This is a genomic window from Lyngbya sp. CCAP 1446/10, assembly GCF_026130175.1.
In the GTDB taxonomy this organism is placed as follows: domain Bacteria; phylum Cyanobacteriota; class Cyanobacteriia; order Cyanobacteriales; family Microcoleaceae; genus Microcoleus.
In genome coordinates this window covers 1-49,328 of the sequence record NZ_JAIGNI010000044.1, presented here as the reverse complement: position 1 = coordinate 49,328, position 49,328 = coordinate 1, and the positions used below count along the sequence as shown (strand labels likewise).

Below are 49,328 nucleotides of genomic sequence, written 5' to 3'. Positions count from 1 at the left end.
CAGTAGGGGCGCTTTGATTTCGCCTTTGAAGGTTCGTATTTGGACTCTTCAAGAATCCCCTCGCCTTTAGGCATGGGGAGTATCAAGTTAGAAATAGTATAAAGTGTAGAATGATCGCAGATCGATCGCCCTTGATGACAAAAAGCGATCACCCGCATTCAACTACAAGAATGACTGTATTTTAGCAGAGTCAAGTTCTCTTCCGATCAGCACCAGCTTGGTTTGACGGAGCTCGGAAGGTTGCCAAGGGCGATCGTAAAAATATTCTATACGATCGCCCACACCTTGCAACACCATCCGCATCGGCTTGTTAGGAACCGCCACAAATCCCTTAATCCGATAGATTTCCTCTTGCTGCATCAGCGATTGCAGTTTTTTCACTAAAGCTTCAGGTTCAAAGGCGCGATCGGCAATAAAGAAAGTCGAGTTAATATCATCATCATGCTCATGTTCCTCTTCCGTGTCGTGGTGACTTGGGCGGGACTCCAAATCATCCTCAACCGCCGCATTAAATCCCAATAGCACATCGGGGTTAATTTCGCCACCTTTGCAAGGAACAATTTTCACACTCGGACGCAATTCTTGCTGCAACCAGGTTTGAACTTTCTGTTGAGTTTCTTCATTTACGCGATCGACCTTCGTCAACAGTACCATATCAGCACAGGCCAATTGATCTTCAAACAATTCCTCGATCGGAGTTTCGTGATCCAAACTAGAATCAGCCTGCCGCTGCGCCATCAAAGCATCAATATCACCGACAAAATTACCGCTAGCAATAGCTTCGCAATCAACAACAGCAACCACACCATCGACAGTAGCGCCCGTGCGAATTTCCGGCCAGCGAAAAGCTTGAATCAAAGGCTTAGGAAGTGCCAAACCAGAAGTTTCAATTAAGATACAATCAATTTGGTCTTTGCGCTTCAACAATTCCTGCATAGTCGGCAAGAATTCCTCTTGAACAGTGCAGCAAAGACAACCATTTGTGAGTTCAACAATATTACTGTTGACACTTTCTTCATCGTCACAAACTTGGCAATCGCGCAGCAGTTCTCCGTCAATCCCAATTTCGCCAAATTCGTTAACTAGAACAGCAATACGGCGGCCTTGATTATTTTGCAATAAATGGCGAATTAAGGTAGTTTTGCCACTACCGAGAAAACCAGTAATCACTGTAACAGGAATCTTGTGCATTATTTTTTTTGTTAGGTTTAAATGTAGGTTACAGTACGGATTGTATTGGTGTCAAATTAAGACTAAACTCCTCTGATAAATTTCGCTTTTCCCAGAATCTATATCCCCTCGTATCCCCTTAAGAAGTCTACGGTGTACACACAAGTCGAGTTGGAAATTAAACTGACGGAAAGTCATGGAAATTTATTTTTTAAATCCTTGATTTTCCATTAATTATTATCAACAAGCCAAAACAGTTGATCACAACCTGGACGATCTAAAAACCTGGCATTTAGAGGCTTATGTCTTGCTAAACAAGGCTTTTAGAAATTGTGTGTACAGGGTAGCCTGGTTGTAGGGAGCTAGGGGGATCTTGCTTCGGCTACAAACAAGATTTATCAAGGGTTTTAGGCTTGACTTGACACTAATACTCTAAAACCAGCTACCACTATCATTATAGAGCTTTAAATTCCCTATTTCCGCCACCTGTCAAATTGGTCTTCGGAACAGCCATTAATAAATTGATTGTTCACCCAACCGTCAAGGATTGTAAAAGTTTCATTAGGAACAGTTCCAGAAGTTTTGGCCGCAATTTTCACCCAATTACCTTGTCTGCTGACAGCCCGAACTCCGTCTCCTCTTTTGAGTTTCGCTACAACTGGGTAGTTATTGCCGGGGCCTTTGCGAATGTTAACAGTGCCGCCTTCACCTGTAATAAAAGAGCATTGAGTTTGCTTTTTTAAAGCTTCTACTTTTTGGGGGGAAAGACTTTGCTCTTTACCGAAAACTGGAAAACTGTAAAGTGAAAAACTTAAACTTGCAAATACGGCTGCAATGAAAAAGGCTTTTGATTGAGAAAAACTTAGCATTGATTTAATCTCCTGGGATTGGAAGGACTGAAGTGCTGATTGCTAACTAACTTTTTGGGAAGGACTGAAGTCCGAACGATCGAACTGTTATTTGACGGAGGCAAACCATTCGGTAATGCCTTGGGCAATGGCAGAAGCTAACTTTTTCTGTTCTGTCGGATTCACAATCCATTCAAACTCTTCGGGATTGATCATAAATCCCAATTCCATTAAAACAGATGGAGTGACGGCAGGACGAGTCATGGCTAGATTGTTCCAGAATACACCATAGCTCGGACGGTTCAACTTGGCAACTAAATAATTGTGCAAAAACATTCCCAAACTGTGGGCTTGCGGGTGAAACCAGAATGCGCCGACACCTTTAGTATTAATCGCATCGCCGTTATCGGGCAAGGCATTGTAGTGGATCGAAATTGCGATCGCAGGTTCTTCTTTTTGAATCATTTCCACCCTCGGCGGCAAATCCAAATCGACATCTTCCACCCGTGTCATTACCACATTCGCGCCCCGATTTACCAATTCCTCTCGCACCAATTTAGACACAATTAAAGCCACTGTTTTCTCGCGATAGCCGGTGGGGCCCACACCACCCGAATCCTCCGGGCCGCCGTGTCCCGCATCGATGAGAATCTTGATTCCTGACAACGATTTTTCTGGCGTATTCGGCACCGCGCTGCTTGGATTTCCCGGCGGGTGTTTTAAAGACAACACTAAAGTTGTGCCATCGTATCTCAACTTATAACCCCACTGCTGGGCAGATTTGAGATTGAAAGTATATTGTACTTGCAACGGCGAGATTTGTTGCCACGCTAAACGTGAAATTACTGGGTCATCGTCTAGGCGAATAATGTCAGTTTGAGCGGTGGTATTATACAGTGTTAAAGTGAAAGTCCGTTCTCCTTCTTGTACGGTGACTGGGACTGGTATTTCTAAGGGAAATAAGACCTCTGTCCAACCGGAAACTTGACGCGATCTGGCGCTGCGAATAATCGATCGCACAGGCACGGCATCCTTGACAATTCGCACTTCCGATGCTTTAATCCAAGCGCCGTAATCGAGGCGAATCCATTCTCCCTCGCGCCCGATAACTGTTGCTCGCGTTCCCTTGGGCAGCGGTGTCATCCGAGAAAAATCGGTGCTTGCCCCGGTTCTGGCGACGCCAGGATCGGCTGTTACTTCGGCTATTTCTAAGTCAGTCGGAGAGAGAATAGAAATCTTGCCAGTACCTGGTTGGCTGATAGTTTTATCGTTCATTGTTAGTTCAAATAATGGCACTCCTAAATCGACTTTTTTCTGCGATGAGACGGAGTTTTCAGGAGTTTTAGCACAGCCTTGATACTGTTCGATGCCAGTTTTTGCAATCGGGGAATTTTCACCTAAGAGTACAGATTTGTTGTCGGGGAGTTCGACTTGCGATCGCGCTTTTAGAGGAATAGTAACATCGGCTAATTTTACCGCGACTTGAGTATTCGCCGGAGCGATCGCCCCAAAGCAGATATATTCCCCCGGTAAACTCGCCACATCGACTTTCGGCGTCAGGGAATTTTTAGCAAAAGCCAATCCGGCGGGGACTTCTGGTTGATTTGACTCCCGCGTCACCTTAATTTGAACTTGCTGATTGTCGTAACGCAAGGTAAAGACGTTTTCGCCTAATTGCAGGGGAAAAGTCGGGGCGAAATGACCGGCTGCGGTGCGCGCAATTTGGCTACCATTTACCGATACTTGTCCGGTTGGGGGGGCTGTACCGATGAGAAAAATGCGATCGGCTATTGTTTTGTGGTTGGCGGGAGGATAGGCGACGGACAAAGGTTGAGCGGCCACAGCTACAGAGGCGATCGCCATTATCATCCCAAACACGACTAATCCTAAAAATTTTCTCATGCTAAATCGCAACTAATTGAGAGTCTGTTGGTTATTTATACTAGAACTTGCGTTCAGAAACCGGGTTTCTGAGGATTGGCCGTAAGTCTTATTTACTATACAGGCTCCAGTTTATCACGTTTAGAGTTCCAATTGGGCGATCGGCGACATATAACAACCCCGCCCGACGTTTAGGACGTTCTTAATACCCCAAACCCATGCTGTCGATTGCTTCTTCCTTCTTCCTTCTTCCTTCTTCCTTCTTCCTTCTTCCTTCTTCCTTCTTCCTTCTTCCTTCTTCCTTCCTTCTTCCTTCTTCCTTCTTCCTTCTTCCTTCTGCTATAAATTCTTGCGTCAAACGATTAAGTTTTAATTAATTCCGAAGTCGTTCTCCACAGTTGATCCAAGCGATTCGCCGGCATCGTCAAATACAAAACATCCCCCGAACTCAGACAACAATTGAACAAATCCCAGCCGTGAATAGTTTGACAATTAGTTTCCACATAAAGAGGCACAAAATCTGCTGATTTAGCAGCATCTTGAATGCGGTGGCCACAGAAAGGATGTTTTGGTGTAATCAATGTGGCCAAGGAAACCCACAGACTTTCAGAAGTCATTCCGTTGCCCAAAATTCTGCCTCCAATCGCCGCCGCCGCAAAAGCAGGAGCCGCTAACTCCGTCGGGTTTAAAACTCCTTCAAACTCAAAAACCTGCTGCACCATCAGAGCAAAATGCGAGTCTTGATTGCGGACAATCACCGATAGTTTCGGTGCTAATCCTTTAGCAGTTAAGGCAATTTCTAGATTAGACATATCGCTGCTAGTAACTGCCAAAAGTGCAGCAGCTTGCTTAACGTTAGCAGCTTCCAAAGTTGCAGACAAACTGGCACTTCCTTGAATTACTGGAATTTGCATTGAGCGAGCTGTGTTCAGAAAGCGGCTGTTCGGATCTTGCTCGATTACCACAATATCATAACCGTTATTGTGCAGTTCTTTAGCAATTTGGATGCCGAGTCCTCCGAGTCCGCAAATAATGTAATGATGGCGCTGCGGAACTCGCGCTATATCCCAATATTCGCTAAAGCGAGTTCCCAATACATAATCGTTGAGCAGGGCGTAGCAGATGCCGATGATGCCCGCTCCAACTAACATCATCATCACCGTAAATAATTTAATATTTTGTGGAGCTTGTTCCGCAACTTTTTCATAGCCTCCGGCCCCAGTAATCATCCCTACCGAAAAATATAGAGAATCGACAATCGAGATATTTTCATCAACACAAATATAAGTAGAAGTAGCTATTCCAATCATAGCCAGCAGAGTCAGTACCACAATTACCGCTTGGCTGTGCTGCTGAAATCGGCGCAGGCTAGTTAGGGTTTTAAAGAATTTTTGAATTAAAGTTTTTTGGGGGCTGCGGAGAGTCGGCTCAGTTGCTACAATTAGCCGATCGCCCTTTTGACACTGCTGGCCCGCCAGCACCGCCGATACTAAATCAGTTTTGTTAGCAGCCGGGAGGTAATAAATCAACATTCGCGATCGATCGTTCCACAAATCGCTGAGTTGTCGATCGAGCCAGGGATGATCTTCATCGATATACTCTTCGTGAATCGGCCAAGTGCGATCGAACAAACTCAACTGTCCGATCGCCCGATTTCCGAGAGCAGCAAAAGCAAAAACCGGAGCCGCCAAAGCTGAAACGCTCATGGAAGTGTGATCGGGCAAAGTGTGATCAATTCTGTCGCCCAAGCTAGTATTGAACAATCTGTTAATGATCCGAATTTGAGGATTGAGAATCCTCGCCTGCATCAAAACTGCCAAATTCACAGCATCGTCATTACCTGCAATTACTAAAGTGTGGGCTTTTTGAATGCCAGCCGCCAACAAGGTAGAAGCTGCTTGCAAATTGCCGACAACCACCTCAGAAGTTTCGCTGCGAATTGGGCGATCGCTAATACCAACCACAATCGCCCCTTGCTGTCTTAACAAACAAAAAATCTTGTGTCCCGTGTGGCCCAAGCCGCAAACAATGATTCGAGGTTTCATAAAAAATATTTGCCAGCCGATGGCAAAGCTGTCCGCTGTAGTTTTACCTACCATTGTTGACGGTGACGGCTTTGCAGAATGTAGCTAAAAACACTATCTAGGATGTTTGTGATGCACTCTCGAAGTTTTGCAACAAGAACGCGGCAGTTTTGAAACAAGGACACGGCAATACCCTGTCCCTACAGCTTATGAGGTGCAATTAACCTAATTTAATCAAAAACAGCCAGCAGAATCCTAACAGGTAGGGAAACGGCACTGCCGTGTCCTGATAATTACGACTCCCTACATTAAATCAACTCAAAAAACCACACAGTCATCTTTTCAATATCTGCCGCCGCCGACTGAAGAAAAAAGGGGATATTAAAGCCAGATTTGGTATGATCAAATAATTCCATAAATTCACAGGCAAGATTCCTGTGCCACTGATAGACACAAAATATGATCAAATAATTCCATAAATTCACAGGCAAGATTCCTGTGCCACTGATAGACACAAAATATGATCAAATAATTCCATAAATTCACAGGCAAGATGCCTGTGCCACTGATAGACACAAAATATGATCAAATAATTCCATAAATTCACAGGCAAGATGCCTGTGCCACTCATAGACACAAAATATGATCAACTTCTTTTATTTCTCTTCCTTCGCGCCTTCGCGGTTCGTCAAATATGTCTTATTGAAGTAACAACAGATTAAAATAATTAAACCAATCCAAACACAGCCATATATAAAACCGTGAATCGAGTTACTCCCGCAATAGTTATCTTAGGTCAAAACAGCCTGCCGATCGCCAAAACAATCTCCGCAGTCTTCCCCGGTTCCCAGATTTACGGTTTAGTCGATCGCACATCCGACACAGACATCAACTTTAGCAACTTCGGCGAAACACTGCGGGAATTATTCGCAACAGAAACCCCAATCATCGCCATCTGCGCCGCCGGCATCATCATCCGCACCCTCGCCCCGCTGCTGTCAAACAAACGCGCCGAACCCCCAGTCTTAGCCGTCGCCGAAGATGGAAGCGCCGTTGTACCATTGCTGGGAGGTTTGCACGGAGTCAACGACTTAGCGAGAGAAATTGCAGCAGCCCTCGGCGTACAGCCCGCCATCACCACGACGGGAGATATCCGGTTTCGCACGGCGCTGCTGAGTCCTCCCCAAGGCTATTATTTGGCGAATCCAGAGGACGCGAAGACTTTTATTTCAAATTTGCTCGCCGGGGCGAAAGTAAAGCTAGAAGGGGCTGCCAACTGGCTTTCTGAGAGCAATTTGCCGTTAGCGCAGCCCGCCCCTACGGGGGCTGCGCCAACGGAGAGGATCGCCCCCGAAGCCAAATTAACCATCTGCGTCACCGAAAAAGCAATTGTACCCACAACAGATTGTTTGGTTTACCACCCGCAAATTATCACGTTTGCACTCACAAATCTATCGAATATTGAGCCGGAAATAGCAGTTTCATTGGTGCAGAAAGTCTTAAAAAATGCAGGTTTAGCCGCCGCTTCAATTGCTGGATTTTTTGCCTTAAAAAATGAGATGGGAAATCCGACTCTTGAGGCAATTAGCCAATTTTTCAAAGTCCCAGTCCGCTTTTTCAATCTTTCGGAACTTGTGGAATTCGACTCGGCTAAATTAACAGAACACAATCCCGATTTGGATCTCACAGCCGCCAAAATTGCCCTGAGTGCAGCAGGCGCAAACAGTCAATTAATCGGGTACGATCGCACAAACGCCTTTAGTTGCGCGATCGCCCTGGCTGCAAAACCGATTGATGTAAGCGCGATCGGCATTAGTCGTGGCAAACTGGCGATCGTTGGTACCGGGCCCGGAGGCGCGCCTTGGATGTCCCCGGAAGTTAAGCAAATTTTGCGCGAAGCCACCGATTGGGTGGGTTACAAGTTCTATCTAGACTTAGCCGGAACACGGAGAGAAGGACAAAACAGGCACGATTCCGACAACCGCGAAGAGATCGATCGCGCCCGTTTTGCCCTAGATTTAGCTGCATCCGGCAAATCTGTAGCCGTGGTTTCGTCGGGAGATCCGGGGATTTTTGCGATGGCTGCGGCGGTGTTTGAGGCGATCGACTCTGACGGCAAACCCGAATGGCAAGGCATCGATCTGAGAGTAGCACCGGGGATTTCTGCGATGCAGGCGGCCGCTGCTGCGATCGGAGCACCGCTGGGCCACGATTTTTGTGTGATTTCGCTTTCGGATATTCTCAAGCCTTGGGAGGTCATTGAACAGCGGATTTCGGCGGCTGCAAAGGCGGATTTAGTTATGGCATTTTACAATCCAATCTCGAAACAGCGGATTTGGCAATTGGGAAGGGCGATCGAGATTTTGTTGCAAACTCGTGATGCTAAAACCCCAGTTGTATTGGGGCGAAACCTCGGCCGTCCGGGCCAATCCGTGCGCGTTTGTACGTTGGGCGAATTCCAGCCGGAAGATGCGGATATGAGAACTTTAGTAATTGTTGGTTCGAGTCAAACTCGAATTATTCCGCGTAAATATGGAGATGTTTGGGTGTACACGCCGCGCAGGTACGATTTAAGTTTGTAGTGAGAAATTCAGTCCTCAAAAAGTTTCGCCATTGTTTCATAGCTAATTTATGGATAAACATCCCTTGTAGGATAGTCTCTTTTTTACTTCGCACATTCTGAATTCGATGCTTTTCTCAGGTAGATGAGAAGTTCAAAAAGTTCGCATTGCTTTTGCTCAATCAGTATTAAAAACATCCTGCAAGTTACGATAACCGCTAATAACTCGCAAAATCTCAATACCATCACCAACTATTTGGTAAAAAATGATGTATGTATCCCATCAATGGTATACCACGTAAATTGGGAGCAAATTGTGCATAGGAACGCCCCAAATATGAATAGTCGGCTAGATACTGACATTTTTTACCAAATGTTTCTACAAAGCGATCGCCCGAATCTACACTTTGCGCCAAAAAGTAATCAGAAATTTCAGATAAATCTCGACTAGCCTCGATTGTAATTAGCAAGCGATTCATACTATTACTTGTCTGGCTTTTTTCACCTTATCTCTAAGTTGAGCTAATACATCATCTGCCTTGAGCAACTCACCGCGTTGCGCCTGTTCTCGTGCTATATTTATTTTATTCCGAGTTTCTTCAACCCAAGCTAAATAGTTTGGGTTGTCGCTGCTATCGGATAAAGTAAGGTCATCGATCAATAACAGCAAGGCTGTGTTAATTGCTTCTTCAATGGAGGAATATTGACCGTGCTTTACTAAAGCTTCCAGCACTTGGGTTTGATCTGGATTCAAGGTGATTTGCATTGTTACCTCTGATGGTGCAAGGCTTGGACAATACTTTTACTGTATCTCATTTTATAAAAAAGCGATACGGTTGACGCCATGCTTCGCACCGATTATTATATTCAATTACAGTCTCTCGTCGCCGAATCATTAAATTTTACCAACTTTTGTGTGATGGGCTTCCCGCGCGTCCTCCACCTGCAAACTAGACATAAAACAGCTTAATTCACTGATGACATTCTCACCTTTACCAGAAAATCATTAAGAGCAATCTTTGCATCAGGATTTGACGGTAAGTGACTTGTAAAACTTGCTTCTTCTAATACATTAATTAGCCGATCGCGCTCCTGGTGATAAAATGCAATATCGGCATCTTCCAGTACCGACATTTCCGCACCAGCCAGCTTGCGAGCAATCAAATCGGGAATATACGGCAACTGGAACTTCTGATTGAGTTTAACCAAATTCGCCTCAACTTCCCCAGTTTGCATCAAATGAATCCCCGCCAGCAACACCCGATAAACGTACAGCAGCGGCTTAACTCGACGCGGGCTTTCTTTCTCAAAAAATCTCCATTGAGTTCGTGCAAAACCGAGATAGTGGTGGCTGTGGTGCTTGGTAATGCAGTTCGAGGCGAGATCCTTTAACTCTTCATGTTCCTTGCTAGTATAAACTACGAGCGGCGAATATAGTTGTTCCAACACATAGCCGTTGCGCTTCAACAGCAACTCCAGAAACTTCTTAATATCGTGAGTGACTAAATCGAGTTCCATTTTCTCCCGAACTTCCGAAACTTCAATTGTTTCGTCTCCCGAAATCAGTCCAATTACTTTGGGTAACGGTAAGATATGTACTCCCCGCAAGTCGAAGTCAGAATCTGGGGAAGGAAAGCCGTACAAGTGCGAGCCGCTGACAGTCGCAAACAGCAGCGGGTAAGGTCGATCGGAGATAATCTTGACTAACTCGGAGATGTATTCTACCATAATTTTCTATGTTATATAATGTCAAGTCAATGGCTAAGGTTCGTAGTGCGGACTTCAGTCCGCTCCCGGATTGCGGACTGAAGTCCGCACTACGAACTATTCGATCGCACTTTGACGCGATTTAATCAAAAACAGATTAGCCTGCTCGTAATTAGGACGTTCCGGTAACTTAGTATCAGCAAAAGCGCGATCGAACTCTGCGTGCAAGCTCAACCGCCAGCGATTCACCTCATCCCAGGATATTTCTTGATTGCGGATAGCCAAAAGTTGCGATCGAAAATCCTGCACCCGCACCGGCACAAACCCCTCCTTAAGTACCGTAATTCCTGACAGCAGCAACCGAATCAAGTGCATCGCGTGCTTCCAGCGAATTTCCCCAGTATTGCGAATGTCTTGCTCCATCTTTTTAAACTGCGACAAAACGTAACTATTGTAAGTTTGATAAACCAATTGCGAAAGAAAGATTTCGCGAATTTCCAGCAATTCTGCTGCGACAGGAGAAAGCTTTTCTACTAAAGGAGTGTACAAACATTCGAGCACATTGGGATTAGCTTTGAGCGCCAAAACCAGAAACTTTTGCAGTTCCCAATAGCATTCTTGATTTTCCTGATTTTCCAATTGTTCTGGAATGTCATAAAGTGACCAATGAAGAATTGCCGGCGGCTGGTAAATCCCGCGCCTATCTGTATCGGATTGCTCGTTATCCAAACCGTAAGCTCTCGAACCAACAATGCAGCGGTAAATCACAGAATCATAGAGGTTGTATTCGGCCAGAAAATCTCCTCCTGACTCCAATCCTTCGCTTTGAAACTGTTTGCGAATGCTGAATTCGTGTCGCCGCAGACTAACTTGTGTTGCGTCTGGGAGTTTGACTAAATAGGCGTGGGAATTGTCTGTAGGCGATTTGACAATGGCACCTACTGCGCCTTGTTTCCAAGATTTGTCTCCACCGGGGTTTTTGACCTCAATTTTGGTGACAATTTGGGTTCCGGCGGGCACGATTAGGTTGAAATTTTGAGGAAGATTGGGATTTGTCATGAGGAAACCTCCTGCGGAGACACGAGCTATATTCTTATTGTAGTATATTTGTAGTGGAAAATGGGTGTTTTGGGCGATCGGGGATTTGGCCTTGTTGAAAATTGTCTAATTATCAAGGAGGAATACCGCCAACGAGTTGAGGCGAAGGTGTCGGAGATTGTGGAGACTCACCAGACAATTGCAGCAATTCGCAACGGGCAAGCGGTGACGGACTTGCAATGGGTGGCGTTAGATCGTACACTGAGACAAGAGTTGGGTGGGGGGGAACGTGCAGTTGTCGGAGTCGAATATTCGCAAGGCGTTTAATCTGAAGGTGAATAGTTTATTATCGTTTCTGCCAGAGTTGTTCGAGATTGGGGGATTGCCGGATTATCAAGATGTGGTAAGGCGGAATTTTGAGGAGTTTATTGCCCAGCAGCAGTTTAATGCGAATCAGATTCGGTTTTTACGGGCGGTGCAGAATGTGTTTTTGAAGAATCGGCGGTTGGAAGTGGCGGATTTGTATGAGGAACCGTTGGACAGGTTTGGGGAGGATGCTGTTGAGCGGTGGTTTAGTGAAGAGGAGGTGGATGAGTTAATTGAGTTTGCGGAACGGTTAGCAGCTTAGAGTTTTATTTTAATTTAGAATTGCCATGTCTTCTTTTTTTACCTCTGGACCTGCTGAAGATGATTTATATAAGAGTCTTAGAGACGGACTCACTTTTTCGGAAGACGAAAAAATTATTCAATCTATGTTTTTTAAGGATAAGGATGACAAGAGAAATATTGAGGATATGTGGTCTTTGTATGAGCCTTATGCAGATAATGATTTTTTGCAAGAAGTAAGAAAAGATTTTCATCCCCACTTTTGGGAAATGTACTTAGGGTTTTCTTTGATTAAACAAGGAATATCATTAGTTCAATATGATAAGCGTAAAGGGGGACCAGATTTACTGATTTTGAGTGAAAATGAAAAATTGAAGGTATGGTTGGAAGCTGTAGCCCCAACAGCAGGTACGAGTGCTGATGCAGTTCCTGAAATCGAGTCTGGAGATGTTCCCGATGAGCAAATCAAACTACGTTACTGTTCTGTGATAGATAAAAAGTATGAAAAATACAAGGAATATACTAAGAAAAAAATTATTTTAGAAGATGATTGCTATGTTATTGCTGTGAATGGTGGTGCAATCCCATCGGCAAGCAAAGAGATAGATATTCCTAGAATAGTTCGTTGTGTTCTTCCCTTTGGAAATGAAGTTATAGAAATAAATATCGACTCCTTAGAAGTATTAGATGTACATCATCAATATCAAGACGCATCCTATAAAAAATCAGGTAGCCCTGTGTCAACAAATATATTTTCAAATTCTCATTATGACGGAATCAGTGCTATCTTATTTTCCAATGTAAAAGCAGTAAATTATCCAAATTACCCTGAAAACGATTTTGTATTGATACATAATCCGGTAGCCAAAAATCCGTTGCCTAGAGGATTTATAGAACTTGGACGAGAATATTGGGTGGAAAACTCAACTCTTAAGCATCGTTCTTGGATTAATCATTAGCAAGGGGATTTAGGAAATCTAAATTTCTTTACAAACAGACTCTAAAAAATGCTCACTGACCCTGAACTCCGATCGCCAGTTGACCCAATCTGGGAGAGATTACGATCGTCGGGACTCTGGAACCCAAAGCAGGATGAGGTTTTTTATCAGCGACGCAGGTTACAATGGAGAGGTTGCTGAAGTTAGAGCATATTATGGGGATAGAAGTGTGGGAGTTGATGAGTTTTATAGATGAAAAATGAAAGTTAGAGAAGTTATTAAAATGTTAGAAGATGATGGTTGGTATTTAGCTAGAACAAAGGGCAGTCATCGTCAATTTAAACACCCAGAAAAGGCTGGGACTGTCACGGTGTCAGGTAATTTAGGCGTTGATATGCCAATTGGTACGCTTAAAAGTGTTTGGCGGCAAGCTCAACTAGAAGAGGAGGAAGATTAATGCGTTATGCTGTTGTAATTGAAAAAGGTGAAACTAGCTACGGTGCTTATGTTCCCGATTTACCTGGATGTGTAGCTGTGGCTGAAAGTTTAGAAGAAGTGAGGAATTTAATTAAAGAGGCGATCGCATTTCATATTGAAGGACTACAAGAGGATGCTTTTCCTATTCCCGAACCTGTCTCTATTTGCGAATATGTTGAAGCTTAAGAAGTTTAGGGCGGTTGAAACCGCGGCTACACAAAATTTCATCCCAGCAGAGGGACTAAGAAATAAGAGGAATCAGAAAATAAATTCGATGGGCAATACTGGATTTGAACCAGTGACCCCTTCCGTGTGAAGGAAGTGCGCTACCACTGTGCTAATTGCCCGTAGATAATTACTGTACCATACTAACTCCAAATTCGCAACTAAAATTTTCCTAAAAATTCAGCCGCTAGTTTCCGAGTGAAACTCGACACAATGCCAAGAATACAGGCATTTGTCGAGTCTGCCATCAATCAACCACCCACCAACCCGCCGCGGGGCCAACAAACCGCACCACAATCCACCAACCCACCAACAGACTAATCCCCATCCAGCTTCCGCGAGATGTCCACCTCACAAAATCTTCGCTTTGGGTTTTCGTGATTGGCAGCCAGGAAACGATGCGCTCTTCATTACCGAATTCATCGCCGATCGAGTCTTTACGACGCTTAGCTTCACCCATAATTTTTGTCTGCTAAATCAGATTTCAATTGTATAACCAACCAAATTATACGCCAACAGGTCATCTCAGGCCTGCGTCAGCCAAGTCGTATCCAAATAATTAATCCTCGCAAACGGACTCAACGCCGCTAAAACCTGCTGCCCGTAACTGCGGTGAATCACCCTACTGTCAAAAATCGCCACAACCCCCTGACGTTCTCGCACCGGCGCGATCGCCCGCTGCAACTCATTCAACGCCGCCGGCAACAAATACAACCGAAACCAATCCCGACGCTGCTCCTTATAATAAGCCACACGCGCCGTCACCAAAGGATTCTCCAAGCTGGGTAGCGGCAAAGTGGCGATCGCCAGCAAATGAGGCGCGCTCAACTCCCCCTGATATTCCCGCCAAAACTCCCACCCAGTCACCAAAATCCCATTCTCCCCCACATCAGTTGTTTCCACCCGCACCCTCGTACCGAACTCAGAAGCCAAAATCGCCGCCAGCCGAGCCTTCAGCGGTACATCACCCACAATCAACACCGTTAAACCCGCCACCGACACACTCATCAACAGCAAAGTCCGAATTTCTTGAATTAAAACTCCCTGAAATTCCGGCGTATTCGGCAGCGGCAGCCAGTTGGGAATGTACAGTTGAATTAATTCGTTTTGTCGATCGGGCGAAAACCTCACACTCGTCAACTCTGGCAATCCCATCATTTGCCGGAAGATCGGAGCCTTCTGTTCCACATCCACCGCCCCCCCAATCAACACCACAGGCACGGCCGCCCAAATTTTGCTCAAAACCTCAGCCACCTGCACCGGCGCGCAGAACAGAGAAAATGACCCGCCCGATCGATGAATTTGCGCCCACCGCAGTCTGCCGTTTGCTTCCCACCGCTGCCGAAAATTCACCCAAGCAGCCGGAATCAGCGGGTTTTGCTCGATCCTTTCAAACAGCCCTTTTAAAATATTTTGCTCTGCCGTTTCCAGCAAATAGCACTCATCAGGCTTAGCCGGATGCTGAAACACAGCCCGCGTTAGCAGCACCCGCGCTTCTCTGATTTCATCCGCCAGCATTGACTGAGATTGCATTAAATCATTCCAGTCAGCCGGTGCCAAACCAGCAGTCAATTGCTGGCGCGTCCAAACTTCCAAATCATCCACACCGTCGATAATTATCGGAATATTGCTGTGAAGTTCCGAATTCCCCCCCAAGCGAGCCGCCAGCCAAGAGTCAGGATCTGCTAGCATCAATCCTCGTCCCGCGGCATTATGGGAGTAAATGTCGATCGGCTTATCAGTTTGCAGCCACTCTTGCAATCGCGGAATTTCCACCACCCGCAAATGTTCCAGCAGCGGTGTCGGCGCCACTAAAATCACAGGTTTCGGCCACATCAAAATCGGCATCAAATAGCTGACTCGATAACGCTGTCGGTAAGCTCCCGCCGGCAGCCCCGTTTGGATCAGAGCGCTCCGCCCCAAGCGCAAAGCCCGCGCCACCAGCCGCGCCATCGTTAAATGGTGGGGCCAGTGCGGCTCGGAGTGCGATCGCAAAAAGCGGAGCAGCGAGTTATGGACATCTACCTCAATCAATCAATTTCACACTTGATATTTCTCAATCAACATAATCAAAACTTGCCAGAAAATCAACTACTTTTTGACGATCGGGCAAACTAAATTTAGTATCCTGATTATTTCCGCCTCGCTGACCAAAATTTTGGTGAGACTGCACGATCAAACTTTCCTGGCCCGAACTAATTAAAATAGTTTGGGTAGGTGACTGAAAAAAATTTGTTTTCTGACCAGCATTTATTGTTGTTTCCAGCATTTTTTTCACATCAGTTAAATTAGCCATTGCTGCATTCAATGCTTTAGATAACTGTACTATCCGTTTTTTTCCCAAATTTTGATTTGCGATACTTTTGCCAACCGCCACCACATTTTTCTGAGTTTCTAAGGCATTCTCAAAAGGAACAATCGCTAAAAAAGCTGCTGGCAATAAATGCTCGTCGCTATCAAATCTAAAAGTCAGAGTTGTCCGGCGGTAGCCAACTTCAATATTGGGAGGACGGCTCATGGCTCCGTAATGCCTAGCTATTTCGCCGTAAGCTGTTGCTAAAGTGTTGTTTGCTGAGTGGTCTAAAAGTGCGTCAACCACAATTCGCACTAACCCCGGCGTATGATTTAAAAACTTTCTCGCTTCAGACGGCGAATTAAATTGTTGAATCGCAGAGCGATCGCCTGCGGGGCTGATGTCAACCCATTGGCAATTAATATCATCTGCGATGATACCAAACCTGGGTACTAAATACATTTTTGCCCCAGTTAAAGTTGCTCCAGTCAAATCTGCGCCCACCCAATCAGCGTTAATCAAATTGGTTTCTGTCAAATCAGCGTGAACCAAACTAGCATTGGCTAAATTAGTATTTCTTAAATCTGCTCCGCTGAGGTTAGCTCCGTTGAATTTAGTATCGATCAGATCTGCGCCGTTGAGGTTAGCTCCGCTCAAATCAGCCCATTTGAGGTTAGCTCCGCTCAAATTGGCACCGCTAAGATTTACCTCCTGCAAAGAAGCTTGTCTCAGATCGGCATTGCTCAAATTGACGCCGTTAAGTTCTGCTTTCATCAAATCCGCGCCCTGTAAGTTAGCTTCTTGAAAGTTAGCTTCTTTTGCTGAAGCACCTCTAAGATTTGCACCTGAAAGATTAGCACCGCTGAGGTTAGCTTGCGTCAGTTTTACCTCTCTTAAATCTGCTTCATTCAGGTTAGCGCCGCTGAAGTTAGTTTGGCTGAGTTCGCAGCGGACTAATTCGCATCTAATCAGGGATGCTCCGATTAATTGAGCTGCGGTTAAATCTGCTCTCACTAAGTTTGCTACGTTGAGACTAGCCCCGTTTAAGATTGCCCGCGAGAGATTGGTGCTACTGAGTCTAGCCACATTCAGGTTAGCATCGCTCAAGTCAGCGTCGCTCAAGTTAGCGCCGCTGATGTTGGTGACAAATAAGCTAGCCTTTCTTAAAATTGATTGGCTGAGGTTGATGCGGCTGAGATTAGCTTCATTCAGGTTGATTCCCGTGAAATCTCGATCGCCTTCTGTGTATCTTTTGACAATTTCAAATCGTTTGAGAAGTTCTTCAGCTTCCATTATTTTTACCTGACTGAAAGAGCGATCGACTAACTTTTATGTGGCATAAATATAAAATATATTTAATGGATTTTTCAATACTATTTACTCACCGAGCTGATAAAAGCTTTTGACAAACTCAACCACCGTATTTAGCGGCGGGGTTGTGAATCTTTGGGCTTTAATTGCCGGCCCGATCGAGGTTTTGTTGACTCCAGGCAAATTGGTCAAGTTTCTGCCAAAGTCTGGGTGATAGTGAACCATCAAAGTTTCGGCGCTGGAGTTGGCCAGTATGGTTTGGGTAGGCGATTGGAAAAAACTCGACATCGGTTCGCGATCGAGGCGAATCGGCTGAATTTTTATTTCCCCTATTTTTCTAATTGTTTTGGTCATAACGACGTTCAATTGCACTACCAAATTTGAGACTCTGACGCCTAGATTATTGCCGTTTTGTGGTTGAATCATCTTGATTAGAGTCATGAGATTTTTTTGAGTAAATGCCGCATCGCTAAAGGGAATAATGGCAACAAAAGCTGTGGAAAATAGTTGCTCGTCCTGCTCTATTCTAAATGATATGATTGTGCGGCGCGAATTAACTTCTATGCTGGGAGGATTGCTCAAACCTGAGTATTGACTGGCAATTTGGCGGTAGGTAGCCGCGAGGACAAAGTTAGCGTCGGGGTCGAGGGGTCGATCGACAATAATTTGTACTGTCGGCGGTGTAGCATTAAAAAACCGTTGAGATTCTTGTGGGGTAAAGCGCTGAATTTGACTGCGATCGCCGTTAGGACTCAGATCCACCCAATCGCAGGTGATATCATCAGCTTTCAGATTAAACCTCGACACCGCGTAAATTTTTGCCCCAGTCAGTGCAGCCCCCGTCAAATCTGCGCCCACCCAATCAGCGTGAGTCAAATTCGCTTGAGTCAAATCCGCGTGTACCAGAGTAGCGTTCAACAGGTTGACATTGCTCAAATTTGCCCCGTACAAGTTAGCCCCGCTCAATCTCGCTTCATCGAGGTCAGCGCCCGTCAGGTTCGCCCCGCTGAGGTCAGCCCACCGGAGATTAGCGCCTCGCAAGTCAGCGCCGCTGAGGTTGGCTTGAGACAGATTAGCTTGTCTAAGTTCGGCATTACAGAGGTTCACTCCTCGTAAGTCTGCCCTGTTGAGATCGGCTCTGTGCAAGTTAGCCCGTTCCAAGTTGGCCGCTGTCAAACAAGCGCCTCTGAGGTGAGCCCCATTGAGGTCGGCTTGCTCTAGATTGGCTTCTCTGAGGGTTGCTTCTCTCAAATCTGCTTCGCTGAGGTTTGCACCGCTCAAATTTGCACCGCTGAGGTCAGCTCTGATCAGTTCGGCTCTGATCAATGTAGCTTCGACGAGTTGGGCTTCGCTGAGGTCGGCTCGAATCAAGTTAGCTACGTTGAGGATAGCGCCGTTGAGGTTGGCTTTGTTGAGATTGGCACCGCTGAGTCTAGCAACATTGAGTTTGGCTTTTCTCATGTTGGCGTTTGACAGATTGGTGCCGCTCATGTTGGTGAGGCTCAAGATTGCCTCGCTGAAATTAGCCCCGCTGAGATCGATCCTGCTGAGATTGGCCTCGCACAGGAGGATGGCAGTAAAGTCTCTTTCTCCTGCGGCATATTTGGCGATGAGTTCTTCGGCGTCCATGCTTTTGAATTTCCCTGATGTGTTAGCTAGAACAAAGCTTTGTTATGCCAACTTTTAAAATAGAATAAGCATTTTTTGTAACTTGATGCAATATGCCTAGACATCTATATTGTGGAAGCCTTTTATAAAATCCAAAATGGTTGTGATATTAGCTTGACCCAATTTTGTGCTTTCGGTTAACTTGCCTGTGCCTGAGTTGTTCGGGTCGTATTTTTTAATCAGGCGCTTGCCGAAGGCTGGGTGGTGATATACGCTGAGTCTTTGGTCGCGGGAATTAATTAAGATCATCTGGGTGGGAATTTGAAAAAAATTGATGCTTTCACCGATTTTTGGAAAAGAACTTGAGATCTTAATTTGGTCTACTTTGCTGATAGCTTGGTTGAGAGCTTTGCTGCATAACTGAACGTGTTTGGATTCTTTGACGTTGAGTTTGCCTGCATCGTGGGATTGAATCATTTTCATCAAAGCTATGAGGTTTTTTTGAGTTGTGGCGCCGTCGTTAAAAGGAATGATGGCAACGTAAGCGGTGGCAAATAATTTATCGTCGCTGTCCATTTTAAAGGCGAGTACGGTGCGCCTGGAGCTGACTTCGATCGTCGGTGGCTGACTTAAACTCGGGTATTGTTGGGAAATTTGATAATAAGTTGCAGCTAGGGCAAAATGAGCGCCTTGGTCTAACGGCGAATCAATCACAATCCTAACTGTGGGCAAGGTTTCGTGAAAAAATTCGTGGGTTCCTCCAGAGTTCAACCAGTAAATTTGGCTGTGGTCGCCGTTGGGGCTCAGATCAACCCATTTGCAGGTCATGCCTTCGGTTTTGATGCCGAGCCGCGAAACTGCATGGAGTTTGGCTCCGGTTAAGGTGGCTCCGGTTAAGTCGGCTCCAACCCAGTCGGCGCGGATCAGATAGGCGTTTGACAGGTCGGCGTGAACTAAACTGGCATTGAGCAAGTTGGCGTGACAGAGGTCGGCTCGGCTGAGGTCGGCGCCGCTCAATTTGGCTTCGCTGAGGTCTGCCCAGCGCAGGTTGCAGCCGCTGAGGATGGCCCAGCGCAAATTGACGCCGCTGAGGTCGGCGCCGCTGAGTATGGCTTGAGTGAGGTTGGCTTGTCGGAGTTCTGTCCCTCGCAAGTCTGCGCCGCTGAGGTCGGCTCGGCTGAGGTCGGCGCCTTGCAGGTTGGCTTGTTCGAGGTTGGCTTCTGTCAAGCACGCACCGCTGAGGTGAGCGCCTCGAAGGTTGGCTCCGCTGAGGTTGGCTCCTCGGAGGGTGGCTTCGGTGAGGGTGGCACCACTGAGGTTGGCTCCGCTGAGGTTGGCTCCGCTGAGTTCGGCTCGAATTAGCTCGGCTCTGATCAGTTTTGCTCCTATGAGTATGGCTTGTTTCAGGTCAACTCGGACTAGGTAGGCGACGTTGAGGTCGGCGTCGGTGAGGTTGGCGCCGCCTAGATGGGCGCCGCTGAGTCTGGCGATGTTGAGTTTGGCACCGGTGAGATTAGTTTTGCTGAGGTTGGCTCCGCTGAGGTTTGCTACACTCAGATTCGCACCCTTGAGGTTTGCTCCACTCAAGTTGACGCCGCTGAGGTTGGCCTCAGTCAGGTTGATTCCGGCAAAGTTTCTTTCTCCGGCGGCATATTTTTTCAGGAGTTCCTCGACTGTCATGGGGGCGGCACCGTATCAAAGTATCCCCATTTTATTGCTAATGAATATCGGTATTGTCGGACTTGGTTTAATTGGTGGCTCGATCGCTCTGGATTTACGATCGCGCGGGTTGAATATTTTGGGGGTTTCGAGCCGCCAGCAGACTTGCGATCGCGCGCAAGAACGCGGTGTGGTCTCTGAAGCCAGCATAAACCTGTCTCTGATGGCAGCAGCCGATTTGGTTTTTATTTGCACGCCGTTAGGAGCGATCGAGTCGATCGTCCAAAAATTAATTCCCCATCTTTCCCCTGATACTATCCTAACGGATGTCGGTTCCGTAAAAACACCCATAGTGCAGGCTGTATCTGATCTGTGGCCGAATTTTGTCGGGGGACACCCGATGGCGGGGACTACTGAAAGCGGGATTGAGGCTGCGGTAAGGGATTTGTTTGTGGGGCGGCCTTACGTGGTGACGCCGACTGCTGAGACTCCAGAGGCGGCGGTGGAGAAGGTTGAGGAAATTGCGCGGTTGTTGGGTGCTAAAGTTTACCGGTGCGGCCCCCAAGAGCACGATCGAGCTGTGGCTTGGATTTCTCATTTGCCGTTGATGGCTAGTGCGACGCTGGTTGCTGCGTGCGATCGAGAGGGCGATCGAGATATTGTGAATTTAGCGCAACATTTGGCGAGTTCGGGTTTTCGGGACACGAGCCGCGTTGGGGGTGGCAACCCTGAGCTCGGAGTGATGGTGGCCAAGTACAATCGAGAGCAATTATTGCGATCGCTCTCTATTTACCGCGACACTCTCGACCAGTTCATCAGCGATATCGAGACCGAAAATTGGCAAGCTCTCGAACAGAAGCTGAAGCTGACTCAACAAGCGAGAGATAATTACAACTTGTGAGCCAAAAATTGCTTAAAACTGTCCCCCGTCTCGATTATGATTTGTGGACGCCTATATATTGAGTTTTAATGTACACTTATTCTCGGCTTAAGCGAGTTTTACTGGGTGAATCTCTCCCCACCAGCGCATCTGTTCACGAAAGGCTGAGCAACGCTACAGGACTGGCTGTTCTTGCTTCCGATGCACTGTCGTCTGTTGCCTACGCGACTCAAGAAACTCTGCTGGTGCTGTTACTAGCCGGGAGCAGCAGTTTGAGTTTATCGCTGCCTATTTCTGGAATTATTGTTTTACTATTGGCGATCGTGGCGCTGTCTTACCGACAGACAATTAAAGCGTATCCCAACGGTGGTGGCGCTTACATTGTGGCGCGAGAAAACTTGGGTACTTATCCCGGTTTGATCGCAGCAGGTTCGCTGATGATTGACTACATCCTCACCGTAACTGTGAGTATTTCGGCTGGCATTGCGGCCTTGACTTCAGCAGTTCCCTCGCTGCTGCCCTATACCGTTGAACTGTGCTTAGTTTGTATTGTCCTGATCATGTTTGCCAATCTCCGGGGACTGCGGGAATCTGGCAAGATATTTATGGTTCCCACCTATGCGTTTATTGTGGGCATTTTTATCTTGATTGGTTGCGGTTTATTCCAACAGGCAACAGGTCATCTTTTGCCGGTTTTAGAAAATATTCCAGCTAAGGAACCTTTGGGATTGTTTCTGATCGCGCGCGCTTTTTCGGCGGGCTGTACTGCCCTGACTGGAGTTGAAGCAATCTCGGACGGGGTGTTGGCTTTTAAACCTCCTGAATGGAAGAATGCGCGCCTGACTTTAACTTATTTGGGGGTAATTCTGGGGGTGATGTTTTTAGGAATTAGTTACTTGGCTCATATTTATCAAGTGATTCCCAGAGAAAATGAAACGCTGCTTTCTTTGTTGGGAAAACAGATTTTTGGTGTCGGTATATTTTATTACTATTTGCAGATCGCAACTCTGTTAATTTTGCTGTTGGCGGCGAATACGAGTTATGCGGATTTTCCACGACTTTGTTATTTTTTGGCGCGGGACGGGTTTTTACCGAGGCAGTTGTCGCTGTTGGGCGATCGGCTAGTTTATTCTAATGGCATTAATCTGCTCAGCTTCTGCGCGGCTTTGTTAATTATCATCTTCCAAGGTGATACCACTGCAATAATTCCGCTGTATGCGGTTGGGGTTTTTACTTCTTTTACTCTGTCGCAATCGGGAATGGTAATTCACTGGTTTAAGGAGCGAGGTAAAGGTTGGCAAGCTAGCGCTGTGATGAACGGTATTGGTGCAGTGGCAACCACGGGAGTTTTGGCTGTAATTGTCGCTACCAAATTCCTTTTGGGAGCTTGGGTTGTGGTAGTAACTATTCCGATCGTAGTTAGTCTATTTTTAGCGATTAACCGACACTATCGCTATGTAGCCGCTCGCTTGAGCATTCAGGGAATAGAACCTATATCTTATCCTCCCAGACCTAAAGTTAAGGTGGTGAAACATCCGGCAGTGGTGTTAGTCGGGCAGTTGCACCGGGGAACTTTCGACGCCCTGGATTATGCTCGTTTAATTGCTGATGAAGTTGTGGCGGTTCATGTGGATATTGGTTTGACCGATCGCGCAAAACTGCAAGCGGCTTGGCAAGATTTGCAATCTGACATTCCTTTGGAAATTCTGGAATCGCCTTATCGTTCTGTTGGTGAGGCTTTAACTCACTTTTTGACTTTGTTTGAAGAACAGCGGCCGGGAGTGTTCTTAACGCTGATTATTCCGGCGTTTGTGACGCGAAATTGGTGGGAGGGACTGCTGCACAATCAAACTGCTTTCTTTTTGAAGGCGGCTTTGTTAGCTAAAAAAAGTCGGGTTGTCACGACGGTTCGATATTATCTTTGACATACTCACCGACCTCTTATGTGCGGTGATTATTGACCGAAAAATTGGGTACAAGCCCCGTCCTTCTAGGACGGCTTTAATTGTATTTCTTGAAAAAGCATAGGGTAAATTCGTCGGAATCCCTGCGAATAAAGAATCCCCATGCCTTTAGGCTGGGGTATGTCAAGCTTCGCTTACTGACGCGACCAAAGCCGTCTTATTCTGTCTCTGCGTCCGTTTTGAATCGAAGCAGCAACGGCGGCGTACAAGCCGATTCAACCGGTGATTGACGTACAAATTGAGGCGCAAATGGTGGGGATAGTCGCTAAAATGAAGCCAGTGTTAACGTTTAAAGAAGACTGGGCGGTTAAAACCGCGTCTACACAAACAAAACCCGCCTCCGCGGGTTAAAGAGCAGGCGGTTGAAATTACGTTGTTTTCTTCAGTCCGCGTCGGCGGACTACCCTCCGGGAAGGCTAACGCCTACGTTTTTCTAGGCGCGGTTTCAACCGTACGTCCTATCTTGTCCAATTATCCCCATCCTCAATTGTCACCAAATCCATCAAAACCTGTCCATCCCCTGAAGCGGCTGCTAAAGTACGGGCGCCGCTACCGCCTGAAAATTTGGCTGGCTAGTATCTGTTCGCTGCTGAATAAATTCTTTGATTTGGCGCCGCCAGCATTAATCGGTATTGCTGTTGATGTGGTGGTGAAACAGCAAGATTCTATCCTCGCTCAGTGGGGCATCAAAGATGTCTTTTGGCAACTGGCAATCATCACTTTTGTGAGCGCGATTGTTTGGGCGTTGGAATCTATTTTTGAATATGCCTATGATTATTTGTGGCGCAATTTGGCTCAGGATATTGAACACGATTTGCGTCTGGAAGCTTACAGCCATTTGCAAGAATTAGAATTAGCTTATTTTGAAGAGCGCAGCACTGGTGGTTTGATTTCTATTCTCAATGATGAGATCAATCAACTCGAACGTTTTTTGGACGACGGCGCTAATGAGGTGATTCAGGTAATTACCACTGTTGTTGTGATTGGGGCGGCTTTTGTTGCTGCCTCTCCTGGTGTTGCTGGGCTGTCAATGCTGCCGATACCTTTTATTGTTTGGGGTTCGCTCGCTTTTCAAAATCGCCTCGCTCCTCTCTATGCTGATGTGCGGGAAAAGGTGAGTTTTTTGAACGGGCAACTGTCGAATAATTTGACTGGAATTACTACTATTAAAAGTTTTACTTCCGAAGAATATGAAACTCAGCGTATAGAAAGCCAAAGCCAAGCTTACCGCCAAAGTAACCAACGGGCGATCGCACTTTCGGCTGCTTTTATTCCGCTGATTCGGATTGTGATTTTTTTGGGGTTTATTGCAACGCTATTTCTGGGCGGCTTGCAGGTGGTAGCAGGCCAGTTGTCGGTGGGTACTTACAGCGTTTTGGTGTTTTTGACTCAGCGCTTGCTGTGGCCTCTGACTCGCTTGGGTGATACTATGGATAGCTACCAGCGGGCAATGGCTTCTACTAATCGGGTGATGAATTTGTTGGATACGCCGATCGCAATTCGCACGGGTGATATTCGGCTGCCGGTGAGTTCGATTAAGGGTGAGCTAGAATTTAAAAATGTTACTTTTTCTTACAATCAAAGAAAACCGATTTTACAGTATTTTTCCCTGACTCTGCAGGCGGGAAAAACTACGGCGATTGTAGGCGCGACTGGTTCGGGAAAAAGTACGCTGGTAAAATTAATTTTGAGGCTGTACGAGGTTCAGTACGGCCAGATTTATCTCGATGGGATAGAATTAACTAATCTGAATTTAAAAGATTTGCGGAGAGCGATCGGATTGGTGAGTCAAGATGTGTTTTTATTTCACGGTACGGTTGCTGAAAATATTGCTTACGGCAGTTTTGAAGCAACTGATCGAGAGATAGTAAATGCTGCTCAAATTGCGGAAGCTGACGAGTTTATCGCACAATTGCCGGACGGTTACAACACTATTGTAGGGGAACGCGGTCAAAAATTGTCGGGGGGACAGCGGCAGCGTATTGCGATTGCGAGGGCTGTTTTGAAGAATCCGCCGATTTTGATTCTGGATGAAGCTACTTCAGCAGTGGATAACGAAACTGAGGCGGCAATTCAGCGATCGCTCGAACGAATTACCAAGAATCGCACTACAATTGCGATCGCCCACCGTCTTTCTACTGTCCGCAATGCCGATTGTATTTTTGTCATGGAACAGGGGCAAGTGGTAGAATCGGGGCAGCACGAACAACTGATCGAACATGACGGAGTTTATGCGTCGCTCTGGCGCGTGCAATCTGGTATAAAATAGAAACGCAGCGCTGTTGGGAATTGGGAATTGGGAATTGGGAATTGGGAATTGGGAATTTGAAACCTAACCGCTAACACCTAACTAATGACTAATGACCAATGACCAATGACCAATGACTGCAAAATATTAGTTTCTACAAGCAAAGAGAAAAAATGTATTTATTTGGTAGCCCTGATTCAGAACAAAAAAAACAAAACAACTGGCGCCGCAAGTTAGATAAATTTGTGGCAGCCAACAAACAAGAATTGGCGGCTTTAGCTTGGGGGCTGTTTCAGGAAAGGGGAGAGGAAAGCGACGATATTTTGGGCATTGATATTGCCGGAACGCCACGCTTCGTGTACTGTAAAAAAGAGGCTGTTGAAGAGTTAAACCGTCAAGTTAAAAGTCATATTCAGGAAATTTTAGGAGTGCTAAACGCTCACAAACCGGAGAAAGAGGTGGCGATTTTGGCGATCGGCGAAGGTGAAATCAAGCTAATTTTGTTTGAAATTGACCCCACACCTCCTGATTGCTTTGAACTCGCAGCAACAGATGTCAATACATTGATCGATCGCCTAGAAAAGCAAATGGCTGAATATATCAAAGGATAGATTATAAGTAAGTAATGGCAAAAAAACATAGTATCTTGTAGGGGCGGGTTTAGCTAAAAATCTCTGATACAAGCGACTAAAGAAGTGCAAAACCCGCCCAACCTATCTCATGTTTATTTGTAACCACTTACTTATCAAAATAACCAGCAATCAAAATAACCGGCGGGCGGCGAATCGTCGGTCAAAATTTCAGCTTTATCTAAATTAGGTATAATTTCAGCTAATTCTGTACCTACTTTGACCTCAAGTGCTCTATCTGTTAAGGAAAACGAAAATTCATGCCCATCTTGCAAATATTTTGCCCTGGAAACAATCTCATTTTTCTCTAAAATAGGGCCGTTAGTCCCAATTAAAACACTATTAATATCCTTCCAAGGGCAGACGCATACCTGAGAGAACACACTTTGAAAAGTCTTCACCTTTTGGGCATAAAACTCATCTCTTTGTAGCAGATTTACTAGCACAACTCCGGCGGTTGACAAGTGTTTTTTGCAAAGTTCATAAAATTCTTTGGTTGCCCGTCGGTGCGAAGAGTAGCCGTTGCCAAAAAACACGTCGGTCATAATTATATCATACCGAATGTTTACGCTTTGCTGTTCTAGGTATTTTCTCCCATCTTGGATTGCGACGGTTAGTCTGTCGTCGAACTGCACTCCAAAACACTGTGTAGCTGCTGAAATTGCGATCGCATCTACATCAGCACATTCTATAATAGTTTCCGGCAAATAGTGGTGCATAACTAACGGAATTCTCCCACCACCAAAACCAGCTATATAGATTCTTTGAGGCTGGTTTTGCCAAACTAAACCCAACATCATCGCCTGGGTATATTCTGAAAGTGACATACTCCTACGCCAACTGAGTACAGTATAGCGTAGGCTTCTGGGCGACTCCAGCTATTGCTTCGGACATTGACTGAGCTTTAAAGACGGGATGACCCACCGCCCTATTTTTTATATTTATCGCGGCGTTATGATCGCGGTCAAGACTACATCCACAATGTGGGCAGTCGTGCCATCTTTCATGCAGCTTTTTTGGTACTTTTTCGCCACAACCAGAACAATTTTGTGAAGTATTATAGGCACTTACTGGGATTGCCAACAAACCAGCATTTACGGCTTTGTTTGTTAGAATCGACAGAAAGCTTGACCACCCAGCGTCCAACACAGATTTAGCTAGTTTTGTACGAGCGAGTCCTTTAACATTCAAATCTTCAACTGCAACAACGTCATATTTTTTCAATAAATTATTGGCAGTTTTAAAATGAAAATCTTTGCGTTTGTCTGTTACTTTTTTGTGACATTTCCCCAGTTGTTTGACTGCTTTTTGCCTGCGGTTGCTGCCTTTTTTACGACGCGAAACTCGCTTTTGAATAGTTCGCAGGCGCTTTTGAGCTTTGCGGTAATGTTGAGGAATTGCCACAGTCTCGTTTTCTGATGTTATTAAGAAATCCTTCAGCCCAACATCAATTCCAACCATCTTTTGAGGATTAAAATCTGGTTTAATTTCAGGCACTGTATAATCTTCTAAACTGAGAGTGACATAGTACCCGTCAGCTTTCTTGGTAATAGAGACGGTTTTGATTTTGAATCCATCAGGTATGGAACGGTGCAAAACAACTTTAACTTTTCCGAACATAGGCAAGTTAATTAAGTTGTTTTGCAAGCAGCCGTCTTTAATTTGAGGATAGGTGAACGTGCGGTAACGACTGCGTTGTTTGAATCTTGGTCTACCGCTGCGTTTTCCATTAGTATCACCTTTGAGGAAACGATCAAACGTTACCTTAACTCGTTTAACTACGTCTTGGAGGACTTGAGAGTAAATCTCGGCATACCAAGGATGGGTCTTTTTGAGTTGAGGTAACGTCTTTTTTTGACTGTAATAATCGGGATTGTCCCGTAGTTCAGGTAAGTGGCAAACTAGGGGACACGCATTAATGGAAGAACAGTTTTCTTCGTACCAGTTGAATCGATCTGCCAACAAATAGTTGTACTGTGCACATAACATTGAGAGCCATCTGTCAATTTCAGTGACTTGCAACTTTGTTGGACGTAATCGATACTGGTAAGAAGTTCTCATTTAAGCGGTGAATGTGTAATTTCAGTCGCGACTTATCAATTAGTATTAATATACTTGAATGCGTTACTTTATGTCAAGTACGCGAATAAATATTTTATTTATACATTCAAAGAAACTTCTGTTAAGTATTAACTTTTATTGCCCAATCTCAACTGGCTACAGAAATGGGTTGAAAAAAGTCGAATAAAATATTTTGTTCGCCTCGTCATCCACCCGTCATCGGTCAAAACATAGTTTTGAATTGGTTGACAGGTGGAATCAGGAGTCTCACCGCGTCTTTCATCCCACACGCTTGTCGAAGCGATTATAGTGTGGGGATTCCCGTCTGTTTAGCTAAATGCAGGGGATTGTTGAGGGAAAACACAGATTGCAATAAATCTGTATGCAAATTCACCTTTTCTACCAAAGAAAACTTAATTTGACTTTGGTCTTTTTTAACTGTAACATAGTGAACTCCCGACTCTTGGCAAAAAATAAGTCCATCCGGCTGTTGTTGCACCCAAGCCAGCCGCTGTTGAATATTCGCTAAATTGATAGCTTGCCAATTTATTTGTTCGTCAATCATCTGATTTTAAATTTTATAGTCCAGGATGCACGAGTGGTCAGAAACCGGGTTTTTCACCCAAATCCTTCGTCGTAGCCGACAGATTCAGCAAAAAACCCGGTTTCTTTGGTTTAACGCGGGTAATCATTAATTTTATTTTCTATATTATTAAAAACTATGAGACAAATTAAGTAGATGATACCCGCTTGTAAGCCACTAATTCCAAACCCGAAATTGAAATTTCCAATCTTTCCCAATCTTGCTTCTCACCTTCCAAATTTTCAAACGCCGCTGAGGTGAGCAAAATCTCTCCCCGTTCCGCCAAATCCTCTCCCAGCTTGGATGCTAGATTAAATTCCGATCCATACATATCCTCTCCTTCCAGCATCAAAACATCGCCGCAGCCAATACCAATGCAGAGGTAAATATCCATCTCCGGTGGCAGTGTCGTGTTGACAGCCCCCGTTTGTTTCAGAGAGTCGATTGCAGCTTCCACTGCTAATTTTACATCGGGAAACACTGCAAAAATATTGTCGGCTTCCTCCTTAACAACAGTACCGCCGCATTCCGAAATTATCGGTTTGACAATTCCGTGCATCCGGTGAATCATTGCCAGAAAATGGATGATTCCGTAGCGGACAGTCGTGCGCGAAAATCCCGACATATCCATTACCAAAATCGTGTGATTTTGGCTGAAAGTTGCATTAATTTCGGCATCAATTTCTGCCATTTTTTCGGGATGTTCGTTTCTTTCTTGCAGCAATTTTTCCAAGTTGGTGCGGTTATTTGTTTTCATTGATTTTAATTAATTAAATTCCCAATCTCGACAGAAAGCTTGAGGGCGACCAGCGGGATGCACTGCACAATTAATGCCGTCTTTCCCGTAATAATAATCGCAGACTTTGCAAGGTTGAGTCTCCTCTAATTTTTTCATCAAAATTGCCCGGATTGTCTGGACTCGATTGCGATATTGGTTGGCATTCGAGTGACTCGGTTCAATTGCCAAAGCTTGCTGAAAAGCTGCTAAACTGGTATCATACAATTTAATGATTTGAGTGCTATATTTTGTCCAAGCATCGGCGCTACTTTGATACAGTTCGATCGTACTTAAGTTTAAAATACCGTATTCCGTCCAAGCGTCCGCTGAAGCTCGATCGAACTTAATATTGGCATTTAGTAACACTTTTTTGATCGTTGACAAAAGTTCCCTCGGCTGCCAAGGTTTGCTAACATACGCTTCGGCGCGATCGATCGCCCTGGAGAACAAAGCTAACTGCTGTCCCTTCCCGGTTAAAAATACGATCGGTATATTCCGAGTTTCGGGATTAGCTTTAATTAAACGGCAAACTCCGTAACCGTCCATGCGGGGCATTACGATATCTAATAATACTAAATCTGGGGAATTTCTTCCAACTTTATCCAGCGCTTCCACACCGTCTGATGCTTGAATTACATTTAATCCGCTGCATCTCAACTGATGTGAAATGCACTCCCGCTGGCTGCGGGAATCTTCCACCACTAAAACTGTACTCATCACTCCCACCCGGTTTCTGATGTAAACTTGTTCGCTGCTTCGAGTTGCCCTGATAAAATTATTTTACCCACATTGGATTATTTTGTTATCACTGGCGAGCTAGATTTACTCAAATTGCAACAAATCTTAAACTGGGAAGTGCAGGCGATATTGATCGCCAAATGCTGGTTGCCAATACGCGGACAATTGTTGAAGGTTTGGGTGGCAAATATTCGGCTTTGGCGTTGCTGATTTACGGTATGAACGGCTAAATATGCAAATCATAAAAACCATTGTCCACAAAGCTTCTGGATTTTTGCCTAATTCTTTTTCATACCCTGATTAAGCAACGCCGAATCTTAAAGATGCAGGCAAATGATTTCGATCGGGACTTACGCATCGAAACCAAAGAAACCGGGTTTTTGCCTAATTTGCTGGCTGGAACGAAGGATTTTGGTAAAAAACCCGGTTTCAAATCGCGCTTGCGTCCAAGATTATTGATGATATTCGATCGCCAGACTTGATTTTAGGGGTTGCATATTTTGAAAAATGTGCTATGGTATGACCTAATCGGTTCTTGTGGAGATCACCCACCAGAGGAAACGGGGAAAGTCCGGTGCGAACCCGGCGCTGTCCCGCAACTGTGATGAAGCGTATAGTCGTTTCTTAGTCAGGATGCCCGCCGATTGTATTGTTCAATTTAATCCATCTGCGAGGTACGGATGTCTTCAGCATTTTGTTTTCAATTCGATTCGATTTTAGAGACGCTGCGCGATCGGCTATTATGCTCCTTAACCCGTGAGAAACCTGTGGTGGAATTGGTTTCTAGGGCGACACAGTGAGTTAAAAAAGTTAGCCTCAACAGCATTATCTAGTTTTAGATGCAAGAAATATTACTGGGCTTTTGCCTGCTGTAATTTCTAACAGCTTTGTTATGGCTATGTTGGAAGTTCAGATAATTTTGTCTTGGATGCGTCACATTGCAATCTGATGGCATTGCTATAGAAAATTCAGCATCGGATACCCTTATTTTCCGACAAATTTTCTATGGAATGTCAAAAACTCAACTGGATAATTCAGAAAATATCAATAGTAAAAATTCAGTCAATTGCGATCGCTCTTTGTACTGATGACTCTATTTATTGATTAACCATACTTAGGAAAAATTATGTCAATTTCAACTGCAACCATTGGATATCCTCGCATTGGTAAAAATCGTGAAGTCAAGAAGGCACTAGAAGCCTTTTGGAGTAACAAATTAAATGCACATAATCTACTGCAAACAGTCAGAAAACTAGAAATAGAAAACTGGCAAACACAGCTAAAATCAGGTATAGATCGCATCGGTGTTGGCGATACTACCCTCTACGATCATGTTCTGGATTGGACAGTTCGCCTGGGGTTAATCCCCGATCGCTTTCAGCATTTATCAGGTTTAGATCGCTACTTTGCAATGGCGCGCGGCAAAGAAGGAATACCGGCGCTAGAAATGACTAAATGGTTCGACACCAACTATCACTACCTGGTACCAGAAATTCCCTCAGAATGGCAGCCTGCCGATTTCAGTGACTTTCTAGAAACAGTTAATCGCGCTCAAACTTTATTAGGCGAAAAAGTAAGACCTATTGTCTTAGGCCCCATTACTTTACTGCGATTGAGTCGGTTTGATATACCCTTAAATGAAGCAGTTTCAAGATTGCTAGAGCGTTATATTGCGTTGCTGAAAGCATTAAAAAACTTGGGTATTTCTGAAGTTCAAATTCACGAACCTGCTTTGGTTATGGGGGATGCTGGCCAATTCAAAGAAGCCTTTGAGTCAACCTATAGTTCCTTCGCTGAAATTAAACTTCCCATCGATTTAGTTACTTACTTTGATGATTTGGGAGATACCTATCCTTGGGTGATGCAGTTACCAGTGGCTGCAATTAGCTTAGATTTCACTCGCGGACGCAATTTGGAATTGCTTAAACAACAGGGATTTCCTGCTGATAAACGATTGGGTGTGGGAATTGTCGATGCTCGTAATATCTGGCAAATTCGTCCAGAAGAAGTGCTACCAGTGCTGCAAGACATTCAGCGAATTACGCCGGATATTGTAATTCAGCCGTCGGCATCATTGCAGTTTGTTCCCTACGATGCCGCACGGGAAACAAAGTTGCCAGAACCTCTCCGCAACGTGTTGAGTTTTGCCGAACAAAAACTGCAAGCTGTGAAGTTTTTGGCACGCAGTTTAGCCGGAGAAGAAACTGGAAGCGATCGCGCTAAAATTAGCGAGGCTTGGACAAGCTTCGAGGAATTTAGCCCTACCAATATTGCCGTACAGGAACGTCTGAAAAGCCTGACTACGAATGACTTTCAACGCAAATTATCCTACGGCTTGCGGCTATCCAAACAGATTTCTCTGCCCATTTTTCCCACTACAACGATCGGCTCGTTTCCTCAAACCCCGGAAGTGCGAAAACTGCGGCTGCGCTACAAAAAGGGTGAATTGAATCAGGAAAACTATCAAACTGCGATCGACGCTCAAATTGCCGAAAGCATTAAAATCCAAGAAGAAATTGGGCTAGATGTGTTAGTGCATGGCGAATTTGAGCGCACCGATATGGTGGAATATTTCGGACAACAGTTGGATGGATTCGCCTTCACTGCAAATGGCTGGGTACAAAGCTATGGCAGCCGTTACGTGCGTCCGCCGATTATTTACGGTGATGTTGTACGCACTAATCCAATGACGGTGCGCGAGTTCAAAGTAGCGCAATCATTGACGCAAAAACCCGTTAAAGGAATGCTAACAGCCCCCGTAACAATTTTAAATTGGTCATATCCGCGCACCGATATTTCCAGACAGGTACAAGCATTTCAAATAGCTCTGGCATTGCGGGATGAAATAGCAGATTTAGAAGCAGCAGGAGCGCAAGTAATTCAAGTAGATGAACCAGCATTGCGCGAAGGCTTACCTCTGAAAGTAGAAAACTGGAATCAATACCTGTCTTGGGCTGTAGATGCGTTTCTTCTGGCTACCGCAAGCGCTCATCCTCAAACTCAAATTCACACGCATATGTGCTACTGCGAATTTGGCGATATCATCAAAGATATTGAACGGTTAGATGCCGATGTAATTTCGATTGAAAATAGCCGCAGCAATAACCAAACGCTGCATGAAATAACCGCCGCAGGTTACACCTATCAAGTGGGTAATGGCGTTTATGATATCCACAGTCCAGTGGTGCCAACGACGGAACAGATTTTGCAACAACTGCGAACTGGCATTGCTAATCTACCAACTGAACAAATTTGGGTAAATCCCGATTGTGGCTTGAAAACACGGCGTTGGGAAGAAGTAATTCCCGCGCTAAAAAATATGGTGGAAGCTGCCAAAATCCTGCGAGAGGAAGTAAATGCGACCGGAAAATAGCGTTTGGCAAGGAAATTTTGGCTACTGGCAACAGGGATTTATTCACACCAATTTGCTGGTTATTGGTTATACAGGATGGAAGGGATTTGAGTCTTTCGGGCGGGGTGTTGTGGTCTGTGATGTGGATACTCAAGTTCTTGGTTATACAATGACTAACCTCGAATCAATTCCTTTTCAAATCCAGTTTATTCCTATGAATTTGATGGGATTTCATCTGCAATCGCTATCCGTTGACTCATCGAATATTCCATCTGTGATAGCAGCAATTGCTAAGTACAATCCAGAGCAAGATATTCTGCTATTGCTGAAATTTGGTTGTCAAACAGAGGTCAATCTATTAAGCAAACTAGCCATTTCTCCTGCCGATTGCTACGAACAAGTCTGTAGGCGCTGGGAGGAATTTCAACCAAGTTTGACACCCTAAAACTTCTGTTCCAAATGCCTAAATCAAATTCAATTCATATTTCGCATAGATGGATAACTTGATACTGAATCTTTAATAGATGATGACATCTAAAACAAATAGCGAAGATTGGCAGCAATTCTTTATTGCAACTAATCTGTTGGTGTTAGGCTATAACGCTTGGGTTGGCTATCTGAATGGTGAACGAGGCGCAGTAATTTGTAGTCTTAATAACCCATTGATGGGAGTTACTGGTGAAACATTCCGATCGCATTTTGTTCCCCGCAGTCGTTTAGCTCCCTTTCTCAATGCTTGGTTATTGGCTCCCGACACCGCCATCCTGCAAAATCACCACATAAACGGTCATATTTTGCAAGCAGCAGATACCTATAACCCTAGCAAAGACATCATTCTGCTGCTGGAATCCGGTCGGGAAGTCACGTTATTTTATCTGCGAAATCTACCGATTTCGCCATTGCAATGTTACGAGCAAATCTGCAAAGGATGGGAAGAATTCCAACCTCAGTCCACCCGTTTGAACGAAGAAAATCTACGATGCAATTGATTCAACACAAAGTTGCGATCGAACCAGTCCCAGAACGGAAGCTAGAGGGTTTTTTACTTTTGGGGTTTCGGTTTGCGATCGGTTTTGCTAGCGGTGCATTGTTTGTCCCAATAGCAATAGTGCGATCGCAAATAGCAAAGCTGCATCTTCCTAAACAGGATTCTCAATCTAAACCATCTGACTAATTCAGGACTGACGCATCAAGACCAAAGAAACCGGGTTTTTTAGCTAATCTGTAGGCTACAACGAATAATTTTCGTCCATCAAACCCGGTTTCTTCCTCAATTTTGGTGGGGATGCGTAAATTATCGCAGAAACCCGGTTTCTTAGATGTGCGCGGGGTGTCAGAAACCAGATTTCTGGCCACCGGCGCGTCCATGACTATATCGATCGCCCTACTGCTAAAATTGAATGTATAATAGTAGCGAAGTAAACCGCTACTCGAAATCATGTCCGTAAACACCGCGCTACCCGCAACCCTAGCTAAAATCGTCCAGCGCTTCCAGCGACACGCCGACCCAAAACAGCGCTACGAACAACTTCTGTGGTATGCTAAGCGACTCCCAGCATTTCCCGAAACCGATAAATTAGCAGAAAACAAAGTTTCTGGCTGCGTATCGCAAGTTTATATTACCGCAAATTTGACTGAAGGAAAAGTTTTGTATCAAGGCGATTCTGACGCTCAGTTAGTCAAAGGATTAGTTGGCTTGCTCGTGGAAGGTTTAAGCGGATTAACCCCTGCTGAAATAGTTAGCATTACCCCAGATTTTATTCAAGATACGGGATTGAATGTGAGCCTGACACCTTCCCGCGCTAACGGATTTTATAACATCTTTCAAATGATGAAAAATAAAGCCGTGGCTTGCGAATTAAGCGCGCAAGCAGAAGCAAATTAATAGGAGAAAAAGCCGTGGGTTTCCGGGATTTTTGGGGATGCACGAAGAGTATGCAGCGGATTTCGCAAATGCGGTTACATCTTTTGTTTAAGATAATTGTATTTGGTCTGATTTGGTTGTCGTTTTCTTTGCCAGTTTATGCTGTCGGAGAGCCGCCAGTTGTCAATTTGCATGAGAGTATTGTTGAAGGTGCGATCGACTTTCACATCCATTCGTCTCCTGATGTAATTCCCCGCAGGTTAGACGATTTTGAGGTAGCTGAGTCAGCCGCGCGATCGCACATGAAAGCAGTTGTCTTAAAAAATCACTATGGCAGCACCGCAGCACGGGCAGTTCTAGTCAATAAAATTGTACCGCAAATCGAAGTTTTCGGGGGAATTGTTCTCAATCATTCCGTAGGCGGGATTAATCCCGACGCTGTAGAAGCAATGCACCGCATCGGCGGCAAATATGGTAAAGTAGTGTGGCTACCAACCGTTGATTCCGAGCATCATTTGCAGGTTTTTGGCAAATCGGGAATCGGCATTAAAGTTGCGGAAAACGGCCAAGTTTTACCGGAAACAGCAGCGGTACTCAAGATTGTAGCTAGAAATAATTTAGTCTTGGAAACCGGGCACATTTCCTCAGAAGAGGTTATGGCTGTTGTCCGGCAAGCCAAACTTCTCAACATTAAAAACATCCTGATTACCCACGCAATGGCAGATGTACCCGGTTTGTCCCTAGAAAATATGCAAACAGCAGCCCAGATGGGAGCGTTTCTAGAATTAGCATTTGTCAACGATTTGATGGGAGAAAATGCCGCTGATGACGGACACAAAAACTGGCATCATGTTTCGATTAATCAGATGGTAACAGCGATCCAACTAATCGGAGCCGAGCATTTTGTTTTGAGTACAGATTTGGGAAGAAAACCCGATCCTTTGCCTGCCGAAGGTTACAAGTTATTTGTAGAAAAGTTAATGGATGAAGGAATTTCTCAGCGCGAAATTGATTTAATGAGCAAAGAAAATCCCGCTCAATTGTTAGGAATTTAGAAGGAGTAATTGGGCATCGAGTATTAGTAATGGGTAGCCACTAACAAATGACTAATAACCAATGACCAATGACTAATGACTAATGACCAATGACTAATGACCAATGACCAATGACCAATGACTCATGACCAATGACTTCTTCTATTCTTGATTGTCTTTACCACGCACATATCCGTTATCTACAATCCGCCAAGCACCGCCAGAATTGCCTGTCAAATCGCAATCATCCACCGTAGCAATGCCATCTCTGTAAACTGCGATCGCCTCACCTTCATTACCATGAATCCGACAGCGGCGCACGATCAACTTTCCTCCCAATCCGACACCGATTCCCAGACTGCCGTTATCATAGATATTGCAATCTTCTACCGTTGCTTTGCCATGATCAGAGATGAAAATTCCGTTCCATATTCCATCGTGAATTTGACAGCGGCGGATTACTGAATTAGCATCGGGGCCACAAATTACCACCACAGAATAGTTGGCAGAAGTGATATCGCTGTCTTCTATGATTAACTCGCCTTTGCGAATATCTACAGCGTAATATTTGCCCGTTGTGATCAGCGTTAAACCTCGCACTAAAGCACTGTCTGTTTGCATTAAAATGCAGTTTGAATCGCTGCTTTCAACAGTGACGCTACCCGCTTCTATGCTGCCGATAATTTCTACCGATTTGTCGATAATTAGACTTTCTTGGTACAAGCCGGGATGCACATAAATTTTCATACCTGAAACAGCATTTTTCAGCGCTTCGTTAATTGTGGTATAATCTCCTTGACCTTGCTGAGAAACCACAAATTCTTGAGTTTTTGAAGCTGCTGATTCTGAGGTTGATTCTGCAATTTCTTGTACTAATTCAAATTTGGGAGATGCTTCGGCTGTTGCAGAAATTTCCGTTGGCTGCAACCTTTCTTGATATACAGTTTCTAACTGATATTCTAACTCGGATACTTGAGATTGCAGTTGAGTTTGATTTTGATTGGCTGTCTCGATTTGATTTTGGAATTCCGATAGTTGAGAATTGAGTTGAGACTCCAATTGCGATCGAGTTTGACGCCCACTTTCTAACTGCTGTTCTAACTCAGATACTTGAGATTGCAGTTGAGTTTGATTTTGATTGGCTGTCTCGATTTGATTTTGGAATTCCGATAGTTGAGAATTGAGTTGAGACTCCAATTGCGATCGAGTTTGACGCCCACTTTCTAACTGCTGTTCTAACTCAGATACTTGAGATTGCAGTTGAGTTTGATTTTGATTGGCTGTCTCGATTTGATTTTGGAATTCCGATAGTTGAGAATTGAGTTGAGACTCCAATTGCGATCGAGTTTGACGCCCACTTTCTAACTGTTGTTCTAACTCAGATACTTGAGATTGCAGTTGAGTTTGATTCTGATTGGCTGTCTCGATTTGATTTTGGAATTCCGATAGTTGAGCCGCAAGTTGTGATTCCAATTCTGAGAGAATTTGAGTCACGCTTTTTAACTGAGTTTCTAACTTGGATATCTGAGATTGCTGTTGATTTTCATTTTGGTTAGCTTGCTCGACTTGAGTTTGGAATTCCGACTGTTGAGCCGCAAGCTGCGATTCCAATCCTGAGCGAATTTGAGTCACACTTTCTAACTGAGTTTCTAACTCAGATATTTGAAATTGCAGTTGATTTTGATGTTTGTTGGCTGTGTCAATTTGAGTTTGGAATTCCGACTGTTGAGCCGCAAGCTGCGATTCCAATTCTGAGCGAATTTGAGTCACGCTTTCTAACTGAATTTCTAATTTGGATATCTGAGATTGCTGTTGATTTTGATTTTGGTTAGCTTGCTCTACTTGAGTTTGGAATTCCGACTGTTGAACCGCAAGCTGCGATTCCAATTCTGAGCGAATTTGAGTCACACTTTCTAACTGAGTTTCTAACTCGGATATTTGAGATTGCAGTTGATTTTGATTTTGGTTGGCTTGCTCGATTTGAGTTTGGAATTCCGAGAGTTGAGCCGCAAGCTGCGATTCCAATTCTGAGCGAATTTGATGCGCGCTTTCTAACTGACTTTCTAACTCGGATATTTGAGATTGCAGTTGATTTTGATTTTGGTTGGCTTGCTCGATTTGAGTTTGGAATTCCGAGAGTTGAGCCGCAAGCTGCGATCGCTCAGTGTCAGCAGTTTCTAATTGAGCTTGCAGTTCCGATAATTTAGACAGAAGTTGGGAGTTATCTCCCTCGCTGGGATTTACTTGAGCCTGCAATTCTGACAACTGAAAAAGCAGTTGTTCTCGCTCTCGAATAACTGTCTCTGATTGACTTTGCAGCTCAGACAATTGAGAGTTTAACTGCATTTTATCTCGATTGGCTGCTTCTAACTGTCTTTCCAGCTCTAATAATTCAGGTTGCGCTTGATTTGGTTGTTGGTGGGCGGTTTCCAATTGAGAGTTGAGTATTTCTCGTTCTTGCTCTGCACTCTCCAGTTGAGCTTGCAAGCCAGAAAATTGAGACTGAAGTTGCTCGCGCTCTTGAATTGAGCGATCGAACTTAATTTGAATTTCCGATAACTGATACTGTAGCTGCGATCTGTTTTGATTAACAGCTTCCAACTGGTTGTCAAATTCCGACAGCAAAGCCTGCAATTGAGAACGTTCTGCATCAACCGTCTCTAATTCTGCTTGCATTTCCAGCATTTGAGTGTTAAATTGCGATCGCTCTTGATGCGCCACCTCTAACTGATATTGAAATTCTGCCACTTGGGCTAACTGCGACTCAGCTTGTTCAGCATTTTCTAGCTGAAACTGCAAATCAGCAATCAGAGAATCAACTTGCGATCGCTCTTCAGCAATTCCTGCCAAAAATTCTTCCAATTGCGATACTTGATTATGTAAAAGATCTTGCTCCCTAGTCACAATTTCTAAGCGACTTTGCAGATCAGACACTTCATAATTTAACTGATTTTCATTCTGTATTTTTTGCCGCAATTCCGAAGTTCTGGCGTCCAACTGAGAGGCTAAATTTGATATAGCCTCCTGCGAACCATGCATCCGCACCAAATTGCGTGAATTTCGCTTTTTCAAAATTAGCCAGCAGATTAATGCACCGCCTGCAAATCCTATTAATAAAAGTAATGCTTCCATTTGTTTATTTAATTGATATAAATTGAGTTACCCTGATGCTTGCCCCAAAAAAGGGACATTCAGAAATTGCTATCTTACTCAAAGCTATCACAACTTGCGCGCTTGTGTTCACTTGCTGCGACAATTCATATTTATTTACAAAAAACCCACAGATAAGGTGCGCAAGGCGCACCCGACAGTGAAATATTTTACCAAAGTCAGATTAACGAAGCAAATCCACAATATGAGAAACAATCCCGATATGTTGAGTCAGCAAATAATCCAATCTATCCGCCAGTAAACTAAAAATTAAATCGTTATAACTCATCCCGTATTCCGCCAAACCCAAAGCAACCAAACTTGTCACATTTTCGCCTGGATGTTTGAGATCCGGTTTCGGATTTGCTTCCAAAACATAAAGTTCTCCATCAGCATCGCTGCGGACATCAATCCGCACCAAACTGTTCAAGCTGAACTCCCAATAGATTTTGCGAGCCAACTCAATTAACTTTTGTTTTAGTTCTGGTTCCTCCGCGCCCATCAACCGCCCGCGATCGGCCGTAATCGCCTTTTTATCCATAGAAGTAAAGATGCGTTCCTCCGATCCGAAAATTCTCTCTACCGTCGAAAAAGCAAAGGGTTTTGTGTTTTTAGTAAAACCACCTTTAGCATGAGTTACATATCCACAAACTGCTACACAAAATTCTCGTCCCGGCAAATATTTTTCAATTAAAGCAGTATTGTGAGTTGCTTGGTGAACTTCGGAAACCGCCTCAGATAAACCATCAATTTTGTCTACAAAATGAACGTGCAGCGAAGCGCGACCCGATACTGGTTTGACCACAAAAGGCCCTTGATACTCGCCAAAAGCAATGGCAAAACGCTCGTGCAAATTAGGCTGCAAAATTCCTTGAGAAGGATGCCAAGTCATAAACGGAGCGGTTAGAATTCCGACTGATTGCAGTTCCCGTTTAAATGCGTGTTTGTTATCTAAAGTTGAACTATTTAAAGGATTGTGACCGATATAGGGCATTCCCAACATTTCTAGCAAGGCGGGAGTATGACAAACAGGATTGTAGCCCTGGACTCCGCCCGTATTTAGCCACACTAAATGGATATTTTGTTGTTTTAGTTGTTCCGGCAAGTTCATGTCGTCAGGCATGACAAAAACCTGCTTAAAACCAATTTCTGTTAATGCTTGGGCAATCTCGCGGGCGACGATTTCGTAGCTTTTCCAAGAACGGGGATTGTGAGTTTTGTAAATCACGGCTCCCTGGCGATCGCAGTTGCCGCCGAACACTACAGCAATCCGCAGTTTGGCAAACAGCTTTTCTAAGTATTGAGGGAGTAAACTAAAGTCGTAATGCCAGGAAGTTTTGCCGATTGATGTTGCTACCATTTAAGTTGTTTCCTTTTTTGTTTTATTTGCGATCGGCATATTTGCTCGATTTGGCTAAATATATTCCAGCCAAAACTACAGAGAAAGCGAACCAATTAAACAAGCTCAAACTTTCGGAAAATAGCATCCAGGCAATAATCGCCGTAATTACTGGTTCTAGCAGCAGAAAAAGGGCGACAAATCCCGATGACAAAGTGCCGAGACTGTGGATGAGAAGTCCTTGGCCAAAAGCTTGGCAAATCACGGCCAAGGCAATTACAGCCAGCCATCCCTCCCAAGAATAAGGGAAAATTCGATCGCCCTCCAGCAAAACCAAGGGCAAAATCAAGATGCTGCCAATCAAACAGCGCCACATCAATATAGTTGTCGCCGGGAACTTGGTTCGCAAATCTTCCGCAATCAGCAGATTTGCTGCATAAAACATTGCGGATAACAAAGCAGCAATGTCCCCGGTAAAATTTTCTCCGGCGATTTGCAAGTCTGTAGTGCCGATCGCGATCGCACCTCCCAACGCCACCACCAATCCCAGCAAAAACCTGCTGTCAAAACGCCGTCCCAACAGCAGCCATCCCCCCAAAGTAGTAAATAAAGGAGTTAAGTTGCGTAGTACAGTTGAATTAGCGACATTAGTTTGAGTTAGCGACCAGGCCCAGAGACCGAGAGAAGCAGAAGAAACCACGCCGACGGCTGTTAATAGCATCACATCCTTCAGAGTGTAGGGCGATCGCACTTCAACCTCATTCCCAGACATTCGGCGACGCACAGCATCCGCACCATTCCACAGTCCAAACACCGCAGTTGCTATCCACAAACGGTTAAAAACCGTAGCATTCGGGCTGATTTCTCGTTCGCTCAACCTGATAAAAATGGCTGCCAGCGACACCGCCAGCAGCGCCGCCGACAGCGAGACGATCGCCCAAATTTTACCTGAACTGTCGTCAGCTAATTCACCGTTGTTTAAATTGTCATGGTTTCCAGAAACAATAGTTTTGTCTTCAGTTATTAACGCAGGTATTAACTGCTCGTCTCCTAATATATTGCGCTGTGCATCAATATTTTGCTCTGCTACTTTCAAGTTTTTTGACATTATTGAAAATTCCCACCAAGGCTGAAAGTATAAATTAGAAGACTGCAAAAACCAGCTCAGGAATTACGCACTCCTTACTCAAGAAACCGGGTTTTTTAGAGAATCTGCGGCCTACAACCAAATTTTTGACAAAAAACCCGGTTTCTGGCGACCCGTGCAGGACTATATTTTTGGTAGTTAACAGCAGCTTATGTTGAAGGTTTAGCAGAAAGTTTTGTCAAAGCTTCCTTGAGCGCCGGTGGCAATTGGCGGATAATCTTGCCTTTTTCCCGATCGACACCAACCAAAGTTACCTGCGCCGTCACGTATAATTCCTGCGTATCGGGCGATCGAATTTCGTAATCCCAAAGCAGCCGCACACCCTCGCCAGCAAGCATCCGCGTTCTGACTGCCACAGATTGACCCATTTGCACAGAGCGGTGGTAGCGCAGCGAAAGCTCCACCACGGGCAATTCCACACCCTGCGCCACCCACTCTGCATACTCGATGCCAAGAGAGCGTAAACTTTCCACCCGCGCTTCCTCCATCCAAGCCAGATAAGTCCCGTGCCAAACTGCGCCGCTGTAGTCAGTATGGTGAGGGTAGACTCGCACCAAATATTCAAACCAGCCCTCAGAATCGATACCGGGTCGATTTTGAATAGCACCAGTCGGTGCGAGTTCTGGTTGAGTTCGATCGTTCTCTAACACGTTACAAATTGTTCCAAAACGCTACATTTCTACAAATCATAAAGCAAACTTCAGGCTTATGCTTAACATTAACCCACTAGAGCAGCAACGCCCTAGTGAGAGCGTCGCACAACAAAACTCAACCGTTTTTACCGCCAAAAACCATGATCGAAAAAATTTTAGTAGCCGTCGCCGGTCGTGGCTTGTGCGAAGAGATGTTTAATATGTTGATGGACATCCCTTCCTTGCAACAAAGCTCTGTCACCGTCTTGCACGTCGTGCCACCCCAAGTAACATCCGATGGCATGGCCGACAAGTTGGAAGAAGGAGGCAAGATTTTAGCACAAGCAGTCCAGTCTTTAAAAATCGACCCCAGCAAAGTCAATCCACGGCTGAAACAGGGAGACCCGAAAACCACAGTTTGCCAAGTCGCAGAAGAAGAACAATCCGACTTAGTAATTATGGGTTCGCGGGGATTCGGACGGCTGCAATCGATTTTGGAAAACTCAGTCAGTCAGTACGTTTTCCAGCTAACATCGAGACCGATGCTGTTAGTAAAAGACGACATCTATGTCAAAAGAATCAGGCGCGTCATGGTGGCGCTCGACAACTCAGAATCTGCCAAACAGTCATTGCAGCTTGCGCTATCTTTCGTCAAAGAAGTCAGTGGCGGGCAGATAATTCTAGTACACGTTACCAAAGATTTGACGGGAAAATACAGCGAAGATGTCACAGCAACTGCTGAAAAAGACTCTGTGTTGGCTCCGGGAGTAGCACTCGCGAAACAACTGGGAATTAGCTACCGCTGCGTGAGTGCCAAAGGCAAGCCCGGTGAAGCAATTTGTCAGATTGCAGACGAGGTGAATGCGGACTTGTTGGTGATCGGTTCCCCGGATCGGCGACCAAACGTTGCTAAAAACTTTCTGGATCTCGATCGACTCCTAGGAAATTCCCTATCAGACTACGTGCGAGTCTACGCCAACTGTCCCGTCTTGCTAGCCCGCACAGTCGCCAGCTAAACTCTCAACCGTGACAGTCAACAAAAAAAGCGCCCCAGCAAAAAGCTGTTGGCGCTTTTTTTTGCAACTAGCAAAGCCAGACAAAAATAGCACCAGTTGCTATTCTTTTCTACCTTGACGGCTAGCGGTTTGAATGTACAGAATGATTAGAAAAACGCTGGGAACCAATACAAACAGAATGGTTGCCACAAACCCTAAATCGTTAACTTCCATGAAGACCCCAGCCTTTATTAAAAAATAGGAAAACACACACAACTAGGATAACACTCAAAGGCAAAAGGAAAACTCGAAGCATCCCAGAGCCAGAGAATGTCTACTTCTTCCTCCCTCTTCCTTCCTCCCATCCGTTACATCCGTTAAATCCGTTACGGATTCCGTTGCCGAACTTCCCTCCCATCCGTTACATCCGTTAAATCCGTTACGGAATCCGTTGCCGAACTTCCCTCTTCGTTCAGAAACCCCAGCTACGGCTTAGTCTTCACACTCACCGGGCCGTTGACGATAGTTTGACAAGCCAATCGATAGTTTTCGGGCTTTTTCTTGAGCTTGCGGTTCTCAAAGTCAGTGCGGGGCGACAGATTTTCACCGCCCTCGACAATTTCCACAATGCAGGTGCCGCATTGACCGATGCCCCCGCAATTCATCATTTTTCCCGAAAACGTGTACAAGTCGATGCGGTTTTCTAGAGCTTTGAACCTCAAATTGGCTCCATCGGCTGCGATGACTTCCTGATTTTCCTTCACAAACTTGATATTAGCCATAGCCGATTCCTTAACGCAGTTGACATGGAGCTCTCTAACCAAATATTAACTAATGTGTCGGACGTTTCATACCCGATGTCTCATCCTTTGCGATTAAAGGTCGATCGCCCCAACCCAACCCTTCGACAAGCTGTCAACTGTCAACTGTCAACTGTCAACTGTCAACTGTCAACTGTCAAGGAGCATCCGAGAGGTTATTAGTCGGAAGATTGCTCACAGCGCGCTGGAGAGACGAAAGCCCCAGGTTGTAGTTGACAATTGCCGACAACCGGTTTCTCTCAGCCCTAGTCAAATCTGTTTCCGCCTGAATCACATCCGTCTGAGTGCCTACGCCAGCTTGAAACCGGAGTCTGGCCAGACGCAAAGCTTCCCTCGACTGTAAAACCCCCGCCTCAGAAGTTTCGATGTTCTCAAAACTCGACTCTAAGCCAAAATACGCTTGTTCCACTTCCCGGCGCACTTGGTTGCGGAGTTGGTCAAATCGACTTTCGGCGATCGAGATATCAGCATCCCGCTGTTTAACCCTCGCCTTCACCGCGCCCCCGTCGAAGAAATTCCAAGTCAGATTCGCTTGCACCGCATACCCGCTCCCCCAACCGCGAGTTGCAAACGGGTCTGAGTTGTCAGTAGTTACCCCCTGGAAGTTGTAGGAACCAGTGACATTAACTTGAGGCAGCCCCCCCGCCCGAATCGATCGCCTCTGCTGCTGGCTGATATTCCTCTGTACTAACTGCTGTTCCAACTCAGGGCGATTCTTAAAAGCCTGCACGATACTCTCTTCCAAAGACAGCCTCCAGGAACCAGCTTGCTCCACCGGGTCAGCCGCCGTCAAGTTCGCCGACTGACTGATATTCAAAATCTCAGCCAGCCTGCGCTGGGCCACCCGCTGATCGCGACGGGCCACTGACAGTTGCTGCACTTCGTTAGCTACATTTGACTGAGCCTGCAACACAGCAAAGCGGGTTCCCACCCCGGCCCGTTCCAAAGCTTCGGCATCCCGCAAACTTTGCTGGGCATTTCTCACAGAAGCTTGGCGGATAGCAACTTGTCCGTCGGAGTTTTGTAGGTTGTAGTAAGTCTCAGCAGTGTCGAAGCGGAGTTGCTCGGCTTGGCGCTCCAAATCCAGTTCCCGGAAGCGCAACTGTTCCCTAGCCGCATTGATATTAGCGGTGCGGCGGCCGAAAATGTCGAGGTCGTAGCTCAACTGCAAAGTGTTGTTGAGACCGATGCTGCCGAAATTTTGGAAATCGGGAGAATTCGTCGGCAGTTGTTGGTTGGCCGGCAAAGTCTCATTGCGGCGCAGCCGAGTCTGCACCCCAATCTGTCCGCTGGCGCTGACTTGGCGGCTCGCGGTCATTTGAAAAGTCAGATCGGGAAATAAAGCAGCCTGCTGTTCCCGCACACCCGATCGAGTTTGTTCGACTTGCTTCTGGGCAATTTGTAAAACTTGGCTGTTGCGGCGGGCCAGATCGATCGCCTGTTGCAAAGTAATTGACTGAGTTTCCTCGATCCTGACATCCTCCGGCTTAGTCGGAAACTGTAGCGGATTCGGGTTGGGTTCCAGGGAAGCCGGGGGCTTGGTGTCTAGAATGCCCTTCGGGGTTAGAGGCGGAAAAGTTTCATTCGGAGTGCCCCGGAGAATTGGTACCGGGGAACTCGGTATCGGAACATTATTGGGGCTACTGGGAACAGGTTGCTGCCGAGTGTTTGTCGGTGTCGGCGTTGGAGACTGCGCCAAATACTCCTGCTGCTGAGGCTGTGATGCCAGCGAGGGCTCGCTTGGGGGAGTTGCTGCGATCTTAACTGCTTCGGGCTGCTGAGACTCAGAGGTTGGGGCGTTAAGGGCGATCGACTGTTCGGGATCTGATGCTGGATTTGTGTTCGAGGTCGATGCTAATTCGAGCTGATTGCCAAGGGCCCAACTGTCCTGAGATTTAGCCGGAGGCTGTGCTGAAGCACTCTGTCCGGCGTTGCTGAAAGTAATTGCAGCGCCCACTCCGACCACCACGATTTGACGAAAAACACGCATAATTTTTTAATTACTTTGCAATTCTAGAGACAATTTTAGATCAAGATTGAGGTCTTAAGTTTCTAGCTTGTAGCCTGAACTCGATAGTTACAAGTCATAATTACCGTACTCATGTTGTTTTTGAATGTTCGATCGACATTTACAATTGAACTTCAGCAGTTGCCAGACCGATCGCCGCCGAGATTAGTTCCTCTACGCCACTCACCGGCAAAATCCGGGTTTTGAGCGAGTTTTCGAGCTGTTCTACGGTCATATCATCGAGAAAACGCGGTTCACCCTGTTTTAGCATCACCGAGGGCAGCAAGATGCCATCTCCCAAGTCTCGCCCCTGCAAAGCTTCGAGCAAATCTTGCCCGGTGAGCAAACCCGTGACAGTGATAGTTTGTCCCCAGTAGCGGCTGGAGAGTGCTGCCATATTGACAGACAAGCCGGGAATCTGGTTTAGTTGTTGTGCGATCGGCTCAAAAGCCTTTTCAACAGCATTTCCCACCACCCAAACCAACCTACGAGGTGGAATAACCGGCAGCGGTTGCAGCTTCGCAAAAGCCGTTTCAAACTGCCCAATAAACTGGCGGATAGAGCCCACACCATTACCAATTTGGGGATAATCCTCATAATCTGCCGCCGACGGCAAATCTAAACCAGCGATTAAAAACCACTCATCAGCCAGCCAAATACAGCGCGATTTTGAACTCTTTTTCTTAGTTTTTCCGCCACCTTTTCCCTGACTCAAAACCCCTTGAATTTTCTGCACTTGCTCGATTACTTCCCGCGCTTTTTGGGCAGTTACAGCAATTAATTCATCTGCCGCAGGGCGAAAGCGAGTTAAACCCACCGGCACCACAGCCACCGATGCCACAGCCGGAATATTTCCGGTATGAAACTTTGCCAAATCTAACAAAGTGCGTTCCAAATGTTCGCCATCATTAATCCCCGGACAAACCACAACTTGAGCATGAATTTGCAAGCGGCGGTCTTGAAACCATTTGATTTGTTCGAGAATCTTCCCAGCCCGAAAATTTTTCAACAAGCGAATTCGCACATCCGGTTCCGTAGCGTGAACGGAAACGTAGAGAGGAGAAAGCCGCATTTGTTCGATTCGGTTCCACTCTTTTTCAGTCAAATTAGTGAGAGTGAGATAGCTGCCATAAAGAAAGCTGAGGCGATAGTCATCATCTTTGAAATAAAGAGTTTCGCGCTTTCCCGAAGGTTGCTGGTCAATAAAGCAAAAAGGGCAGCGGTTGTTACACTGAATTAGTCCGTCGAAGAGGGCGGTTTCAAATTCCACACCCAAGTCTTCGTCATACTCTTTTTCTATTTCTAACTTGTGAGTTTTGCCTTTGGTATCTAAAACTTCTAGTTCGAGAAATTCATCGGCGCACAGAAATTGATAGTCGATTAAGTCGCGGGGTTTTTGGCCGTTAACGGCGACGATGGAGTCTCCGGGTTCAAATCCCATTTCGGCGCAGATGCTGTCGGGGATAACTTTGGTAATTCTGGCTGGTTTGGTTGAGGATTCGCTCATAGGATCGCGCTTGCATTTTCAAGTTTGATAAATTGCTATTCAAAAATTAATTTTATATTTTAATCAAGTCTCAACTCATATCATAATTTATACCATTTGTCAAGCAGACCGCCTAGGAAAAAATAGGTGTTTGTGAAGTGCGATCGACCCACAATCCACAAGCTTTCAAATGATTTATTGTATTTATTAAGTCACATTAAATCTGTATCATTAATTGAATTATGACAATTTTATGGCAGTTAGCGTAAAGGTAAGAATCGCACTTGTCCTTCCCATTCTCCTTCCAGACTGCACTCAGAAATTAGCAAAATTTCCTCAATCGCCAAACCCACTGCAACACGGCGGCTGACTTCAAATAACCCTGGCATCGCCAAACCTGCTTCGATTCTATCGTAGGCAAAGTTGGTCATGGTTGCTACATCATGAGTTAGTACAACCCGCCCTTGCAGCGCAGCCCATTCTAAGACTGTTGGATCGTCTGCTTTTCTGAGTCCTATATCTTGAACGCGGACAATCTCAACATCGGGATTCCGCCGCAAAATACCCCGAACAATTTGATTGTTAAAGTTTTCATCAGCCAATAATCGTAGCATATAAAACTACCCTTTTTGGTTGCGTCTTGCTAATAAGCGATCGCGTATTCCAACTGGGTTAAAACGCCTTTCTGCTTCCTGCTGAACTTCTGCGGCAAGACGTTGACGTTCCATCAGATAAGCGTCAACTTCCGATTGGTGTCGCAAGTAGTAGCCGATCGCAAAATAAATATCCGAAAGTTCAAGAGACGGGTACTGTTCCCGGATTTCTTCTGCTGTGGCTCCTTCTAGAAAAGCTGTAAGGACTGTATCTAAGGTGACTCTGGTTGTGCTAATGCGGATGACACCGTTTGCATCAGCCACAAGCGGAATTGGTTCAGCCGTCGGCACGAGTAGCATTTTGAGATTGAGGGTGGTGTGAATTTTCTATCTTCAGCATAGCCGATCGACACTCCCGGCTCTAATATATTTTTTCTGCACGTCCTCCTGCAATCTGCACATTAAAAGGTATTCCCGATCGCATTGGCTGCCATCCGAGTTGCATTGCTTGCCGTATCCATTGTGCTACATCAGAGGGTTTTACTGGTTTCACTTCTTGCGTGGAAATAATCTGCCATACTTTTACCTCTGGCGGCGCTCCCTCAGCAGGTTTTATCGGGTGCATCTCACTTTGGCGAGTATGCCAAAAAAGGGTTAAAATGAAAAAGCTAGTAAAATTGC

Annotated in this window: 48 protein-coding genes, 1 tRNA gene, 1 pseudogene and 1 riboswitch; of the genes and pseudogenes, 18 read left to right on the top strand and 32 right to left on the bottom strand. The window is 45.3% G+C overall.

Features of this window, described 5'->3' with window-relative positions:
• Nucleotides 1-162: 162 nt before the first annotated feature.
• The 5 genes from cobW to K4039_RS18545 form a co-directional block, all read right to left on the bottom strand.
• Entirely contained in the window at nt 163-1,191 is a 1,029-nt protein-coding gene (cobW, locus tag K4039_RS18565) for a cobalamin biosynthesis protein CobW (protein ID WP_265237297.1), read from the bottom strand.
• A 452-nt stretch (nt 1,192-1,643) separates the two neighbouring features.
• The gene (locus K4039_RS18560) at nt 1,644-2,039 is read right to left on the bottom strand and encodes an SH3 domain-containing protein (protein WP_265237295.1); all 396 of its coding nucleotides are present in this window, start codon (nt 2,037-2,039) and stop codon (nt 1,644-1,646) included.
• An 87-nt stretch (nt 2,040-2,126) separates the two neighbouring features.
• Nucleotides 2,127-3,920, bottom strand: coding sequence for an N-acetylmuramoyl-L-alanine amidase (locus K4039_RS18555; RefSeq protein ID WP_265237294.1), 1,794 nt, complete (start codon nt 3,918-3,920; stop codon nt 2,127-2,129).
• A gap of 181 nt (nt 3,921-4,101) precedes the next feature.
• Entirely contained in the window at nt 4,102-4,257 is a 156-nt protein-coding gene (locus K4039_RS18550; RefSeq protein WP_265237292.1) for a hypothetical protein, read from the bottom strand.
• A gap of 4 nt (nt 4,258-4,261) precedes the next feature.
• Nucleotides 4,262-5,944: a TrkA family potassium uptake protein gene (locus K4039_RS18545; protein WP_265237290.1), complete on the bottom strand. Its 1,683-nt coding sequence runs from the start codon at nt 5,942-5,944 to the stop codon at nt 4,262-4,264.
• A gap of 740 nt (nt 5,945-6,684) precedes the next feature.
• On the opposite strand from K4039_RS18545, the gene cobJ reads away from it, so the two are divergent.
• Nucleotides 6,685-8,505: a precorrin-3B C(17)-methyltransferase gene (gene cobJ / locus K4039_RS18540; protein ID WP_265237288.1), complete on the top strand. Its 1,821-nt coding sequence runs from the start codon at nt 6,685-6,687 to the stop codon at nt 8,503-8,505.
• 223 nt (nt 8,506-8,728) lie between these two features.
• On the opposite strand, the gene K4039_RS18535 is transcribed toward cobJ, so the two are convergent.
• From K4039_RS18535 to K4039_RS18520, 4 genes are all read right to left on the bottom strand, one after another.
• The gene (locus K4039_RS18535) at nt 8,729-8,962 is read right to left on the bottom strand and encodes a type II toxin-antitoxin system RelE/ParE family toxin (protein ID WP_265237286.1); all 234 of its coding nucleotides are present in this window, start codon (nt 8,960-8,962) and stop codon (nt 8,729-8,731) included.
• Nucleotides 8,959-9,249, bottom strand: a complete 291-nt coding sequence (locus tag K4039_RS18530) for a hypothetical protein (RefSeq protein WP_265237284.1) — start codon at nt 9,247-9,249, stop codon at nt 8,959-8,961. Before K4039_RS18530 ends, K4039_RS18535 begins: the two co-directional genes overlap by 4 nt.
• 200 nt (nt 9,250-9,449) lie before the next feature.
• Complete coding sequence (locus K4039_RS18525; RefSeq protein ID WP_265237282.1) at nt 9,450-10,211, bottom strand: nucleotidyltransferase domain-containing protein; 762 nt, start codon at nt 10,209-10,211, stop codon at nt 9,450-9,452.
• A 96-nt stretch (nt 10,212-10,307) separates the two neighbouring features.
• On the bottom strand, nt 10,308-11,249 hold the full coding sequence (locus K4039_RS18520; RefSeq protein ID WP_265237281.1) for a nucleotidyltransferase domain-containing protein: 942 nt from the start codon (nt 11,247-11,249) through the stop codon (nt 10,308-10,310).
• Nucleotides 11,250-11,309: 60 nt separating this feature from the next.
• Between K4039_RS18520 and K4039_RS18515 the strand changes: the two genes are divergently transcribed.
• From K4039_RS18515 to K4039_RS18495, 5 genes are all read left to right on the top strand, one after another.
• Complete coding sequence (locus K4039_RS18515) at nt 11,310-11,555, top strand: hypothetical protein (RefSeq protein ID WP_265237279.1); 246 nt, start codon at nt 11,310-11,312, stop codon at nt 11,553-11,555.
• Between the two features lie 7 nt (nt 11,556-11,562).
• Entirely contained in the window at nt 11,563-11,856 is a 294-nt protein-coding gene (locus tag K4039_RS18510) for a type I restriction-modification enzyme R subunit C-terminal domain-containing protein (RefSeq protein WP_265237277.1), read from the top strand.
• 25 nt (nt 11,857-11,881) lie between these two features.
• Nucleotides 11,882-12,793, top strand: coding sequence for a hypothetical protein (locus K4039_RS18505; RefSeq protein ID WP_265237276.1), 912 nt, complete (start codon nt 11,882-11,884; stop codon nt 12,791-12,793).
• 238 nt (nt 12,794-13,031) lie between these two features.
• Nucleotides 13,032-13,229 (top strand): type II toxin-antitoxin system HicA family toxin, encoded by a 198-nt coding sequence (locus K4039_RS18500; RefSeq protein WP_265237275.1) that lies wholly within the window; start codon nt 13,032-13,034, stop codon nt 13,227-13,229.
• On the top strand, nt 13,229-13,435 hold the full coding sequence (locus K4039_RS18495; protein WP_236506884.1) for a type II toxin-antitoxin system HicB family antitoxin: 207 nt from the start codon (nt 13,229-13,231) through the stop codon (nt 13,433-13,435). Before K4039_RS18500 ends, K4039_RS18495 begins: the two co-directional genes overlap by 1 nt.
• An 89-nt stretch (nt 13,436-13,524) precedes the next feature.
• On the opposite strand, the gene K4039_RS18490 is transcribed toward K4039_RS18495, so the two are convergent.
• From K4039_RS18490 to K4039_RS18465, 6 genes are all read right to left on the bottom strand, one after another.
• Nucleotides 13,525-13,596: transfer RNA gene (locus K4039_RS18490), tRNA-Val, on the bottom strand.
• Between the two features lie 125 nt (nt 13,597-13,721).
• Nucleotides 13,722-13,934, bottom strand: coding sequence for a DUF2839 domain-containing protein (locus K4039_RS18485; RefSeq protein ID WP_265237272.1), 213 nt, complete (start codon nt 13,932-13,934; stop codon nt 13,722-13,724).
• Nucleotides 13,935-13,999: 65 nt separating this feature from the next.
• A complete protein-coding gene (locus K4039_RS18480) occupies nt 14,000-15,508 on the bottom strand; it encodes a helicase C-terminal domain-containing protein (protein ID WP_265237270.1) in 1,509 nt (502 codons plus the stop codon).
• A gap of 22 nt (nt 15,509-15,530) precedes the next feature.
• Nucleotides 15,531-17,060: a pentapeptide repeat-containing protein gene (locus K4039_RS18475; protein WP_265237268.1), complete on the bottom strand. Its 1,530-nt coding sequence runs from the start codon at nt 17,058-17,060 to the stop codon at nt 15,531-15,533.
• Nucleotides 17,061-17,144: 84 nt separating this feature from the next.
• On the bottom strand, nt 17,145-18,707 hold the full coding sequence (locus K4039_RS18470; protein WP_265237266.1) for a pentapeptide repeat-containing protein: 1,563 nt from the start codon (nt 18,705-18,707) through the stop codon (nt 17,145-17,147).
• Nucleotides 18,708-18,803: 96 nt separating this feature from the next.
• Complete coding sequence (locus K4039_RS18465; protein ID WP_265237264.1) at nt 18,804-20,366, bottom strand: pentapeptide repeat-containing protein; 1,563 nt, start codon at nt 20,364-20,366, stop codon at nt 18,804-18,806.
• Nucleotides 20,367-20,406: 40 nt separating this feature from the next.
• On the opposite strand from K4039_RS18465, the gene K4039_RS18460 reads away from it, so the two are divergent.
• From K4039_RS18460 to K4039_RS18440, 4 genes are all read left to right on the top strand, one after another.
• On the top strand, nt 20,407-21,246 hold the full coding sequence (locus tag K4039_RS18460; protein ID WP_265237262.1) for a prephenate/arogenate dehydrogenase: 840 nt from the start codon (nt 20,407-20,409) through the stop codon (nt 21,244-21,246).
• Nucleotides 21,247-21,314: 68 nt separating this feature from the next.
• Complete coding sequence (locus tag K4039_RS18455; protein WP_265237260.1) at nt 21,315-23,150, top strand: APC family permease; 1,836 nt, start codon at nt 21,315-21,317, stop codon at nt 23,148-23,150.
• Between the two features lie 499 nt (nt 23,151-23,649).
• On the top strand, nt 23,650-25,458 hold the full coding sequence (locus tag K4039_RS18445; protein ID WP_375339814.1) for an ABC transporter ATP-binding protein: 1,809 nt from the start codon (nt 23,650-23,652) through the stop codon (nt 25,456-25,458).
• Nucleotides 25,459-25,610: 152 nt separating this feature from the next.
• Complete coding sequence (locus K4039_RS18440) at nt 25,611-26,048, top strand: hypothetical protein (RefSeq protein ID WP_265237258.1); 438 nt, start codon at nt 25,611-25,613, stop codon at nt 26,046-26,048.
• A gap of 134 nt (nt 26,049-26,182) precedes the next feature.
• Here K4039_RS18440 and K4039_RS18435 read toward each other — a convergent pair whose 3' ends face one another.
• The 5 genes from K4039_RS18435 to K4039_RS18415 form a co-directional block, all read right to left on the bottom strand.
• A complete protein-coding gene (locus tag K4039_RS18435) occupies nt 26,183-26,893 on the bottom strand; it encodes a spermidine synthase (protein WP_265237257.1) in 711 nt (236 codons plus the stop codon).
• Nucleotides 26,894-26,897: 4 nt separating this feature from the next.
• On the bottom strand, nt 26,898-28,127 hold the full coding sequence (locus tag K4039_RS18430; RefSeq protein ID WP_265237255.1) for a transposase: 1,230 nt from the start codon (nt 28,125-28,127) through the stop codon (nt 26,898-26,900).
• A 304-nt stretch (nt 28,128-28,431) separates the two neighbouring features.
• Nucleotides 28,432-28,692 (bottom strand): hypothetical protein, encoded by a 261-nt coding sequence (locus tag K4039_RS18425; protein WP_265237254.1) that lies wholly within the window; start codon nt 28,690-28,692, stop codon nt 28,432-28,434.
• Nucleotides 28,693-28,858: 166 nt separating this feature from the next.
• Entirely contained in the window at nt 28,859-29,467 is a 609-nt protein-coding gene (locus K4039_RS18420; RefSeq protein ID WP_265237252.1) for an adenylate/guanylate cyclase domain-containing protein, read from the bottom strand.
• A gap of 9 nt (nt 29,468-29,476) precedes the next feature.
• Entirely contained in the window at nt 29,477-30,205 is a 729-nt protein-coding gene (locus K4039_RS18415) for a PleD family two-component system response regulator (RefSeq protein ID WP_265237250.1), read from the bottom strand.
• Nucleotides 30,206-30,549: 344 nt separating this feature from the next.
• Here K4039_RS18415 and K4039_RS18410 point away from each other — a divergent pair, with 344 nt between their 5' ends.
• The 5 genes from K4039_RS18410 to K4039_RS18390 all read left to right on the top strand — a co-directional run bounded on the left by K4039_RS18410 (nt 30,550) and on the right by K4039_RS18390 (nt 34,752).
• The gene (locus K4039_RS18410; RefSeq protein WP_265237248.1) at nt 30,550-30,708 is read left to right on the top strand and encodes a hypothetical protein; all 159 of its coding nucleotides are present in this window, start codon (nt 30,550-30,552) and stop codon (nt 30,706-30,708) included.
• A 30-nt stretch (nt 30,709-30,738) separates the two neighbouring features.
• Nucleotides 30,739-30,886, top strand: a riboswitch (cobalamin riboswitch).
• A gap of 466 nt (nt 30,887-31,352) precedes the next feature.
• Complete coding sequence (metE, locus tag K4039_RS18405) at nt 31,353-33,599, top strand: 5-methyltetrahydropteroyltriglutamate--homocysteine S-methyltransferase (RefSeq protein WP_265237247.1); 2,247 nt, start codon at nt 31,353-31,355, stop codon at nt 33,597-33,599.
• Nucleotides 33,583-34,023, top strand: coding sequence for a hypothetical protein (locus K4039_RS18400; protein ID WP_265237245.1), 441 nt, complete (start codon nt 33,583-33,585; stop codon nt 34,021-34,023). Before metE ends, K4039_RS18400 begins: the two co-directional genes overlap by 17 nt.
• A gap of 79 nt (nt 34,024-34,102) precedes the next feature.
• Nucleotides 34,103-34,567 carry a hypothetical protein gene (locus K4039_RS18395; protein ID WP_265237243.1) on the top strand — a complete coding sequence of 155 codons (465 nt, stop codon included), beginning with the start codon at nt 34,103-34,105 and terminating at the stop codon, nt 34,565-34,567.
• On the top strand, nt 34,558-34,752 hold the full coding sequence (locus K4039_RS18390) for a hypothetical protein (RefSeq protein ID WP_265237241.1): 195 nt from the start codon (nt 34,558-34,560) through the stop codon (nt 34,750-34,752). The genes K4039_RS18395 and K4039_RS18390 overlap by 10 nt, the downstream gene beginning before the upstream one ends.
• Here K4039_RS18390 and K4039_RS18385 read toward each other — a convergent pair.
• Nucleotides 34,749-35,018, bottom strand: a complete 270-nt coding sequence (locus tag K4039_RS18385; RefSeq protein ID WP_265237239.1) for a hypothetical protein — start codon at nt 35,016-35,018, stop codon at nt 34,749-34,751. The two genes, K4039_RS18390 and K4039_RS18385, sit on opposite strands and share 4 nt — an antisense overlap.
• Between K4039_RS18385 and K4039_RS18380 the strand changes: the two genes are divergently transcribed.
• Together K4039_RS18380 and K4039_RS18375 are read left to right on the top strand one after the other, a co-directional pair.
• The gene (locus K4039_RS18380; protein ID WP_265237238.1) at nt 35,017-35,463 is read left to right on the top strand and encodes a SufE family protein; all 447 of its coding nucleotides are present in this window, start codon (nt 35,017-35,019) and stop codon (nt 35,461-35,463) included. The genes K4039_RS18385 and K4039_RS18380 overlap by 2 nt on opposite strands.
• A gap of 68 nt (nt 35,464-35,531) precedes the next feature.
• Nucleotides 35,532-36,497 carry a DUF6282 family protein gene (locus K4039_RS18375; RefSeq protein ID WP_265237236.1) on the top strand — a complete coding sequence of 322 codons (966 nt, stop codon included), beginning with the start codon at nt 35,532-35,534 and terminating at the stop codon, nt 36,495-36,497.
• A gap of 141 nt (nt 36,498-36,638) precedes the next feature.
• On the opposite strand, the gene K4039_RS18370 is transcribed toward K4039_RS18375, so the two are convergent.
• The 4 genes from K4039_RS18370 to K4039_RS18355 form a co-directional block, all read right to left on the bottom strand.
• Nucleotides 36,639-39,608 carry a right-handed parallel beta-helix repeat-containing protein gene (locus K4039_RS18370; RefSeq protein ID WP_265237234.1) on the bottom strand — a complete coding sequence of 990 codons (2,970 nt, stop codon included), beginning with the start codon at nt 39,606-39,608 and terminating at the stop codon, nt 36,639-36,641.
• 202 nt (nt 39,609-39,810) lie between these two features.
• Entirely contained in the window at nt 39,811-40,986 is a 1,176-nt protein-coding gene (locus K4039_RS18365) for an ATP-grasp domain-containing protein (protein ID WP_265237233.1), read from the bottom strand.
• A gap of 22 nt (nt 40,987-41,008) precedes the next feature.
• Nucleotides 41,009-42,073 carry a DMT family transporter gene (locus K4039_RS18360; protein ID WP_265237231.1) on the bottom strand — a complete coding sequence of 355 codons (1,065 nt, stop codon included), beginning with the start codon at nt 42,071-42,073 and terminating at the stop codon, nt 41,009-41,011.
• Nucleotides 42,074-42,261: 188 nt separating this feature from the next.
• Nucleotides 42,262-42,762 carry a thioesterase family protein gene (locus tag K4039_RS18355; protein WP_265237229.1) on the bottom strand — a complete coding sequence of 167 codons (501 nt, stop codon included), beginning with the start codon at nt 42,760-42,762 and terminating at the stop codon, nt 42,262-42,264.
• Between the two features lie 143 nt (nt 42,763-42,905).
• Between K4039_RS18355 and K4039_RS18350 the strand changes: the two genes are divergently transcribed.
• On the top strand, nt 42,906-43,760 hold the full coding sequence (locus K4039_RS18350) for a universal stress protein (protein WP_265237227.1): 855 nt from the start codon (nt 42,906-42,908) through the stop codon (nt 43,758-43,760).
• A gap of 99 nt (nt 43,761-43,859) precedes the next feature.
• Here the strand turns inward: K4039_RS18350 and psbM are convergent, their stop codons facing one another.
• The 7 genes and pseudogenes from psbM to K4039_RS18315 all read right to left on the bottom strand — a co-directional run.
• Nucleotides 43,860-43,973 carry a photosystem II reaction center protein PsbM gene (gene psbM, locus K4039_RS18345; protein WP_194012816.1) on the bottom strand — a complete coding sequence of 38 codons (114 nt, stop codon included), beginning with the start codon at nt 43,971-43,973 and terminating at the stop codon, nt 43,860-43,862.
• Between the two features lie 251 nt (nt 43,974-44,224).
• Nucleotides 44,225-44,521 carry a (2Fe-2S)-binding protein gene (locus K4039_RS18340; protein WP_265237224.1) on the bottom strand — a complete coding sequence of 99 codons (297 nt, stop codon included), beginning with the start codon at nt 44,519-44,521 and terminating at the stop codon, nt 44,225-44,227.
• Between the two features lie 175 nt (nt 44,522-44,696).
• Nucleotides 44,697-46,550, bottom strand: a complete 1,854-nt coding sequence (locus K4039_RS18335) for a TolC family protein (RefSeq protein ID WP_265237222.1) — start codon at nt 46,548-46,550, stop codon at nt 44,697-44,699.
• A 139-nt stretch (nt 46,551-46,689) separates the two neighbouring features.
• Complete coding sequence (locus K4039_RS18330) at nt 46,690-48,075, bottom strand: TIGR03279 family radical SAM protein (RefSeq protein WP_265237220.1); 1,386 nt, start codon at nt 48,073-48,075, stop codon at nt 46,690-46,692.
• A gap of 239 nt (nt 48,076-48,314) precedes the next feature.
• The gene (locus K4039_RS18325; RefSeq protein WP_265237218.1) at nt 48,315-48,668 is read right to left on the bottom strand and encodes a DUF5615 family PIN-like protein; all 354 of its coding nucleotides are present in this window, start codon (nt 48,666-48,668) and stop codon (nt 48,315-48,317) included.
• A 6-nt stretch (nt 48,669-48,674) separates the two neighbouring features.
• A complete protein-coding gene (locus K4039_RS18320; RefSeq protein WP_265237217.1) occupies nt 48,675-49,007 on the bottom strand; it encodes a DUF433 domain-containing protein in 333 nt (110 codons plus the stop codon).
• A 61-nt stretch (nt 49,008-49,068) separates the two neighbouring features.
• Nucleotides 49,069-49,328: pseudogene (locus K4039_RS18315) on the bottom strand (hypothetical protein); the annotation flags it as partial.

Coding starts and splice junctions, on each gene's coding strand:
- cobW (WP_265237297.1), bottom strand. CDS start 1,191: ATGCACAAGATTCCTGTTACAGTGATTACTGGTTTTCTCGGTAGTGGC.
- K4039_RS18560 (WP_265237295.1), bottom strand. CDS start 2,039: ATGCTAAGTTTTTCTCAATCAAAAGCCTTTTTCATTGCAGCCGTATTT.
- K4039_RS18555 (WP_265237294.1), bottom strand. CDS start 3,920: ATGAGAAAATTTTTAGGATTAGTCGTGTTTGGGATGATAATGGCGATC.
- K4039_RS18545 (WP_265237290.1), bottom strand. CDS start 5,944: ATGAAACCTCGAATCATTGTTTGCGGCTTGGGCCACACGGGACACAAG.
- K4039_RS18535 (WP_265237286.1), bottom strand. CDS start 8,962: ATGAATCGCTTGCTAATTACAATCGAGGCTAGTCGAGATTTATCTGAA.
- K4039_RS18530 (WP_265237284.1), bottom strand. CDS start 9,249: ATGCAAATCACCTTGAATCCAGATCAAACCCAAGTGCTGGAAGCTTTA.
- K4039_RS18525 (WP_265237282.1), bottom strand. CDS start 10,211: ATGGTAGAATACATCTCCGAGTTAGTCAAGATTATCTCCGATCGACCT.
- K4039_RS18520 (WP_265237281.1), bottom strand. CDS start 11,249: ATGACAAATCCCAATCTTCCTCAAAATTTCAACCTAATCGTGCCCGCC.
- K4039_RS18515 (WP_265237279.1), top strand. CDS start 11,310: ATGGGTGTTTTGGGCGATCGGGGATTTGGCCTTGTTGAAAATTGTCTA.
- K4039_RS18505 (WP_265237276.1), top strand. CDS start 11,882: ATGTCTTCTTTTTTTACCTCTGGACCTGCTGAAGATGATTTATATAAG.
- K4039_RS18500 (WP_265237275.1), top strand. CDS start 13,032: ATGAAAGTTAGAGAAGTTATTAAAATGTTAGAAGATGATGGTTGGTAT.
- K4039_RS18495 (WP_236506884.1), top strand. CDS start 13,229: ATGCGTTATGCTGTTGTAATTGAAAAAGGTGAAACTAGCTACGGTGCT.
- K4039_RS18485 (WP_265237272.1), bottom strand. CDS start 13,934: ATGGGTGAAGCTAAGCGTCGTAAAGACTCGATCGGCGATGAATTCGGT.
- K4039_RS18475 (WP_265237268.1), bottom strand. CDS start 17,060: ATGGAAGCTGAAGAACTTCTCAAACGATTTGAAATTGTCAAAAGATAC.
- K4039_RS18470 (WP_265237266.1), bottom strand. CDS start 18,707: ATGGACGCCGAAGAACTCATCGCCAAATATGCCGCAGGAGAAAGAGAC.
- K4039_RS18465 (WP_265237264.1), bottom strand. CDS start 20,366: ATGACAGTCGAGGAACTCCTGAAAAAATATGCCGCCGGAGAAAGAAAC.
- K4039_RS18460 (WP_265237262.1), top strand. CDS start 20,407: ATGAATATCGGTATTGTCGGACTTGGTTTAATTGGTGGCTCGATCGCT.
- K4039_RS18455 (WP_265237260.1), top strand. CDS start 21,315: ATGTACACTTATTCTCGGCTTAAGCGAGTTTTACTGGGTGAATCTCTC.
- K4039_RS18440 (WP_265237258.1), top strand. CDS start 25,611: ATGTATTTATTTGGTAGCCCTGATTCAGAACAAAAAAAACAAAACAAC.
- K4039_RS18435 (WP_265237257.1), bottom strand. CDS start 26,893: ATGTCACTTTCAGAATATACCCAGGCGATGATGTTGGGTTTAGTTTGG.
- K4039_RS18430 (WP_265237255.1), bottom strand. CDS start 28,127: ATGAGAACTTCTTACCAGTATCGATTACGTCCAACAAAGTTGCAAGTC.
- K4039_RS18425 (WP_265237254.1), bottom strand. CDS start 28,692: ATGATTGACGAACAAATAAATTGGCAAGCTATCAATTTAGCGAATATT.
- K4039_RS18420 (WP_265237252.1), bottom strand. CDS start 29,467: ATGAAAACAAATAACCGCACCAACTTGGAAAAATTGCTGCAAGAAAGA.
- K4039_RS18415 (WP_265237250.1), bottom strand. CDS start 30,205: ATGAGTACAGTTTTAGTGGTGGAAGATTCCCGCAGCCAGCGGGAGTGC.
- K4039_RS18410 (WP_265237248.1), top strand. CDS start 30,550: ATGCAGGCAAATGATTTCGATCGGGACTTACGCATCGAAACCAAAGAA.
- metE (WP_265237247.1), top strand. CDS start 31,353: ATGTCAATTTCAACTGCAACCATTGGATATCCTCGCATTGGTAAAAAT.
- K4039_RS18400 (WP_265237245.1), top strand. CDS start 33,583: ATGCGACCGGAAAATAGCGTTTGGCAAGGAAATTTTGGCTACTGGCAA.
- K4039_RS18395 (WP_265237243.1), top strand. CDS start 34,103: ATGATGACATCTAAAACAAATAGCGAAGATTGGCAGCAATTCTTTATT.
- K4039_RS18390 (WP_265237241.1), top strand. CDS start 34,558: ATGCAATTGATTCAACACAAAGTTGCGATCGAACCAGTCCCAGAACGG.
- K4039_RS18380 (WP_265237238.1), top strand. CDS start 35,017: ATGTCCGTAAACACCGCGCTACCCGCAACCCTAGCTAAAATCGTCCAG.
- K4039_RS18385 (WP_265237239.1), bottom strand. CDS start 35,018: ATGATTTCGAGTAGCGGTTTACTTCGCTACTATTATACATTCAATTTT.
- K4039_RS18375 (WP_265237236.1), top strand. CDS start 35,532: ATGCGGTTACATCTTTTGTTTAAGATAATTGTATTTGGTCTGATTTGG.
- K4039_RS18370 (WP_265237234.1), bottom strand. CDS start 39,608: ATGGAAGCATTACTTTTATTAATAGGATTTGCAGGCGGTGCATTAATC.
- K4039_RS18365 (WP_265237233.1), bottom strand. CDS start 40,986: ATGGTAGCAACATCAATCGGCAAAACTTCCTGGCATTACGACTTTAGT.
- K4039_RS18360 (WP_265237231.1), bottom strand. CDS start 42,073: ATGTCAAAAAACTTGAAAGTAGCAGAGCAAAATATTGATGCACAGCGC.
- K4039_RS18350 (WP_265237227.1), top strand. CDS start 42,906: ATGATCGAAAAAATTTTAGTAGCCGTCGCCGGTCGTGGCTTGTGCGAA.
- psbM (WP_194012816.1), bottom strand. CDS start 43,973: ATGGAAGTTAACGATTTAGGGTTTGTGGCAACCATTCTGTTTGTATTG.
- K4039_RS18340 (WP_265237224.1), bottom strand. CDS start 44,521: ATGGCTAATATCAAGTTTGTGAAGGAAAATCAGGAAGTCATCGCAGCC.
- K4039_RS18335 (WP_265237222.1), bottom strand. CDS start 46,550: ATGCGTGTTTTTCGTCAAATCGTGGTGGTCGGAGTGGGCGCTGCAATT.
- K4039_RS18330 (WP_265237220.1), bottom strand. CDS start 48,075: ATGAGCGAATCCTCAACCAAACCAGCCAGAATTACCAAAGTTATCCCC.
- K4039_RS18325 (WP_265237218.1), bottom strand. CDS start 48,668: ATGCTACGATTATTGGCTGATGAAAACTTTAACAATCAAATTGTTCGG.
- K4039_RS18320 (WP_265237217.1), bottom strand. CDS start 49,007: ATGCTACTCGTGCCGACGGCTGAACCAATTCCGCTTGTGGCTGATGCA.